This is a genomic window from Gottfriedia luciferensis, assembly GCF_001712755.1.
Taxonomy (GTDB): Bacteria; Bacillota; Bacilli; order Bacillales; family Bacillaceae_G; genus Gottfriedia; species Gottfriedia luciferensis_B.
This window is the reverse complement of record NZ_MDKC01000002.1, coordinates 173,014-230,684: the sequence shown is the minus strand read 5'-3', so window position 1 is coordinate 230,684 and position 57,671 is coordinate 173,014. Positions and strand designations below refer to the sequence as shown.

60 protein-coding genes and 2 pseudogenes (1 of these 62 running past the window's edge) are annotated in these 57,671 nt (G+C 31.5%); 10 read left to right on the top strand and 52 right to left on the bottom strand.

Features of this window, described 5'->3' with window-relative positions:
• The first annotated feature begins 160 nt into the window (after window positions 1-160).
• Window positions 161-853, top strand: coding sequence for a DUF899 domain-containing protein (locus tag BED47_RS03680; RefSeq protein WP_069032476.1), 693 nt, complete (start codon window positions 161-163; stop codon window positions 851-853).
• A 92-nt stretch (window positions 854-945) separates the two neighbouring features.
• On the opposite strand, the gene BED47_RS03675 is transcribed toward BED47_RS03680, so the two are convergent.
• The 7 genes and pseudogenes from BED47_RS03675 to BED47_RS23595 all read right to left on the bottom strand — a co-directional run bounded on the left by BED47_RS03675 (window position 946) and on the right by BED47_RS23595 (window position 5,235).
• Window positions 946-1,587, bottom strand: coding sequence for a DUF4272 domain-containing protein (locus BED47_RS03675; protein ID WP_069032475.1), 642 nt, complete (start codon window positions 1,585-1,587; stop codon window positions 946-948).
• Window positions 1,588-1,760: 173 nt separating this feature from the next.
• A complete protein-coding gene (locus BED47_RS03670; RefSeq protein WP_069032474.1) occupies window positions 1,761-2,219 on the bottom strand; it encodes a hypothetical protein in 459 nt (152 codons plus the stop codon).
• A 56-nt stretch (window positions 2,220-2,275) separates the two neighbouring features.
• Complete coding sequence (locus BED47_RS03665; protein ID WP_069032473.1) at window positions 2,276-3,190, bottom strand: DUF3885 domain-containing protein; 915 nt, start codon at window positions 3,188-3,190, stop codon at window positions 2,276-2,278.
• Window positions 3,191-3,359: 169 nt separating this feature from the next.
• Window positions 3,360-3,980 (bottom strand): hypothetical protein, encoded by a 621-nt coding sequence (locus tag BED47_RS03660; RefSeq protein ID WP_069032472.1) that lies wholly within the window; start codon window positions 3,978-3,980, stop codon window positions 3,360-3,362.
• A 104-nt stretch (window positions 3,981-4,084) separates the two neighbouring features.
• Window positions 4,085-4,693: pseudogene (locus BED47_RS03655) on the bottom strand (SPFH domain-containing protein); the annotation flags it as partial.
• On the bottom strand, window positions 4,657-4,809 hold the full coding sequence (locus BED47_RS23600) for a hypothetical protein (RefSeq protein ID WP_175403444.1): 153 nt from the start codon (window positions 4,807-4,809) through the stop codon (window positions 4,657-4,659). The gene BED47_RS23600 and the pseudogene BED47_RS03655, both read right to left, overlap by 37 nt.
• A gap of 288 nt (window positions 4,810-5,097) precedes the next feature.
• Window positions 5,098-5,235 carry a hypothetical protein gene (locus BED47_RS23595; protein WP_175403443.1) on the bottom strand — a complete coding sequence of 46 codons (138 nt, stop codon included), beginning with the start codon at window positions 5,233-5,235 and terminating at the stop codon, window positions 5,098-5,100.
• 335 nt (window positions 5,236-5,570) lie between these two features.
• Between BED47_RS23595 and BED47_RS03650 the strand changes: the two genes are divergently transcribed.
• The 5 genes from BED47_RS03650 (at window position 5,571) to BED47_RS03630 (ending at window position 9,789) form a co-directional block, all read left to right on the top strand.
• On the top strand, window positions 5,571-5,903 hold the full coding sequence (locus tag BED47_RS03650; RefSeq protein WP_069032471.1) for a hypothetical protein: 333 nt from the start codon (window positions 5,571-5,573) through the stop codon (window positions 5,901-5,903).
• 25 nt (window positions 5,904-5,928) lie between these two features.
• Window positions 5,929-6,807, top strand: coding sequence for an ABC transporter permease subunit (locus BED47_RS03645; RefSeq protein WP_069032470.1), 879 nt, complete (start codon window positions 5,929-5,931; stop codon window positions 6,805-6,807).
• Window positions 6,804-7,823: an ABC transporter permease subunit gene (locus BED47_RS03640; RefSeq protein ID WP_069032469.1), complete on the top strand. Its 1,020-nt coding sequence runs from the start codon at window positions 6,804-6,806 to the stop codon at window positions 7,821-7,823. The genes BED47_RS03645 and BED47_RS03640 overlap by 4 nt, the downstream gene beginning before the upstream one ends.
• Before the next feature lie 363 nt (window positions 7,824-8,186).
• Window positions 8,187-9,410, top strand: coding sequence for an MFS transporter (locus tag BED47_RS03635; RefSeq protein ID WP_069032468.1), 1,224 nt, complete (start codon window positions 8,187-8,189; stop codon window positions 9,408-9,410).
• Between the two features lie 76 nt (window positions 9,411-9,486).
• Window positions 9,487-9,789, top strand: coding sequence for a hypothetical protein (locus BED47_RS03630; protein WP_069032467.1), 303 nt, complete (start codon window positions 9,487-9,489; stop codon window positions 9,787-9,789).
• A gap of 519 nt (window positions 9,790-10,308) precedes the next feature.
• Here BED47_RS03630 and BED47_RS03625 read toward each other — a convergent pair.
• The 16 genes and pseudogenes from BED47_RS03625 to BED47_RS03550 form a co-directional block, all read right to left on the bottom strand.
• Entirely contained in the window at window positions 10,309-10,608 is a 300-nt protein-coding gene (locus BED47_RS03625) for an SMI1/KNR4 family protein (RefSeq protein ID WP_069032466.1), read from the bottom strand.
• A 229-nt stretch (window positions 10,609-10,837) separates the two neighbouring features.
• The gene (locus BED47_RS03620) at window positions 10,838-11,098 is read right to left on the bottom strand and encodes a DUF1294 domain-containing protein (RefSeq protein ID WP_069032465.1); all 261 of its coding nucleotides are present in this window, start codon (window positions 11,096-11,098) and stop codon (window positions 10,838-10,840) included.
• A gap of 22 nt (window positions 11,099-11,120) precedes the next feature.
• Window positions 11,121-11,597: a Cys-tRNA(Pro) deacylase gene (ybaK, locus tag BED47_RS03615; RefSeq protein ID WP_069032464.1), complete on the bottom strand. Its 477-nt coding sequence runs from the start codon at window positions 11,595-11,597 to the stop codon at window positions 11,121-11,123.
• Window positions 11,598-11,633: 36 nt separating this feature from the next.
• The gene (rarD, locus tag BED47_RS03610; RefSeq protein ID WP_069032463.1) at window positions 11,634-12,569 is read right to left on the bottom strand and encodes an EamA family transporter RarD; all 936 of its coding nucleotides are present in this window, start codon (window positions 12,567-12,569) and stop codon (window positions 11,634-11,636) included.
• Window positions 12,570-12,594: 25 nt separating this feature from the next.
• A complete protein-coding gene (locus BED47_RS03605) occupies window positions 12,595-14,034 on the bottom strand; it encodes an MDR family MFS transporter (protein WP_069032462.1) in 1,440 nt (479 codons plus the stop codon).
• A gap of 115 nt (window positions 14,035-14,149) precedes the next feature.
• Window positions 14,150-14,668: a peptide-methionine (S)-S-oxide reductase MsrA gene (gene msrA / locus BED47_RS03600; protein ID WP_069032628.1), complete on the bottom strand. Its 519-nt coding sequence runs from the start codon at window positions 14,666-14,668 to the stop codon at window positions 14,150-14,152.
• Window positions 14,669-14,910: 242 nt separating this feature from the next.
• Window positions 14,911-16,623, bottom strand: coding sequence for an FTR1 family iron permease (locus BED47_RS03595; protein WP_069032461.1), 1,713 nt, complete (start codon window positions 16,621-16,623; stop codon window positions 14,911-14,913).
• A 9-nt stretch (window positions 16,624-16,632) separates the two neighbouring features.
• Complete coding sequence (gene efeB / locus BED47_RS03590; RefSeq protein ID WP_069032460.1) at window positions 16,633-17,883, bottom strand: iron uptake transporter deferrochelatase/peroxidase subunit; 1,251 nt, start codon at window positions 17,881-17,883, stop codon at window positions 16,633-16,635.
• A gap of 1 nt (window position 17,884) precedes the next feature.
• A complete protein-coding gene (gene efeO, locus BED47_RS03585; protein WP_069032459.1) occupies window positions 17,885-18,733 on the bottom strand; it encodes an iron uptake system protein EfeO in 849 nt (282 codons plus the stop codon).
• A gap of 280 nt (window positions 18,734-19,013) precedes the next feature.
• A pseudogene (locus BED47_RS03580) lies at window positions 19,014-20,321 on the bottom strand (D-arabinono-1,4-lactone oxidase).
• On the bottom strand, window positions 20,309-21,484 hold the full coding sequence (locus BED47_RS03575; RefSeq protein ID WP_069032458.1) for an alanine racemase: 1,176 nt from the start codon (window positions 21,482-21,484) through the stop codon (window positions 20,309-20,311). The pseudogene BED47_RS03580 and the gene BED47_RS03575 overlap by 13 nt, the downstream one beginning before the upstream one ends.
• Before the next feature lie 96 nt (window positions 21,485-21,580).
• A complete protein-coding gene (locus BED47_RS03570; protein WP_069032457.1) occupies window positions 21,581-23,854 on the bottom strand; it encodes an AAA domain-containing protein in 2,274 nt (757 codons plus the stop codon).
• 374 nt (window positions 23,855-24,228) lie between these two features.
• On the bottom strand, window positions 24,229-24,618 hold the full coding sequence (locus BED47_RS03565; protein WP_069032456.1) for a hypothetical protein: 390 nt from the start codon (window positions 24,616-24,618) through the stop codon (window positions 24,229-24,231).
• A 347-nt stretch (window positions 24,619-24,965) separates the two neighbouring features.
• On the bottom strand, window positions 24,966-25,706 hold the full coding sequence (locus tag BED47_RS03560) for an esterase family protein (RefSeq protein WP_069032455.1): 741 nt from the start codon (window positions 25,704-25,706) through the stop codon (window positions 24,966-24,968).
• 17 nt (window positions 25,707-25,723) lie between these two features.
• Window positions 25,724-26,911, bottom strand: a complete 1,188-nt coding sequence (locus BED47_RS03555; protein WP_069032454.1) for an ATP-grasp domain-containing protein — start codon at window positions 26,909-26,911, stop codon at window positions 25,724-25,726.
• Window positions 26,912-27,041: 130 nt separating this feature from the next.
• Complete coding sequence (locus BED47_RS03550) at window positions 27,042-27,872, bottom strand: alpha/beta hydrolase (protein ID WP_069032453.1); 831 nt, start codon at window positions 27,870-27,872, stop codon at window positions 27,042-27,044.
• A gap of 450 nt (window positions 27,873-28,322) precedes the next feature.
• Between BED47_RS03550 and BED47_RS03545 the strand changes: the two genes are divergently transcribed.
• Window positions 28,323-28,835, top strand: coding sequence for a GNAT family N-acetyltransferase (locus BED47_RS03545; RefSeq protein WP_069032452.1), 513 nt, complete (start codon window positions 28,323-28,325; stop codon window positions 28,833-28,835).
• Window positions 28,836-28,911: 76 nt separating this feature from the next.
• Here the strand turns inward: BED47_RS03545 and BED47_RS03540 are convergent, their stop codons facing one another.
• From BED47_RS03540 to BED47_RS03530, 3 genes are read right to left on the bottom strand one after another with little or no spacing between them, the layout of a single operon-like run.
• On the bottom strand, window positions 28,912-29,379 hold the full coding sequence (locus tag BED47_RS03540; protein ID WP_069032451.1) for a hypothetical protein: 468 nt from the start codon (window positions 29,377-29,379) through the stop codon (window positions 28,912-28,914).
• Window positions 29,380-29,435: 56 nt separating this feature from the next.
• Entirely contained in the window at window positions 29,436-29,951 is a 516-nt protein-coding gene (locus tag BED47_RS03535; protein WP_069032450.1) for a hypothetical protein, read from the bottom strand.
• Window positions 29,926-30,492 (bottom strand): RNA polymerase sigma factor, encoded by a 567-nt coding sequence (locus BED47_RS03530; RefSeq protein ID WP_069032449.1) that lies wholly within the window; start codon window positions 30,490-30,492, stop codon window positions 29,926-29,928. Before BED47_RS03530 ends, BED47_RS03535 begins: the two co-directional genes overlap by 26 nt.
• 207 nt (window positions 30,493-30,699) lie before the next feature.
• Between BED47_RS03530 and BED47_RS03525 the strand changes: the two genes are divergently transcribed.
• Window positions 30,700-31,674 carry an NAD(P)H-quinone oxidoreductase gene (locus BED47_RS03525; protein ID WP_069032448.1) on the top strand — a complete coding sequence of 325 codons (975 nt, stop codon included), beginning with the start codon at window positions 30,700-30,702 and terminating at the stop codon, window positions 31,672-31,674.
• A 26-nt stretch (window positions 31,675-31,700) separates the two neighbouring features.
• Complete coding sequence (locus BED47_RS03520; RefSeq protein WP_069032447.1) at window positions 31,701-32,405, top strand: DUF554 domain-containing protein; 705 nt, start codon at window positions 31,701-31,703, stop codon at window positions 32,403-32,405.
• A 41-nt stretch (window positions 32,406-32,446) separates the two neighbouring features.
• Here BED47_RS03520 and BED47_RS03515 read toward each other — a convergent pair whose 3' ends face one another.
• The 19 genes from BED47_RS03515 to rsgA all read right to left on the bottom strand — a co-directional run bounded on the left by BED47_RS03515 (window position 32,447) and on the right by rsgA (window position 50,470).
• Window positions 32,447-33,145, bottom strand: a complete 699-nt coding sequence (locus BED47_RS03515) for a YoaK family protein (RefSeq protein WP_069032446.1) — start codon at window positions 33,143-33,145, stop codon at window positions 32,447-32,449.
• A 274-nt stretch (window positions 33,146-33,419) separates the two neighbouring features.
• Entirely contained in the window at window positions 33,420-34,124 is a 705-nt protein-coding gene (locus tag BED47_RS03510; protein ID WP_069032445.1) for a hypothetical protein, read from the bottom strand.
• A 74-nt stretch (window positions 34,125-34,198) separates the two neighbouring features.
• A complete protein-coding gene (locus tag BED47_RS03505; protein WP_069032444.1) occupies window positions 34,199-34,450 on the bottom strand; it encodes a hypothetical protein in 252 nt (83 codons plus the stop codon).
• Between the two features lie 99 nt (window positions 34,451-34,549).
• Window positions 34,550-35,110 carry a GNAT family N-acetyltransferase gene (locus BED47_RS03500; protein ID WP_286143680.1) on the bottom strand — a complete coding sequence of 187 codons (561 nt, stop codon included), beginning with the start codon at window positions 35,108-35,110 and terminating at the stop codon, window positions 34,550-34,552.
• Window positions 35,111-35,474: 364 nt separating this feature from the next.
• Window positions 35,475-35,969, bottom strand: a complete 495-nt coding sequence (locus tag BED47_RS03495; protein ID WP_069032442.1) for a hypothetical protein — start codon at window positions 35,967-35,969, stop codon at window positions 35,475-35,477.
• 229 nt (window positions 35,970-36,198) lie between these two features.
• Window positions 36,199-36,666, bottom strand: coding sequence for an Imm30 family immunity protein (locus BED47_RS03490; protein WP_069032441.1), 468 nt, complete (start codon window positions 36,664-36,666; stop codon window positions 36,199-36,201).
• A gap of 398 nt (window positions 36,667-37,064) precedes the next feature.
• On the bottom strand, window positions 37,065-37,496 hold the full coding sequence (locus tag BED47_RS03485) for a hypothetical protein (RefSeq protein WP_069032440.1): 432 nt from the start codon (window positions 37,494-37,496) through the stop codon (window positions 37,065-37,067).
• 156 nt (window positions 37,497-37,652) lie between these two features.
• Window positions 37,653-37,958 (bottom strand): hypothetical protein, encoded by a 306-nt coding sequence (locus tag BED47_RS03480; protein WP_069032439.1) that lies wholly within the window; start codon window positions 37,956-37,958, stop codon window positions 37,653-37,655.
• A gap of 147 nt (window positions 37,959-38,105) precedes the next feature.
• Window positions 38,106-38,300, bottom strand: a complete 195-nt coding sequence (locus BED47_RS03475; protein WP_069032438.1) for a DUF6199 family natural product biosynthesis protein — start codon at window positions 38,298-38,300, stop codon at window positions 38,106-38,108.
• 173 nt (window positions 38,301-38,473) lie between these two features.
• Window positions 38,474-38,713: a hypothetical protein gene (locus BED47_RS03470; protein ID WP_069032437.1), complete on the bottom strand. Its 240-nt coding sequence runs from the start codon at window positions 38,711-38,713 to the stop codon at window positions 38,474-38,476.
• 51 nt (window positions 38,714-38,764) lie between these two features.
• Window positions 38,765-38,995 (bottom strand): hypothetical protein, encoded by a 231-nt coding sequence (locus tag BED47_RS03465; RefSeq protein WP_069032436.1) that lies wholly within the window; start codon window positions 38,993-38,995, stop codon window positions 38,765-38,767.
• A 257-nt stretch (window positions 38,996-39,252) separates the two neighbouring features.
• Entirely contained in the window at window positions 39,253-39,756 is a 504-nt protein-coding gene (locus BED47_RS03460; RefSeq protein WP_069032435.1) for a GNAT family N-acetyltransferase, read from the bottom strand.
• A 171-nt stretch (window positions 39,757-39,927) separates the two neighbouring features.
• Window positions 39,928-41,352 carry an aldehyde dehydrogenase family protein gene (locus tag BED47_RS03455; RefSeq protein ID WP_069032434.1) on the bottom strand — a complete coding sequence of 475 codons (1,425 nt, stop codon included), beginning with the start codon at window positions 41,350-41,352 and terminating at the stop codon, window positions 39,928-39,930.
• Between the two features lies 1 nt (window position 41,353).
• Window positions 41,354-42,718 (bottom strand): 4-aminobutyrate--2-oxoglutarate transaminase, encoded by a 1,365-nt coding sequence (gene gabT / locus BED47_RS03450; protein ID WP_069032433.1) that lies wholly within the window; start codon window positions 42,716-42,718, stop codon window positions 41,354-41,356.
• Between the two features lie 170 nt (window positions 42,719-42,888).
• Window positions 42,889-46,086 carry a DEAD/DEAH box helicase gene (locus BED47_RS03445; RefSeq protein WP_069032432.1) on the bottom strand — a complete coding sequence of 1,066 codons (3,198 nt, stop codon included), beginning with the start codon at window positions 46,084-46,086 and terminating at the stop codon, window positions 42,889-42,891.
• A gap of 137 nt (window positions 46,087-46,223) precedes the next feature.
• Window positions 46,224-46,862 carry a response regulator transcription factor gene (locus tag BED47_RS03440; protein ID WP_069032431.1) on the bottom strand — a complete coding sequence of 213 codons (639 nt, stop codon included), beginning with the start codon at window positions 46,860-46,862 and terminating at the stop codon, window positions 46,224-46,226.
• 11 nt (window positions 46,863-46,873) lie between these two features.
• Complete coding sequence (locus BED47_RS03435; RefSeq protein WP_069032430.1) at window positions 46,874-47,890, bottom strand: sensor histidine kinase; 1,017 nt, start codon at window positions 47,888-47,890, stop codon at window positions 46,874-46,876.
• A complete protein-coding gene (gene liaF / locus BED47_RS03430) occupies window positions 47,887-48,624 on the bottom strand; it encodes a cell wall-active antibiotics response protein LiaF (RefSeq protein ID WP_069032429.1) in 738 nt (245 codons plus the stop codon). Before liaF ends, BED47_RS03435 begins: the two co-directional genes overlap by 4 nt.
• Window positions 48,625-49,423: 799 nt before the next feature.
• The gene (gene rsgA, locus BED47_RS03425; RefSeq protein ID WP_069032428.1) at window positions 49,424-50,470 is read right to left on the bottom strand and encodes a ribosome small subunit-dependent GTPase A; all 1,047 of its coding nucleotides are present in this window, start codon (window positions 50,468-50,470) and stop codon (window positions 49,424-49,426) included.
• A gap of 686 nt (window positions 50,471-51,156) precedes the next feature.
• Here rsgA and BED47_RS03420 point away from each other — a divergent pair.
• The gene (locus tag BED47_RS03420) at window positions 51,157-52,551 is read left to right on the top strand and encodes a peptide MFS transporter (protein ID WP_069032427.1); all 1,395 of its coding nucleotides are present in this window, start codon (window positions 51,157-51,159) and stop codon (window positions 52,549-52,551) included.
• 53 nt (window positions 52,552-52,604) lie between these two features.
• On the opposite strand, the gene BED47_RS03415 is transcribed toward BED47_RS03420, so the two are convergent.
• The 7 genes from BED47_RS03415 to fabG form a co-directional block, all read right to left on the bottom strand.
• On the bottom strand, window positions 52,605-53,054 hold the full coding sequence (locus BED47_RS03415) for a dCTP deaminase domain-containing protein (protein WP_069032426.1): 450 nt from the start codon (window positions 53,052-53,054) through the stop codon (window positions 52,605-52,607).
• Window positions 53,055-53,175: 121 nt separating this feature from the next.
• Window positions 53,176-54,000 (bottom strand): GNAT family N-acetyltransferase, encoded by an 825-nt coding sequence (locus BED47_RS03410; protein WP_069032425.1) that lies wholly within the window; start codon window positions 53,998-54,000, stop codon window positions 53,176-53,178.
• Window positions 54,001-54,098: 98 nt separating this feature from the next.
• Window positions 54,099-55,163, bottom strand: a complete 1,065-nt coding sequence (locus BED47_RS03405) for an undecaprenyldiphospho-muramoylpentapeptide beta-N-acetylglucosaminyltransferase (RefSeq protein ID WP_069032424.1) — start codon at window positions 55,161-55,163, stop codon at window positions 54,099-54,101.
• Window positions 55,164-55,556: 393 nt separating this feature from the next.
• A complete protein-coding gene (locus tag BED47_RS03400; RefSeq protein WP_069032423.1) occupies window positions 55,557-56,444 on the bottom strand; it encodes a hypothetical protein in 888 nt (295 codons plus the stop codon).
• A 144-nt stretch (window positions 56,445-56,588) separates the two neighbouring features.
• The gene (locus BED47_RS03395) at window positions 56,589-56,993 is read right to left on the bottom strand and encodes a MaoC/PaaZ C-terminal domain-containing protein (RefSeq protein ID WP_069032422.1); all 405 of its coding nucleotides are present in this window, start codon (window positions 56,991-56,993) and stop codon (window positions 56,589-56,591) included.
• The gene (locus tag BED47_RS03390; RefSeq protein ID WP_069032421.1) at window positions 56,990-57,439 is read right to left on the bottom strand and encodes a MaoC family dehydratase N-terminal domain-containing protein; all 450 of its coding nucleotides are present in this window, start codon (window positions 57,437-57,439) and stop codon (window positions 56,990-56,992) included. Before BED47_RS03390 ends, BED47_RS03395 begins: the two co-directional genes overlap by 4 nt.
• A gap of 18 nt (window positions 57,440-57,457) precedes the next feature.
• Window positions 57,458-57,671, bottom strand: the end of a protein-coding gene (fabG, locus tag BED47_RS03385; RefSeq protein WP_069032420.1) for a 3-oxoacyl-ACP reductase FabG. It continues 545 nt past the right edge of the window; the window shows 214 of its 759 coding nt (coding positions 546-759); its start codon lies beyond the right edge, outside the window — the gene reads right to left on this strand; its stop codon occupies window positions 57,458-57,460.

Genomic DNA, 57,671 nt, shown 5'->3' with positions numbered 1-57,671 from the left:
CTATAAGATTTAATTGTTTTCCAATCCTCATTTTTCACATTGCGGGTTAACTTAGCACTCTCCTCTGCTTCGTCGATTGAATCATAATCTGTATCTCAAATGAATACGAGATGCGATAATGTAGAGAATATATGAGAAAACGATATGACGAGGTGTTGTTATGGATCACAAAGTTCTGCCAAGAAAGGAATGGCTTGAATCGAGGAAAGAACTTTTACAGAAAGAAAAAGATTTCACCAAGTTAAGAGATGAACTTACACAGCAGAGACGAGATTTGCCGTGGGAAGTTGTTAGCAAGTCATATATATTTGACGGTCCGAACGGTACGGTATCATTAGCAGACCTATTTAATGGAAAAAGTCAGTTGATTGTCTACCATTTCATGTTCAGTCCAACTTGGGATCAAGGGTGCAAACATTGTTCTTTTTGGGCTGACCACTACAGCGGAATGATTCCACACTTAAATCACCGAGATGTCAGCTTTGTTTGTATTTCCCGTGGACCATTAGAAAAGTTGGAGAAATTTAAAAAACGTATGGGTTGGACATTTCCATGGTATTCATCAGGGCACACGGATTTTAATTATGATTTTCAAGCATCTTTTTTAGAAGACGAAGTAGAGAATAAATTAGCATATTATAACTATACTATGCAAGATCCAATGAGTTCTGACAGAGAAGGAGTGAGTGTTTTTTATAAAGATGATGAAGGATATATATTTCATACTTACTCCACTTACGCTCGTGGCATTGACATGATGAATAATACATACCAGTTTCTCGACTTGGTCCCGAAAGGAAGGCAGGACGATCGTGGACTTCGTCATAGCGATCAATATGTTCCAAAAGTATAATTTTTTCATATTAAAAGGACTGCAAAAATGAATTGCAGTCCTTTCTGTTATAGAACTAACTCAATGCTTTAGTTGAATAAGGAATTTAAATTTTATGTATCTGTAGAAACAGCATCCCATTCTTCTTCCATGTAATTCACAAGCCAATTAAATGTATAATGTCTTTCATAAATGACACCTTCATTAAAGTTTGATGGGATTTGTGATCCATTTAATTGAGCGTCTCTATCTGCCCAATGACTTCTATATGTGAAATCCAAGCTATCAAGAATTTCATTAGTACCTCTAAGTGAAGTTTTTTTTATTAAATCCTCCTTAGTAGAACTCAATACTGTCTCATAAACTAAATCTACATCACATGTGTTTGTTGGGATACCCAGTTCTTGAATTATATTAATCGACCACAAAAGAACCCAAATACATTCGATTTTCCATGAATATTGAATAAATTCTCTTTGTTTTGGGCTTTTCTTTTCAATAAAAATTTTCTCCTCATCTGTAAATAAATCGAATGCTTTAAACACCTCGATAAATTCATCAATTTCACCATTTGATGCACCCATTCCTTTTGCAGAAACTATCGTGAGTGCAATTATTCTATCTATGATTTCCTCTTTAGTTCTTACATTTACATCACTATCTAGTTCTGTTAAAGGTAAATTCTCGTTAATCGGGATTCCTAATTTCTTTAGTTGAAGTTCGGATTTTAATTTTCTCTCATTTGTTAGTTCCACTTAATCACCCCTAATTTTATTAATCAATATAAAGATTCCTTCACTATGATACCAATTACATCATTCTATAATAACAATCCATATTAAACTAGGCTGCCAAATACTTAAAAAGGAGTCGATCATTATCGACTCCTGAATTTGCACAATTTTCACATGCGTTAACCAACCTTGAATCAATAATTTACCGCTCCATCCGAGTGAACTATTACTAAAGGATTATCAGAATCGCTTTCTAAAGTGAGAACACATTCTTTTCCAAGTACCCTTGATATTTTTTTCATAAATTCGAAAACTACCTTTAAATCAGTCTCATTTTTAATTTCTTTTGGATCTAAATCAAACTCAATTTCAGTAAGTGAAAAGAAATAGCAATTAAACAAAATACCATTAATTTTGATAGTCATCATAATACTGTGATTCTCTTTTTCTTTAAATAACATATAAACAGTTGTATTTTCATATTCAGATATCTGTCCATCTATATATAAAGTAATATTCCAGTGAGAACGATGGATTAATTCATATAATTTCTGCCATTCATCTAAACCTACATTAAACACATACATATCCCTAAGACTACCATCTACAAAAAATATCTCATTTAAAACTTTATTGTTAATGTTTTGCACCATTAGTCCATTCTCCATATAAGAATAATTTATAATCCCTACGTAACGAACGTATTCATTTAAGCTCTACTAGCTGACCAACTGTTATACATTCCCTGATATTTTTTCGAATAAAGTGACATAAGTTCAGTTTGGTAATTTATTAATCCTAAAGCTTCCTTTTTCGTGATATTAATTTTAATGAATTCATTCTCCGTAGTATCTACCATAACTTCAAAACCTGTTTGTTTGATCTCCTCAATACACTCTTGTGAACGGTTTATAGGAATCATTAATTTATGAGTTATATAACAAGTATTATCTTCAAATAAATTTATTTCAGATTCCCTGATTTTTTTTCTGTTTAGATTTAGTCTTTTCTCACTTTCATCAGGTGTTTCATAAATATTAAACAACCCATTTCCAAACATTCGGTCAATTTGGATCCTATTATAATCTAAAATCCAAGATTTGAAATTTTTATAAATAGGTATTAAGCTACTTTTTTCTATACCATATACATCGCATCCTCTATCGTCATACATATGAAACAACGTCTCTTTTGTCAAATTTAATAGATAACAAGAACCATTAATCATTGGTTTTTTTGCGAAATCTTTATTACCTATTAATTGGATAAGATAGGCTATGCGAATATCATCTTTTTTAACTCTTAAACTATACTGTTTTGTTTCCATTTCTACATCTTCTTCATCAAATTCAAATGGTAAAGTTTCGCATTTCAATCCATATATTTGCTTTTTACACCTCATCAAACGCTTTATGTTAGGGATAACAATTCGTTTGGAATTGCGTAGTCTATTAATATTAAGAATTAGTAGTAATTCATCATCCTTATCTATCATGGAATTTAGAATAGTAATTGCTCTTCGATTCATTTCCTCAAAGTATTGCTTACCTTCTAATTGAATAAGACCTAATTCAAAACGGATCCAAAAACTAGATCCCTTTATTAATTGACTCCATAGGCTCATTATGATCTCCTTTTATTTAAGCTATCTAGTAATTTCATTTAATGTATGATAGCTCTATTTTCTAATTTTAATATACTTACATTTTGTAAAATAAAAAAGACTACTAAAGTAGCCTATTTTTGTACAAAAGCAATGTTAGTTTTTCAAAAGAGAATGTATATCTGAGAAATTAGTCAAATTTTCTAAGATCGTTTGTTAATTTAACTCCTTGATTATAAAGCCCTAATTTACTTTGAAGTTGATTAGGTAGTATACAAGTAATTTTGTTTATATCCACTAAAGTTATTTCTTTTTGATTTGTACGTCCTGAAACTTCTTCACCAATCATTGCTAAGTCAAAGGGTGAATGACTATATATTAATTCTGTAATTGTTGTAAACATCTTATCTATATCATTTAACCAAAGATTAGATTCCTTTATTAGTGGGTAGTTACAATTAAAAATCTCTTCGAATATAACTAGAGGTATACTTATATCGATCCAATCAGACTCCCCTTCAATTCTTATAATACTAATCAAACAAGGAAAAATATTGCTCTTTGAGTCAGTAACTGTTCCATAAAATTGATCTACACTTGCATCTTCAAGATTTATAGGGAGCGAAATAGTTTCATAATAATTTTGGAAATCCTTTCTTTCTTTCCACATACCATTGAAATTATCGCATTTATACAATGCTACAAGAGCTTTATTCAATTTTTTATTATCTCCATAGGGATTATATTCAATTGACAGTTCATAGTATCCGCCATACCATAATTCTTCATTATTGAAATCATTATAATTCATAAAATTATCCCTCTTTTTTTATCTTGGGGTTTATTTATAGAAGTTAGATAGAGTTTTGTTCAAAAGTATCTGATTATAAAAATAGAATCTATTTTGTTTAGTTTCTATTTTTTCATTGTACTTAAAACAGGTTGTGCACCTTTTTCGGAAATTATTGTTACAAGAAGACTAGTAACCATATCGGCTTTTTGACTGTCTGTTGCAGTCAATAATCCTTTTTCTTCAAGCATTTTCAAAGCATCTTCTACCATACCAACAGCACCTTCTACAATTTCTCTTTTAGCTTGAACAACTGCTTTTGCTTGTTGTCTTTGTAACATACTACTTGCTATCTCAGGAGCGTAAGCAAGATGGCTTAATCTAGCTTCTTGAACTTTAACTCCGCTTTTTTGAAGTCTTTCCTGTAACTCAATTTGTAATTCTTCTGCAATCTCTTCTGCATTCCCTCTTAAAGAAAATTCTTCTTTATTTGTCGTGTCGTAAGCATATTTCGTTGCAATATGACGAATTGCTGTTTCACTTTGAATCATGACAAATTTTTGATAATCTGCAACATCAAACAATGCTCTTTCAACATCAACTACACTGTATACTACAACTGCAGCAATCTCGATGGGATTCCCGTCGATGTCATTTACTTTCAATACATCGCTATTGAAATTAACAGCTTTTAAGTTCACTTTGGATTTACTTGTAAATGGAATAGAAATGAAGCGATCATGAAAAATGCATGACCACTAGCTAAAGAAATAAATCCACCAAGTATTAATAATCCTATTATGAATGCCAACACGATGTAACCGTTAATTCGAAATGCTTCTTTTTTCATATTTTTCCCCTCTTCATTCAACTAAGTATGTTAAATCAATAAAAATAGTAATATCAATGAAAAATACAAAGAATTCATCGGAACACCTTAAGGTGATATGTATATTTCCAACTTGATTATTCAACCAAGTTTAATAGTTTAATAATTTGAAATAAATTCTAAATTTGAAAGTAATCCCAGAAATATAAATCCTATTCCTAATGAAAACCATATTGATTTTACTAACCAAATAGGCAAAAATTTTATAAACCCTCCAAAAATAAATGTAATAATAAACCCGATACAGCCTTAAAACTCATTTGAGTATACAGTTATATCTGCAGCATTCGATAAGTTTTCTTTATTTTTTTCATTTGTGATCATTACTTGTACGAATAGAAGCCCCCCTGTTATTATCAGTCCTAATCGATTTATCCAGTTGATCACACCATTAATCCTCCTGATAGTTTATCTACTAATTAGTTTAATAATAGGCTAATTATACAGCTTTGATTGACTTTTGTAACTTGGGGTATTTTGAATATTTAATAGAAATTATTTTGATCAAAAAAGTAAAGCCCTATTTAAGATTTTAAGACCTAAATTAAATAATCCTTATGTATAAGAACGTTAGCATATAACGATGTGTATTATTCTAAATCGACTTATTTTTGCTATAGTAAACTGTTGTTTTGTCACTAAATTCTAATTTTTCTTACAATAATTTCCAGATTGGTTTAAAATATAGGTAATCAGATTTTAATCTAGAAAGGATGATGAAGTTGAAAAAGCTTATTTTTGCAATCATTACACTAGGATTTCTGTTTGGCCTTACATGGATTGTTTCAGATTTTATGCATGGTAAAATGATTGACTATGCGTTTTTTGTAGGATTGGTAATAACGATCATTATCCGATTTTTCACGAGTAGTGGCAGCGGATATGCATCCAATAGCATTAATTTAAGTACTCAAACACAGACGGGTATGAAAATAACGGGTGAGAATGCTAGTCCTTTTACAGTAACTCAAAAATCATTTTCATTACTGGTATCTTTTACTTTTACAATCGTTTCTTTACTCATTACACTAGCTTATTACTGGAAAGAATTTTGAAAAAAAGGAGTGAGATTAAGATCAAATGAGCATACGCTTTTATCTCTGGAAAAAATTCTACCAACTTCTATTTACGATCATTTTGATTGGAATCATTGTAGCATTTTCAGCTAGCTTACATACTTCAAAAGCTGACCTATTCCATTCTGTTTTAGAACAAATTAAAACGTTTGGTCACAGCTTTCTTCATTTAAACGAAATGACAATTCAGATAGGAATCTTTTCAAAGCAAACACCATTATGGAGCTACTTAGTAGAACCGTTTACTTATTCGTTTATTATTTTATCATCTTCTTTTATTTGCACATTCACACTAGGAATCTTGTTTTCGTATGTAACCTATCTTTTAACACCCAAAATGCAAAGAGTCGTTAAAGAGGGGCTATTCCTCTTACAAAGTATTCCAGATGTGATATTCATTTTCGCAGTTCAATTATTCATCATTTGGTTATATAAAAAAACGAATATACTCATAGTCGATCCTGTCGCTGGTTTGAAGAAAGTCTATGTATTACCAATACTTGTCGTATCCATTTTACCAGGAATCATGTTATTTCAAATGACATTTTTAGCAATCGAAGAAGAAAGTAAAAAAACATATGTCGAATTTGCAAAAGCAAAAGGATTGTCAAATGGATGGATACTTTTCAAACATATCCTACGAAATGTAGTTGTAACGCTATTTTCTCATTCCCACTTTTTGTTTTGGTTGCTTGTATCGAATTTATTAATCGTGGAATATTTATTTAACATACATGGTTTTTTTCACTTACTTTATACAACATTGAAAACACCTGACGTATTTTACGTCTGCTTGCTAACTTTATTTTTTCCATTTTTTATCATTGAAACTATTTTTAATGTAGTCGCGATTAAATTAACAGGAAAGGAGCAATCTGAATGAAAAAAGGTTGGACGAGATACCCTTTCCTAGCTTCATTGTTTTTTCTAATTGGTTTAGTAACCTTCAGTTTTCTTTATACGTACTTTTTAAAGGATCACATTAAAGCTCCACCAAAACTTTTATATGATGGAAACGGGAAAATGATAAAGGGGCTTCCATTTCCACCAAGCTTAGATTACCCATTTGGTGTCGATCGTTTCGGTCATAATCTATTTTGGTCAGTCATTGATGGTGCAAAGTACACCATATTAATTGGTTTGTTTGTCAGTTTCTTACGAGTTGGGTTAGGTGTTTGTTTCGGGATTTTTTACGGGATCTATTTGAAAAAGATGAGATCTTTTTTTACAACTTTTGAACGAGCATTCCGTTTTATCCCAGCAATTCTTCTTGTCATGTTGTTCTTTGATGTGAATCTATTTAATAATGCAACAAAAGGGTTTTCCTATATTGCTTCAATCATTATTTGGCTAACAGTTGTTGCATTACCATCTCTCATTCAAGTGATTGGCAATGAAGTGAGTCATTTTAACAAAGAAGATTTTATTACAGCATCCAGAGCGATGGGTGCAACGAAATTTCGTATTATTCAAAAACACGTAATGCCATTTCTACGTTCTAGAATTTTACTCATGATCGTTCAACAAATGATTAGTGTCTTACTACTACTTGTTCACTTAGGTGTAGTTCGAGTGTTTGTGGGTGGTAGCACAACAATCTATCTCGATTCTGTCAACAGTGTCACACTACCTAATACGAATGAATGGTCTTCCTTAATTGGTGTCTCATACCAAGAGCTAATGCTTGATCAATGGATTGTTTTTGGTCCAAGTATCGCATTTATACTTACTTTATTAGCTTGCAATGTAATGAAAAGAATGTTGCAAGGTGCTGAAGAAAGAGTTGTTACTCCAAAGACTGAGCAAACAACTTTAAAAGAGAGTAAACAGATAAAGAAATCCGACTTTACGTTTGTCGATGTCGTGGTAAGGAATAAGAACATTAAAGAGTTTCAGTAAAGCATAAAAGGAACTTCCCTTGAAGTTCCTTTTTCATTTCAAATCCTTTTATAGGCGATGACAAATGTTATATTATCCTCGACTAAGATCATAATTTCAATCATCTTATTGAACTATCCTGCCATAGAAATTCATCACAATTTCTACCTTTTTACTTTTATGCCGCTATGGAATTTCAGTATTCTATCTATCTTCAATTATTCTCCCATTTAGTAAAACAAACACCACTTCAACAACCCAATTAATCATATCCGATATTGCACTTTTTCATTTTTTATTTCGATTTTACATAGTCTTTTTTTACTATTGATGAGATAATAGTTTTTGTCGAATTATATTTTGGGTAAATGGGGAGAAATTTTTATGTGGAAAAACCGAAACGTTTGGATCGTGTTGTTCGGTGAATTTGGAGCCGGTATAGGTCTTTGGTTCGGAATTATCGGAAATTTAGAATTTATGCAAAAACATGTACCATCAGATTTCTTTAAATCGTTAATTCTTTTTTTCGGCTTATTAGCTGGAGTTTTTGTTGGTCCGTTGGCTGGACGGTTAATTGATCAATATTCAAAGAAAAGGATTTTATTAATTAGTGGTTTAGGTCGAACTTTAAGTGTAATTCTGATGTTTTTTGCAATACAATACGAAAGTATTATTTTCATGGTCTTATTTTTAGTTATGCTGCAAATTTCTGCCGCATTTTACTTCCCAGCGCTTCAAGCTGTTATACCAATGATTGTGAAAAACGAACAGTTATTAACTTTAAATGGGATTCATATGAATATTTCTACAATATCCAGAATTGCCGGAACTTCAATTGGTGGTATTTTAGTTGTATCAACTAGTCTCACGAATGTATATGGAATGAGTATGCTAGCATATGCATTTTTATTTTTAATGACGTTCTTTTTACGAATTGAAGAACCTACGATCAAAGCAATTAATGTAGAAAAAACAAAAAATTCTAAAACAGACAAAGGATTTGCTGAAATATTTGCACTCATAAGAAAAAGTCCAACAATCTTAAATTTATTTATCTTAAACCTAGTGCCAGTACTTTTCCTTGGTGGATTTAATTTAATGGTAATCGAAATAAGTGATATTCAACATGATCCTTCAGTTAAAGGCCTTATCTATACAAGTGAAGGTATCTCATTTATGATTGGAGCATTTGTCATTAAACGATTAACAAAAAAATATACGAATAAGCAATTATTATACTTTTCAACTTTTTTAGTAGCTTTTGCTCAGCTATCACTTTTCTTTGCAGATCACCATTGGATGACTCTTATCTCATTTGCAATTTTCGGATTTTCAGTTGGTTGCTTCTTTCCTGTTTGTTCAACTGTTTTCCAAACTTCAATTGACAAATCATATCATGGTCGACTTTTCTCATTTAGAAGTATGTATGACAGGGTAACATTTCAGATCGTCCTTTTAAGTACAGGGCTATTTTTAGATACAATTGGTCTACAATATATGGTTTTAATTTTCGGAACGGTTTCGCTTTTAATTCTTGCTAGATTATTGAATAAAGAGAAAAAATCTAAAGCAGAGTTAGTGAGTGAAACTCAAAATTTATCAATGTAATTAAAGAGGCTGTCTCAAAAGTGAGTTTAACTGACACGGGGGCGCCTCTTTTATTGTGACACTTAGGAGGTTTTATATGAAGAAAATAGGAAAGTTTGTATTAATTTTTATAATTTTCATTGGAATTGGATTTAGTTATATTCAATATAAAAAGTCAAATGTTGAGAAAAGTGTAACTAAGTATCTAACAACGGAAAAGAACATATCAAAGAATGACATTATTTCCAGTGAACCATTTATTGCGAATTTACAAGGAGATAAGAATTGGATGGTTAGCATCAAACTAAAAAATGATGATAAAACGTATTATTATTACAAAAGTAAAAACAAAGTTATTTTAGAATCATATGTGGAAAACGGAGAAGAACACGTTCAATAATAGAACGTTTAGATTTTACAGAGCCTTTTGGAAAATTATCATAAAACGTTCTCGAGAATAATATTATTTAAGTACTGATCTAAATTGATAAAAGTAATCGGAGGTATCTCAACAGCACTTTTCATTTATAGTTAATTAAATCTCTCTTTTTCAAAGATTATTAAAAGATTTTTATACAATTTAGTAAGAATTAGAGCATATTTACAAGTTTCTAATTTCAAAGTATCATCTTTATTTCAATTTTAAGGCTATAATACCCTTACTGGTACAGGTAATTATTTATTTTATTTGCGGTTCTCTATTTTTAATTGCAGTTTTGCTATTTTTATTTGCGATATTCAGAATTTATTTGCAGTCCGCTGTTTTTTTAGTTTTTCATCATCTATTTGCAAGATAGTATTGCTATTTTTAATTGCGGTTTCTCTATTTTTATTTGCGATTTTCAGATTTTATTTGCAGTACACTGTTTTCCCATAAAAAAAAGGGGTTCATCTTGGAACACCCTCATTTTATTAAAGCTCAATATCCATAAGCAGCTAAGAATTCATTCAAACTTGAATACAGTGTAACAACTTCCCATTTCCGTTCAAATTCATAGGCAGTACATACTTCCCCTGATTCCTCGTTGATGAAAATAACATCATCTGTTTCGTCATCGAAGCCAATTATTAACCAATTTTCTGGCCATTGTATTTTTTTACTTAAGTCCTTTTTAGCCTCATTTAACTCTTCTTCTTTTATAAAATAGATTGTCATATTTTCATTTGAGACCTCATCTATACCGATTCCTTTAATTCTTGAAAACCATTCACTTTGCATTTAAATTCCCCACTTCCAATAAGAAAGCCTGTATCAACCAAGTGATCACAGGCTAACTTTTTTACTTTTGTGCTTTTTTTGATTCAGATAAATTTGATTTATCTTCGTAGTTTGGTTGTTTTTGACTAGCGTTATTTTTTCTTCCACCATTTCCACGTCCCATTTCTTTCGCCTCCTTAAATTGTCATAAAAATATTTTATACAATTAAGGTAAGACTATCCCATTAAATTATAGAAAGAAAAAATAGATAACGAATTGGATAAATAGGATGATCCAATAACCAAAAACAAATTTTGGATGCTTTGTTTTATGTCTAAAATAATACATTCCTAAAATTGAACCAATTGAACCACCGATAATTGCAAATAAAAATAATATGCGTTCAGGAATTCTCCATGCTTTTCTTTTTGCCCGAGACTTATCAATTCCCATAATTGCGAATGAAACAATGTTAACGATTACTAAATAAAACATAAAATACCCTACCATTTGGATCCCTCATAAGACTCGTTTATTTTGAAATTTTTGCTATTTTGCTACGAGTTGATTGTATTAAATCTTTTGCATTCAATTGAAGTTGTATACCTATTTTTCCACCGCTTACAATAATCTCTTCTATATTATTAACAGATTCTTCAATAAAAGTAGGGTATTGCTTTTTCATACCAATTGGTGAACAGCCACCTCGAACATATCCTGTACTTGCTAAAAGGTCTTTCACTGGTAATAATTCTACTTTCTTTTCTCCAGCAGCTTTTGCTGCTAATTTTAAATCTAATTCCTTTTCGACTGGAATGACAAATACATAAATCGCCTTAGATTGACTGATTGATACAAGTGTTTTATAAACTAATTCAGGATCTTTATTTATTTTATTTGCTACAGAAACCCCATCAATCTTTCCATCATTCGAGTCATAATTTAAGGTTGTATAGTTAACTTTTTTTGAATCTAACATTCTCATTGCATTCGTTTTACTTACAGCCATTTTTACTCCTTTCAAAGCTACATACATAATCTATTTCTAGGCAGATATTGATTGCTTTTTATTTCGATTTTTAAGTTTTTGTTCAATTGATTTCATAAACGGTGTAGTAGAGACCGCAAATACGATACAAGCTAACCAAATAAATGAAAATGAGATAAAGTCTTTCTTTGAAAAACTTTCATCATATAATAAAATCCCTATTAATAAACTAATTGTTGGTGAAATAAATTGCAAAAATCCAACATAAGTATACGGAATTAATTGGGCTGCTTTACCGAAAAACAATAAAGGAATAATTGTTACTAAACCAGCACCTACTATAAATAATTGCTCAATTGGTGCACTTTCTACAAGTCCCGCTTGGCCTTTATAAGCTAGAAAACCAAAGTATAGTAAGGCCACTGGAAAAATTAATAATGTTTCAATTGTAAGGCTTAAAAAAGAATCGATATTTAAAATCTTTTTCAATAATCCATAAAAAGCAAATGTTAAAGATAATAGTATTGCTACGATAGGTAAAGTACCTGACATGATTGTTAAATATCCTACCCCTATTGTTGCTAAACAAACTGAAACGATTTGCCAAATAGACAGTGACTCTTTCAATACGATTACACCAAGTATAATGCTAACTAATGGATTAATATAATAACCTAAGCTTGCATCAAGAATATGATTTGAATTGACTGCCCAAATATAGATTAGCCAATTGGTACTAATTAATAGTGAAATAGCAATCATTGAAACGAATACTTTTTTATTACTTACAACTTGCTTCCAAGTAATTTTAAATTGCTTTAATTTTTTTGTAAGAAGAATGAAAAGTATTAACGTTACAAAAGACCATATAATACGATGTGTTAATATTTCAAAAGGAGAAATATCTTGTATTAGTTTCCAATAAATTGGTAAGACTCCCCAGACCACATATGCAAGTACACCGTACAAAATCCCTTTAAGTGTGTTGTTCATTCTCTCCCAGCTTTCTTTTTCTATATTAGTGTGCTATTTCAGCCTTTTTTTCTTCAGATTGTTCAGACGGTAAAAAAAAGACGAAAATAAACGTAATAATACTAAATACCGCCATAAATAAAGTGATGATTTCAAAACCAGCCGTAACAGCTTTTACTGTCGATAAATGATTGATTTGATTATGAGCATTTAAGATTAATTTTTGACCATTCAATACTTCGGAAGCCTTAATTGTAAAAATGGTTCCTAACACAGCAACGGTAATTGTTTGCGAAAAAGTATTTAAAAAGGAATTTGCGGCAATTGCAATACCCCTTTGGTTCATTCCTACTGCTGATGAAATTAGGATCATATAAATTGGAAAAGATAAACCAAAGCCAAGACCTAAAAATGCATTAAATGGATAAATTAATATTTTTGAATCATGAAAAAAGTTCATACCTAAGGCACCTATAATACATAAGAAAGCCCCTAATAGGATAATATTTCTTGCCTTCATTTTCTTAATGAAACGACCAGATAAAAAAGAACCTAATGTCCAAGCGAATGAAAGTGGAATTAACATTAAACCTGACTGTGTTGCACTTAATCCAAACACACTTTGATTATAAACTGGTAAATATACCTCGATCGAGATTAGAAGCGCATGTGCAATAAACATTGCTGCATATGTTACGACTAAATTTCTGATTTTGAATAATGAAAGTGGTAATAATGGTTCTTTTGCTCTTGTTTCAACAAAAAGAAATAACCCAAATAAAATAATTGCAAAAGCAAAAAGGAAAAGTAAATTTGGAGAAGTCCAGTTATGTTGCTCTCCTCCTACAACTAAAGCATATAAAGCAGATAAAGTACTGAATATAAAAAGGATGGACCCTAAATAATCAATTGAAACTGTATTTTTACTGTCAATTTTCTGATGATAATATTTCCAAAATAGAATAATAGAAATGATGCCAAATGGAAAATTAATAAAAAAGATATAACGCCAAGAAATGAAGTCTACAAAAAATCCTCCAACTAATGGACCAATTACACTTGAAACAGCCCAAACCGCACTAATATACCCTTGTACTTTAGCCCTTTCTTGGTATGGATATAAATCACTTATTACTGTCATCGTTAAAGGTAATGCAGCTCCAGCACCTAGCCCTTGAATTGTACGAAATAATATCAATTGACCCATATTTTGTGAAAAACCACATAAAACTGAACCTAAAATAAATAAAATGATGCCAAACATTAATAAGTTTTTGCGACCATATAAATCCGATAACTTCCCATAGATGGGTGTCGTTACAGTCATTGCCAACATATAAGCTGCAAAAATCCAACTCATCAACTTAACACCAGATAATTCAGTAGTGATGGTAGGTGTGGCAGTTGTTATAATCGTCCCTTCAATCGCAGACAATGTAACAGCTACCAATAACCCGATCGTCACTAGCCTTCGATTTGTTTCCATAGTATCCCTCCATTCGAGAGCAGATATAAGGATTGAAAATTTTTAGGATAGATAAATATTCCTATCTCCCTTAAAAATAATAGAAGCTCTAATGGAGCTTCTATTGTTTTTTTGCCTACTTTTTCCAATTTGACTCAATAAATTCGTCTCTTCCTGACATCGCTCTATCTTCTTTATAGTGTTTTGGATTTTTTTTATGATAGTCTTGGTGATACTCTTCAGCCTCAAAAAAAGTGGTTGCCTGTAATATTTCAGTTACGATCGGTTTCTTAAACATATTACTTTCAATTAATTTTTCTTTTGATTCCATTGCTTCCTTAAGCTGTGAATCATTATGAACAAATATGGCAGCTCGATATTGTGAACCTCTATCTTGGAATTGACCGTCTGGATCAGTTGGATCAATTTGCGGCCAAAATAATTCTAATAATTTTTTGTATGAGAATAATTCATCGTCAAACGTAATTTGAACTACTTCATAATGGCCAGTAGTACCCTTTTTAACCTCTTCATACGTAGGGTTTTCTAATTCCCCACCCATATAACCTGAAACAATACTATGTATACCAGGTAAATCCTCAAACGGTGTTACCATACACCAAAAACAACCACCTGCAAATGTAGCTTTTTGAATCATTAAAAATCCTCCTTACTTTACCTAGTTTACATAATATTATTATGAAAACCTATCTAATTCTTTAATCTTATCTTATCTCTTTTAAAAGAATTTTTAAATATTTTAGCTCATAATTTTCCAATTTTTTATTAAATGAATTCCATCAATCTGATTTGACTATTACTAAGGTGAAAAGACGATAAAAAACAGACATAAATTGTCTATTTGAAGGACAATTATGCCTGTTTTCTTATACTGTTTTAAGCAGCAATTGACTTACTATTATTTTTAACTTTTGTTCCAACGAACAACCAAATGACAAATAGTAATAAAATTAGTTGTGGAATGATACTTTCTAGGGAAGGATAAATCCCTAATTTAGGTATTGTTGGAAAAATAGTACTCATATGGTCAGGCAAATAGCCAATTCCTTGTAATGCATGTATACTTTGACCAATGAATTTAAACGTCAAGTAATAAATACATAAACTTGCAATTGTAAAAAACGGCTTTAAAGGAATAAATTTGCTTCCTTTTAAGATGAAAATTCCAATTATTACAAGTAAAATGATTCCACCTGCAAAACCAGTAATCAATTCTTTCGCTGTAATTGAAGAACTCATACCGATATAAAATACTACTGTTTCAGCACCTTCTCTAAATACTGCGAAAAATGAAAGTAAGCTTAATGAAAGAATTCCTCCGCCAGCAATTGCTGCTTTTGCTTTTTCTTTCATCTTACTTCCATATTCTTGTTGGCGGGATTGTTTATGCAACCATAACCCAACTGTTAACATGAAAACAACAGCAATAAGACCAGATATTCCTTCAATTAATTGATTACTAATTCCAGCTGAGATCTTTGATAATAAGAACTGGAATAATAAACCGGCTACTAAACTAGCTAAAATACCACAAGCACCACCAACAAAGATCCACTTACGTGCTGATTCTTGTTTACCTTTTGACACTAATGCTAGTAAAGCAGAAATAATAATTAAAGCCTCTAAACCTTCACGAAATACAATTGTCCCTGCATCAAACATCGTATAAGATGTTTTCTTCGTAGCTAAGTTTAAATTGTTTTGAATTTGTTTTAATGTTTTCATCGTTGTAGCAGATTCAGGCTTTTCAGTTAACTGAGTTAAAGCAATGGATGTATCATTTTCAATCTTCTTATATAATTCCATTGAATTTGATTGAACCATTACTTCAACATATGGCCAATCTTGTATAAATTCATTAAACGTTGCTTGTGCTTTCTCTGTATCATTTGATCCAACATAATTGATTGTTTGATTGAGTAGTTTTATAGCTTTCTCAATACTAACTTCTTTTGTTGCGTCACTACTTGGATTATTCAATACATCGATTAATTTAGTAAAAGAATCATTAACTTTAGTAATTGAAGGATTTTCAGTAAACAAAGTTGACCTAGAAGTAATCATATTAGCTTCGATTGAACCATAAAAACCACTGTTTGCTTTTCTTATATCATTTTCTACTTTTGACCATTCAATTTCAAAAAGCTTATACTCTGATTGTGCCTTTTCCCAATTCGATTCATTTGATAAAGTTTTAACATTATTTAAATGAAATATTATTTTAGTCAGATTAATTTGAGAAAGATCTTTTTTATCATTCGTATTTTCGATCCACTTTTCTGTTTCAAAAGCGATCCCGCGAATATCATCTTTTACTGTTGCAAGTTCATTTTGATCAATATCTTTAATCGCTTGGTCAACAAGTTTAGTTAATTTTGAAGTTTTTTTCTCATTTTTAATTAACTCTTTAATCGCTAATAAATCTGTTTTTACTTTATCTTTTTCACCATTTTTAACTTCTGTTAAAGAGTTACCAATATGTGAAAGTACTTGTTCCTGGATATCAGTTTCAGCAAATGTTTTATGAAACGGACTAAATATTAAACTAAAAAATAGTAAACTAGCTATTAAAAATATATTTTTTTTCATGCAATTCACCTAAAGTAATCCTTCGCCAATATAGCTTCCATTCTTAACCCCAGGGAAGCATGCAAATACTGCACTACCATTATGTTCAATGTATTCGTTCAATAAATCCATTTTCGCTAATTTATCTTGTAAAGGAATAAATTGTTTTTCTAAATCTCTTTGGAAACTAACAAATAGTAAGCCTGCATCTAATTTTCCCGTTTGGATATCAAGACCGTCAGTATATGAATAAGATCTTCTTAAAATTTTAATTTTACCTTTTCCTTTTGCTAAGGCAACATGTGAATCTGCAGGAATCAGTAATTTCCCATTATCATCTGTTTTCTTTAAATCGATTTTAGCAAATTCACTACTTTCACCGATTGGTGCACCAGATGATCTGTGACGACCAAATGTTTGTTCTTGATCTTGTAATGAACTGCGATCCCATTCCTCAACACGGATACGTATACGCCTTGCAACTAAATAAGAACCACCTGTTAGCCAAGCTGGGCCATCGCCATTTTGTACCCAAATATGTGAATTCATTTCTTTTTCATCTTTTGTATCTGGATTTCCAGTACCGTCTTTAAAACCCATTAGGTTCCTAGGTGTACTACCAGATGGATCCGCTCCAGATGAACGTTGGAAACCGTGCTGCATCCATTTTAAACTAACAGTCCCACGTCCAATTCGAATTAAGTTTCTTACACCATGAAAAGCAACTTGTTGATCGTTTGCACAAACTTGAACTACGATGTCTCCACCGTTCCATTCCTCTCTCAAATCATCACCAGGGAAATGAGGCAAATCTTTTAACCCCGATGGTTTACTAGATTGAATTGATAATCGGTCAAAAAATGAAGGGCCAACTCCAAATGTAAACGTAAGCTTCATTGGTTGTAAACCTGTTGCTTCCCCCGTATCAATTGGTGGTGATGAAGGAAAATCTGAATCACCTAGTTCCTTTCCTTCACTCATTAAAGCTGCTGCTTCAGTCCATTTTTTAAACATTGTTTTGACATCTGCTTTTGAAGTAGTTTCTAGTTTAAATGACGCCAAATACATAAAATCTTGAGCAGGAGTTGTAATACCTTGTTGCTTTTTACCATAAAACGGAAGTATCTCTCTTGCATCCGCTTTTGCTGGTGAAAAGAAATTAGTTACCTTTTCAGTAGCTGTTTCAATTCCAGTTGCACCAATAAGTATACCAGCCCCACCAACTCCAATAAGTTTTAATGCATCTCTTCTAGAAACTTTATTCGTTTCTAATTTTTTCATATTATTTAACCCCTAATGTTGACCCAACTTGAGAAATCGGTTCTGCTAATGCATCTACTTGTTGAGCCAATTTTTTCACTTCATCTTCTTTTAACTGTTTATAATCAACGTACTGATCACCTTTTTTATAAGTATTTAATGTTGTCATTAAATCATTGAATCTAGTTTCAATTGTTTTAGCTAAATCAGCATCTTTTGCTTTTAGTTTTTCTGATAATAATTGAACGATTTTATCTGAACCTTCCACGTTAGCTGCAAAATCAGCTAAATCAGTATGAGAATATCGCTCTTCTTCACCAGTAACTTTTGAAGATGATACTTCATTTAATAATTCAACAGGACCAGTTACAAATAATACAGGATCAATTTCAGCTGTTTCTACTTTTGCTCTTAAATAGTTCGCATCCTTCATAAGTTGTTCTGTATATTTTTCAAGACCTTTTGTTGTATTTTGAACCCAAAGAACTTGCTCAATTTTATGGAAACCAGTCCATTCATTTGCAGGTACATCACCTTCACGGGCATCAATTTTTGGATCTAAATCCCCAAATGATTCTGCTACAGGTTCAATTCTTTCGTAATATGAACGACTAATTGGATATAAACGTTTTGCCTCTGCCATGTTTCCTGCATTAATTGCATCAACGAACTTCTGTGTATTTGATACGAACTCTTCCGTTTGAGATACAACGAAATCTCTATAATTATTAATCTCAGAATCTAAATTTATTTTTGCTTCTACTTTTGATTCTTTTTTTACGTTACTAGCTTCTTCACTTTTTTGTGCACAACCTGCCATCATTAAACTAGTAGCAAGAGAAATTGCGATCATTGTAGTTTGCTTCTTCATGAAAATACCCCCGAAAAAATCTAAATTAAATATATGTAATTGATATTGATAATTCTTCTCATCACTTATCATAATACAATTGATAAATATTTTCAATTAGATTTTCATAAAAAAATGACTGAAGCTTGTTCAGTCATTTTAAATCTATCTATTATTTAGAGCGAGTTTTCCAAATTTATTCACTTAATGTTCGTACTTTTTAATTTAACCTCTTATATAATTAAGGTAGTACAGCTGATACTATTAAATTATTTAACAGCAAGTCATCTAACCAACAACTTTATTCAATCTTAAATAATTTCGCTAAATAAGCATTCACAAAAATATTATTCTTATCTAATTGACTTCGAATAGTAAGAAAGTTAGATAATGATGGATACGAGTGATTTAGTCTTTCTAAATTCATTGAATGCATTTTTCCCCAATGTGGTCTGCCGTTATAGCTTTGAAGAATTTCTTCTATTCTATTAAAATAGTCTTGATGCGGCATTCCTTTATACATATGGATCGCGATATACGCTGAATCACGCATCGAAGCAGGACTTATTAAAAAATTATCTCCTTGTACGAATCGACATTCGATTGGGAAATGGACGTTAAAACGTTTATTTTTTATTTCTTCTTGTATTTCTAAAGTCGCATCATTCATATATTCAGCTGGAATACTGTACTCCATTTCGTTAAATTTTACATTTCGAGTTGTTGAAAATAATTCATGGCTCGGTCCGACCATTCTTGAATTTGGAACACTGCTACCACTTATTTTACTAATTTGAGAACTACTTTTTGGAAAGTTTCTACTAAATTCACTTAATAACCAGAATGCTTTATTTTCAATGGTTGCTACCTTCCATTTCTCAAATTTAAATGAATGTTTCTTCGTTCTAGTTTCATTCATTATCTTTACTTGAACTTGATCAGAATAAGGGAATAAGTAAAACTCAAAATGTTCATTTTCTTTTTTCAAATTTAGTAGATTACTATAAACTTCATCAATCTTTATTTTTTTACTCTCAAAACGATACGTTTTAGCAGGCTTTATCCTAATTTTAAATTTAACAACTATGCCAAGTAGACCTAACGATACGCCAATTGCCCTATAAATATCTGTATTTTTTGTCTTTGATCAATCTAATAGATCACCAGATGGTAATACTACTGTCATCTCTTCGATTTGCGTAGATAAAATTCCGTGATCAATTCCTGTGCCATGCGTACCCGTTAAAAATGCTCCTGCAATCGATTGAACATTTATATCACCTAAGTTTTCTTGTGAAAAACCTGATTCATATAATTCATTTCCTAATTGTTCAAGCTTAGTTCCAGCCCAAACTTCGGCAATTTGTTCCTCTTTGTTGATAGAAATAACACCATTTAAATTATCTAGTGACAGTAAATAGTCGTTTGTTGAAATTAGTGGAGTAAATGAGTGACATGAACCTACTACTCTTATTTTCTTATTTTCCGAGTTAGCTTTTTTAACGAGGTTAACAACTTCTTCAATCGATGAAGGATAAAATACTTGATTCGGTTTAAACTTTACACTTCCAGACCAGTTTTTCCATAACATACTTTTCATAGGAAGCACCCCCTATCTCCTCTGTATGTTGTGAACCGGTCGATAATCTTATTTTTACTTACTACATATAAATGAGAAAAACGCTCAGCAATTTCACCAGACTTACTTGGTCTAAATAAAATTGCTTCTCCTATTTTTAAATCTTCATGACCTGAATAAAAAACTGGGGTTTGAACTTCACCAGCACCTTCTAGTGGTAATAAAGTACAATGATCTGGGGAATATGGAGTTGGTAATTTTTCTTTTCCTACAGCACCTGAAGCGATAAATCCTCCACTTGTGCATGTAAAAATCTTATCTGCTGGTTTTCGAATGATTGGTAAAGCAAAGCCTATTGCTGGTTGATATTGAAAATTTCTGTATTCATCAAATAATGTTGGAGCGTAAAATCCAGAGCCTACTGTTACTTCTGTAACCACTTTTTCCTTTGTCGTCGAATGAAGACTTCCAGTTCCTCCACCATTTACAAACTCAAGATGGTAGCCATCCTTTTCAATGTATTTAACAATATCTCTTCGTTTTTTCGCTATTTCACCTAATGATTTCGTCTTTAAAAACTGTATTATTTTATTTTTAATAAACTTATTTTTAGCGTCATCACCAACACCCGCAATTTGCGCCTCATATCCCATAATTCCTTCTAAGCGGACGTTCAATGATTGCAAAATATGGGTTAGTAGAGGTACTAAATCTCTAGGTTCTTTTATTGGTGACCTCCTAACTCCAAAATGAAACCCATAATATGATGTACTCATATCTATATCGATACAAAGTGGAATAACAATCTCATTTTTTGCTGCAATCTTTTCAATCATACTAATTTGTTCAGTCTGATCCACCATACAAATGATTTTTTTACCCTTTTTTATTTGTAATGCAATTTTATTTAATCCTATTACATCAACTGTTGGATAACCAATTAACAAATTATCGAATCCATTTTCAGCAAGAAAATCTGCTTCATGGGGGTTATAACACATTAGCCCTTCATAACAATCATTGCTCTCTAATATATATTTTAAAACTTGTACACTACGAATTGATTTTGTAGCAATTCGTATTTTCTTACCGTTTGATTTAGCTGCAATATCATCCACATTTTGAACAAAAGCATCCCAATCTAAAAAAGCACATGGCATAGACAATTTAGAAAATACCGATCGATCGACCATTTATTCACCTATCCCGTAGCATTTTATTATTAATTTATGCAATAAATTATTTAATAAGAATAAAAAAAATTACATAGAATACGCTCTATGTAACTTTTAATAATCGATAAATCCTTTTAATATTTGACATGTTAAAGGACAATTCAATCTCGCAGAGTTATTTGATTGGTTTAAACTAACATTTGACAAGGGTATACCATACCATAAAATTTCATTATCAATCATAATGAAAGGTTGAACTTGATCTTTTTTAATAAAACTTCTATTTTTTTGATTTTCAAAATACGATTCACTTATAAAGAGAATAGGTATCTCAACTTCATTGATAAGTTTTCGTATTTCCAAAGACATTTCAGATAAATTAGGCATGGAGACAACTATTTTTTTGTTAGCATTTTTTAGATCAGTTACTAATTCATTTTTCATGTCTATGGAATCATTTGAAAACAGTCTTAACCTCTTTGATATACTCTTTGAAAAAACCTTTTCAAACTCTTCTTTACTCACCTTGTATTCATTATCCATCTGGAAATGAATTAACTTATTAATCGTCTTTTTTGAATTTGTTTTACTTTTTATAAATGGAATATCTGCAATATGAATAAATTTGCCTCGAGCTCTAGTCAAAGCAACATTAATTAATCTTTCACTGTTTTGATCTGTTAGTAGTAATCCAGGAGAATATTGTGGTTTCGTATCAACTGAATCAAAAATGATTACGTCGCACTCCGCTCCTTGAAATCGGTGAACTGTTGCGATTTGTATTGGCAATTCTCGATATTTTGTTTTGCCGATCATCTCTTTATGGAGTGCGGTAAGTAACTTTGCCTGTGCTCTATATGGCGTAACAATTCCAATTGACTTGACCCCATCTACTATACTTGAAAGAATACATTGAATTGCAATAATCGCAGAGCCTAAATTATATCTAGAATTCGTATTTGAATCTTTTAATGCATAAGTTTTAAGAAATTGTGAATTTATTAAACTATTTGCTTCCATTGGAAACGGTCTATGTTTAGCGATTTCCTGTCTTTTTTTTACAGAAGGATGATCAAACACTAACGAATGATAGATTTCTTTATTTGTAAATCCAGAAATGGCCGGATGCATTCTCCTTTGTTGATTCAGTAAAACTAAATTAATTAATTGTTCACCATTTTCTATTTTTTGGACAATTCCTGTATGGTGAAATAAATCTTCTTGTAGCCATTTTTTCACAAATTCATTATGAAAACATGATGCAATTGGTGGTAATTGTTTAAAATCTCCACATACAACAATTCTTTTCCCTAATGTTGAAGCAAAGGCGATTTGTGGTGTATACGCCATACTAATTTCATCAACAATCACTAAATCGAACTGGCGTAAATAGATTAAAGGATCTATTGAACATTTTGATAATGTAGTTCCAATCACTTTTGCTTGATCAATCAATTCCTTTTCTTTTTCACGAATTTCCCCTCGAATTTTATTTAACTTATTTTGAATTTTACTTAAATCATCTAATTCTTTTTTTGAGGCTGCACCTCTTCTAGCTTTCCTTAACATCGAGTGCTTTCGTTCATCTAAATTTTCCAACTCATATTGATTTATACTTCCATTTACTTCTACAAGCTTTGAAGAAAGGACGTCTTCATGTTGTAATAATACTTCATCTTTTGTATACCCATAGCGGACAATCTCGCCACTTTTCCATTTATCTTTCTGTTCTAATTCATGAATTACATTTTTCATTAATACATCTACTGCAGCATTAGAATGAGCTATTACTAAAACGGACTTATTTTTTTCGTAATGTTTTAAAATAATATTCGTTAAATTATAAGATTTCCCAGTACCTGGTGGACCCCATATATATGTTGTTGCATTATAAAACGAACGATAAATTAACTCCTGCTTTGTTGAAACTTCTTTCTTCATTTTACTTAAATGTTTAGCGGTTGAATCAGCATTCATTAGCTTCATAATTCTTTTTTGTTTACTACGATAATCTTTTATTTCCTCAAGTCTTTCAATTAATTGATCTAGTAACTCCCATGGTTCATTAAAAAGTTCTGCATATGGAATTGTTGAAGTAATTCTTTCATTTATTTTAATTTCAACTTGAGAGCCTTTAAATGACAACAATTCACCTTGATACTCTTGATTTTCTATTTTTATTCGAACCGGCGTTCCTTCTGGGGCAAAAATTTCTGCATAAATCGTAAACAAGATCACCGTACTTTGTCCAATTTGGTATAGAGGAGTCCCCTTAGAAAGGGTATAACTTCTCCCACCATGAAATTTCAAATAATTTCGTTCCGCTTCAATTGCTGTTTGCCATTCTGTAATTAACTTATTTACTTCATTTAGTGTATTTACAATCATTTATTTCACCTTATTAATTTCGAAATTGATATTTAAAGATTTCACTTTAGTCATTTATATTGCGTTAGGGAGTCCTTCTTAAATTTGTGGAAATCCATTAACAAACGCTCCTTAACTATAAAAATTAAACATTTATAGTAATTTACTTATCATACACTAGTTCATACAGTTTATTAAATTATTACAACTTATCAATCAGTTAAAATATTGTCGATTTTTTGATTGATTTTTTAGTGTAATTAGCCACAACCTGTACTTATTAAAAATTCTTTTCCTTTCCAAAAAAGATTCCCACCTGATAAAAAAGGAGAATGATTTCATTATGAAATCATTCCCCTCGAATAGTATGTAAATTTATTTAGAGTAATATCTCTTCATTGACTAACTAAACGTTTTTCAAAATCCGCCTTAAACAGCAGAATAGCATCGATATTAACAGCAAAATCGTGGTCACTCATATTAAAATTAGTGATATATTCGTCAGACCTCTCACGAACCATAATTGTTGGACGGATATTGTCTCCAATAGTGTCCAGAGTTACACCACTTCCATAAAAATACCAGTTCGTTTCAGTAGCCTTATTTGCTGCATTAGATAAGTCATTTTTTATTATTTCGCATAGATTATCCATAAAATCTTCATTCAGATTAATGACTTTTCCAAATTCACCTTCAACAGTTAGATCGGCATCTCCATACCAAATATTCCTGCTTGTTCTCTTCCCGTCATTGGAAGTATAAGTTTCATCATACAAAATATTCATTTTCATTACCCCCTGTTAAAATATAATTTCTTCTCACTATCATACCTCAATTAGAAATTGTTAATTAGCATGCTAATGTCTCACTAAACTTGAGTTAGTCATTTGTTATTTTAAGGTGAAGAGAATATGAGTAACTAAAAGAATCATAAACGGTAGCTATAATCACTTTTAGATAGGTTAATACAAGTGTTAGTTGAATAAATTATAATATTTTAATATTAAAATATAAAAAGAGCTACCTAAATAAAGTAGCCCTATAAAGTATTAAGTGCTTATTGCCAAAGTTTCGTTTCTTTTAAGTTTCAATAAAAATCTTATCTTAAAAAAACTGATGTTTTTATGATTTATTATTTAAATAATTCCCCTAAATAATACGGCATTTGTTTGCGCCACCAAACCCAGTCATGCGAAACATCTTCGCCCCACTCATCAAACCATGCTTTAATTTGTTTTTCTTCAAAGGCTTCTTTTAATGTTTTGTACGACGGCAGCCCGTCTTGTTCCCAATCACCTAGCCCGGTACATAATATGATATCTGCTGAACGGTATCGATCAATAAACCAGCCGTCATTTTGGTTCCATATGTAATCACTTGGTGAATTTTCGTATACAAGAGGATCATTTCCGTAGTCCCCAAAAAAGAAACGTACATCGTAAACACCGCTAAGTGCAACCGTTGTTTGGAAAACATCCGGATGTCTTAGGAAAAAGTTCAATGCATGATATGCCCCCATACTACATCCCGTTGTCATCATTGGATCAAACCAACCTGTTTTATGTTTAATAAATGGAATAGCTTCTGAAATCACATAACGATCATATGCTTCATGGGCTAATGCACGGTCATGTACTGATTTTGAGTCGTGAAGCCAACTTTCACTATCTATAGTAGACAGTGTAAAAAACTGAACTTTACCAGATTCAATAAAGTCATGACACACATCAATCATTCCAAAATTATTGTATTCAAAATGAGTCCCCCCAGATGAAGGGAAAACTAGGATTGGCATGCCACTATGTCCATATCTGTTTAACTGCATTTCGCGTCCTAATTCTCCACTCCAATGGCTTAAATGTTCTATATTCATTGAAAAATCTCCTATCCTTATACGTTTACAATGCTGCAATTTTTACGTTCATGTACAAAACGAATAATGTCATCGACTTCTTCCTGCGAATCTGCATTAATCGCATAAAATTGATTTCCTTGTAGTTCCGCAAACGCATCTGGAATACGCTTTTCAAACTTCACGCGGTCGCCAAATTGTTCATAAATAGCATTTGTATCGTGGTTATACTCATATGCATCACGCTGTGTTATACCGACACAATACTGGTTTTCGATATCGGATTCCTTAATTTTTTCACCTGTCACAATAGAAGCATACTGAGCAAATAAATCTATAGAGTATGCAAAATTGTACATATCTATCGTGTATCCTCCAGCTAAGCGGTTATTATATTCAAGTGCAACATAACCCCCATCTTCTAATTTAAAAAACTCAATATGGAAAAAGCGTTCTTTCATCCCAAAAGCTTTCACAATTGCCTTCCCATAAGTTTCGAGCCTAGGATCAATTTCTTTTTGAATCACATAAGCTAAATCCAACTGACCTTTAACAAGTTCCAGAGTTGGCACATTATATGTAAAGCTTGTTTGGAAAACAATATTCCCTTTTTGATCGACTAAACCATCAAATGTACAAAGCACGCCTCCTTCGACATATGGTTCAATGAAGTACACTTGTTCTTCATCCCATACTTCTTCAAAATGGCGTACAGCCTCTTCTGAACATAATTTAAAAGTTGCAGCTGATCCAACACCATTATCCGGTTTAGCAATAACTGGCAGTCCTAATTCATCAATGGCTTTCGTTAAGTCATTTTTAGTTTTAACGACTTTTCCATCTACAACAGGCACACCTGCTTTTTTAAACAGCTTTTTCATTTCAGATTTATATTTAACTTTTTTCAAGTCACTCGGTTTATTTCCGTATACATTAAATTGTTCTCGCAACTGTGCATCAAGTTCTAGCCAGTATTCGTTATTGGATTCAATGCGATCAATCGGACCATGTTTATAAAATAAAAATGCAACAGCACGTTTCACTTCATCTAGATCTTCTAAATTATTCACACGATAATATTCTGTTAAAGAGTTTTGTAGTTTGGAACCTAATTGGTCATATGGCTCTTCGCCAATACCTAATACATTAACACCTGCGGCTTTCAAACGATGAGCAAATGCCTGGAAATTTTCTGGATAAAATGGAGAGATCAAAATATAATTCATAAAAATGCTCCTTTCTTACTATGAAAAAATAGATTATTGATACAATATATTTCAATATAAAATTAATCTAAGCCTTTTAAAAATAAGTAAGATATATCAAATTTAAGTCAATTGTCATTATTTAGTTCAATTAAGACCATTTCTCACTTAAGAAAAATAAACATTCTGGTAAGTGTTTTGCCCAAGCTTTTTCATCATGTACTTCATCTGCAAAAATATTTAAACAAATGCTATCAATTGGAACAGAGCCTTTTATCAGTTGTATATAATACTTAAGCGAGCAATCAATATATGCTTGCTTCATATTTCCATACATCAATTGTCGATCAGTATCATCGCCTTCCTGAGTACCGACTTGAATATACACTCGCTGTTCAGGATCTAGCTCTTTACTAGCAATATACTGATCAAATGCTTTACTTGTAATCCAATTGGCTAAAGAAAAAATACCTAAACCACCAATTTGATCTTTATATTCAACACCCATAAAAGCCGAAATATTTCCTCCAAGTGAGCTACCAATCACCGCTGTATGATATTTATCCGATTTAGTTCGATATTGCTTATCAATGAACGGCTTCACGACTGTCATGACAAAATCAGCAAATTCCGCGCCTTTCCCACCTAGTTCATAATCTTCAGGAAGAGGGCTTTCAGTAATTTTCCAAGGCGTATATTCATTAATTCGGTCTTGTCCACCGTTATCGATCCCAACAACAATCATCTTCGGTAAATCAGGGTTTTGTTTAATTGCCGGAATCACTTTCCATGAATACCCACTATAAGATTCACTACTATAGAAAATATTTTGACCATCATGCATATAGACAACTGGATAATTTTGATCCTTGTCTTCTTCATAATTTTTCGGCAATAAAACACGCACGCGACGTTTTTCATTTTTATAAGACATATGTAATTGATGTGTTTCTAGTTTTAAATAAAAATAGGATTGGTTCATTTTAACTTCCTCGCTCCTTTATACTTACCTTTAGAAATCCAACTGCTTAATTTCTTCTAATAAATAAGTGTTTGATAAATATAAATCAGACTAGGAAGAGTACTCTTCAATAAATTTAAATACTCCTATGTTCTAATTGCTACATTTAAATCTAAATCTATTAAACTTTGATGCTAACCAATAACCTATATAAATGTTTTTATCAGCTGTTACCACATTAGTCTGAAAAATCATTTGTAATTAATTCAACGAAAATAGACTAGATTCCTTCTTGAACATTTATGTCAAATAATGAAATAGAGAATAACCGGTAAATGAATATCCTCTATTTCACGTATTGGAAGATAGTTTCCTAAGGAACAAGAATTATAATATGAAAAAATTTTACGGTCTGTATAAAAAGTTCTAAAATAAGAAGAGATAACAAATTAAATTTTGGGGAAAGAAAAAATGATTAGGGAAGCTACTCAAAATGATTTAAATGACATTTTAGAGATTTATAACGATGCTATTCTTAATACAACTGCTGTTTATACATATAAACCACAAACGCTAGAAAGCAGACAAATTTGGTTTGAACAAAAGATGGATGAAGGGTTTCCAATACTAGTTTGCGAACTTGATCAAAAAGTCGTTGGATTTGCTACATTCGGGCCCTTTAGAGCTTGGCCGGCCTATAAATATTCGATTGAGCATTCAGTTTATGTAAATAATGAATACAGAAAAAAGGGTATTGCCACTTCATTAATGAAAGAATTAATCTCAATTGCCAAAGAAAGAGAGTATATGACTTTAATTGCTGGAATTGATGCAGATAATGAAAAAAGTATTGCCATGCATAAAAACTTCGGATTTGTTTATTCAGGTACTATTAAAAAGGCAGGTTATAAATTTAATAGATGGCTTGACTTGTCCTTTTATCAATTAGATCTTGATGGTCCAAAAAATCCTACAGAAGAATAAATTAGTAATCTAGTAAGGGTATGTTTTGATTAATATTTTTCAAAACATACCCTTTCTTATTCTAACGAAAAACGTTCTATTTTACCTCTAAAGCAAAAGCATAAAAAGCATCGCCATATGATAAGTGCTCTTCTTTTTTATCCATCCAATATACTCCATATGAGTAATAATATACTCCTTTATTAATAGGTGCTGAAAATTGATTCTTCACTAATTCTATTTCAATTTCATTATTATTATTTATTTGACTTAAGTGGATTTCATTTGGTTTGGGATAATAATCCATTATAATTTTAACGGTTTCGCCAGGTTTTACTTCAATCGGCTTTCTCTCCTTAAGCAGCTCGACCGGTCCAGCCGTATCAACGCATTCTCCCTGTCTTTTCGATTGCCAACAATATGTACCTAAAATCGTATCATATGTTTGATTCTCCACTTGAACCATTGTTTTTGGAGGCTTATTCCCTTTCATTCCATTATTTGCTGAACATCCAGTGAAAATGAGAAAGAAAAAAAGTATCGATACACTTAACAATTTTGACATATTGGACACTCCCTATTTTCAAATTGGACTCAAAATTTTATTAAAAAAGTCATCATTCATTTTTCAGTTTCTACAAACTTTAAGATTGTTCCGTCCTCTTGTTTTACAATAATGACTTTCGGGTCTTCATTCGTTAAAAAAATTTTATCTCCAACATTTAACATGTTAGAGGAAAAATTGTCTTTCGGAATCGTATTATTTTTAACAACTTCTTGAACTACACCAATTTGGTCTTTAAGTATAATTTCCTTACTATGTAAAATTCCTTCAAACCGATAACCTGCCCCGTTTACTATTAATAGTCCAATACTAGCATCTGCAGAAGTACTTTTCGATTCATTTGTAATTCCTATGTCTTCTTTTAGTCCCTTTTTAATTGGTGAGTTAATAAAAATTGTAAAAGCCAGAAATAAAAGAATCCCAACTGAAACAAGCGGTTTTCGAATTCGATTATACCCCCAATTTGAATTGGCTTTATTCCATATTCGTTCATATGTGACGGAAGAATTATGTTGATCTAACTTCTTCTGAAGAGTGTGTTTCATTTCAGAAATAGGATTGTTTTCCACCACTAAGTTCTCCCTCCTTCAGTTTTTCTTCTACTTTAAACAGTTCGTTTTTCGATAAACGATTTCTTAATTTTGTCAGCGCGTAATTAAGCCTTGATTTACATGTACCAATCGGAATATTTAAAGAGACCGCCACTTCATCTAATTTAAGTTCTAAATAATAATGAAGAACGATCACTTCCTTACTCTTCTGGGGTAATAAATTTATCTCTATCCATAGATGATCTTCCATTTCATTTTGTAAAATCGATTGTTCAACTTCATTTTCAGTTGGAACATCATAATGAATGCCGAAAAGTTTCTTAATTTTTTGCATACGTATCATATTACGGGTGATATTTACTGTCATTCGATAAATCCAAGGTTCAATTGCTTTTGTTTGATCAAACAGATGGAATTTTTTTATGATGCGAATGAACGTCTCTTGCGTAATATCATCTGCCAATACTTTTGATTTTGTTAAAAAGTAAGCGGTACGATACACCATTGACGAGTGATTATTAAATAATTCTTCTAAACGATTTTTGTCAATTCTCTCAGACACTATTTCTCCTCCTTTCACCACATACTCTATATACACTTAAAAACCGATTAAAGTTCGAAGTTTTTTTAAAATTTTTCCTCCAAAATTAATTTTAAAAAAGTGAGTAGGAAAAATATACAAATTTCATCAATCCGAGTTTTTAAAATATTCTTTCGATTAGTTATATAGTATGATAGGAATTAAATTAATTAAAGGTGGGTTTTTAGAATGAAGGCAGTTCAAATTGATGAATCAAAGCATTTATTTATTGACGATTATCAGATGCCTGTTTTAGGTGAGAATGAGCTACTTGTTAAAGTTCATGCTACGGCTATTAATCGAGCTGACTTACTTCAAAAACATGGTAAGTATCCCGTACCTAAAGGCGCATCACCTATTTTAGGTTTAGAAATGTCAGGGATTGTTGAACAAGTTGGGTCTAATGTAACAGACTGGAAAGTAGGAGATCGTGTTTGTAGTTTATTGCCAGGCGGAGGTTATGCGCAGTATGTATCTATTCCTTCAGATTTGGCAATTTCAATTCCAGATCATTTTTCGTTCGAAGAGGCTGCGGCTATACCCGAAGTGTTTTTGACAGCTTATTTAAATTTATTTGAATTAGGTAGATTAAAAGAAAATGAAACTGTATTAATTCATGCCGGAGCTAGTGGTGTTGGGACTGCTGCTATTCAGCTTGCAAGAGAATTTGGTGCAAGTTCAATCGTTACTGCTGGGAATGAAATGAAACTTGCAGCTTGTACTGATTTAGGTGCAAACCATGTGATTAACTATAAAAATGAAGATTTTAAAACCGTAGTCGAAAAAGTTACTGATCATGTAGGAGTAGACGTCATTTTAGATTTTGTTGGTGCATCTTATTTCCATCAAAACTTACAATCATTAAATAGTAATGGTAGACTAATTTTGATTGGTACAATGGGTGGAGTTAAAGTGAACGATGTGAACTTATTACCACTTTTGACAAAAAGAATTTCCATTATAGGGAGTACTTTGCGTTCACAAACACTTGAGCAAAAAATCTATTTAACAAATCAATTCAAAAAATATGTCTTACCACTTTTTACGAATAAGAAAATAAAACCGATTATTGATTCTGTGTATAGTTGGCAAGAAGTGAATGAAGCTCATACGCGAATGGAGAACAATTTAAATATCGGAAAAATAGTTTTAAAAATAGATTAATTATATGTAAGTTAAAGGGGATAATTATGGTACTACTCGGTTCAATTGTTAATGCAGCAGCTATTATTTTTGGCTCTTTACTAGGTTTGTTTATTAAAAGAATTCCAGATCGAATGAAAAACCTAGTAACTCAGTCAATTTCTCTCGTAATTATTGTCATAGGATTTACTTTAGCTATGAAAACAAATCAAGTTCTAATCGTCGTTTTCAGCTTATCGCTAGGTGCGGTTGTAGGAGAATGGCTAGATATCGAAAGTAAATTAGATAAATTAGGTTTATTTATCGAAAGTAAATTTCATTCTAAAAGCGAAGGCTCTATTTCTAAAGGATTTGTTACGTCCACTTTATTATTCTGTGTTGGCGCAATGGCTATACTTGGAGCACTAGATAGCGGACTTCGTCATAATCATGAAATTTTATATACAAAATCAATGATGGACGGATTTTTATCAATCATTTTAACTTCGACTCTTGGCATTGGCGTGTTATTCTCTGCTGTCCCAGTGTTAATCTATCAAGGATTCATTGCCATTTTTGCCTCATTTGTACCGAATCTAGTAACACAGCATTTATTAAGTTCAATTATTGCTGAAATCTCAGGTACAGGAGGAATTTTATTAATCGCTCTTGGTTTGAATTCTTTAGGTTTAATAAAAATAAAAATTGGAAATATGTTACCTTCTATTTTATTTGCACTTATTATTGTTTGTTTCATACAGTTTTTCAAATAAGATGACTAAAATGAGCCCCGAAAAAGGGCTCATTTTTTAAATTAATGGAGTTTCTTTCTAAAATAACCTTTGTCTTTGTGATATAAGATTAACGCTACAATTAATACTCCTGCAGCAATCCAAACAGCTTGGTTCCCAATATACTTAGTCGAAAGACTCCCAAACAATGCGCCAAATGAAAAGGAAAAGATAATAACGAGAAACTCTTTAAATTTTGTTTTTGCTTCTTTGTCATGATTTACAAATGCTGTATACGCTGCCTGTGAAGCAATTCTAATATTACCGGTTGTCATAGTTGAATTGTATGTCCATTTATCTAAATGGGTGAAAGTTGAAATTTGTAATGATGAGACAAAGGAGATGCAAACAGTTACAACTATATTAGGTACACTACTAGGTAATAATCCTACAATCAATAATACACTACATTCTAATAAGAGAATTGAACGTCTATAGCTGTATAATAGCTCTCTTAAACGTGGATGTTTAACGGATTCAGCAACTAAAACACCAAGAATAAAGGCTATAATAGGTAAAATATAATCAACAGAGTTTTTCCAATTTCCAAATGATAGATTTATTGCCAAAAGCACAAGATTTCCTGTTTGCGCATTGGCAAATACACCATCTCTACTTATAAAAGTATACCCATCTAAAAAGCCACCTACTAAAGCTAACAATAATCCAAGATAGACTGAATTTGATGATAATGATGGAACTATTTTTTGTTTAGATTTCAATCTAGTTCTCCTACTTCTATTACTAACTTAGCACAATCATAACACACTTATTATGTAAATAAATGTGAACAAAAATCCAACAATTACATTTAAAAAATAATCATTTTTTCACTTTGGTTGTTAGTTTTTTTAATGGATCTGTTTAATTTTTAACAATAATCTACTTTGAATTTCCAAAGCAAATTATCCTATTTATTTAAGTTAAAATGCCAATTAAACAAAAAAAAATCGACTATATAGTCGATCATGAAATTCAACTAAAACATGCGTTAATTCAATAAGATTCGTATTCAAAAATAGCCCAAGGAAGCCAATAAACTGGTTCAGTTCCAAGTTTTTCGTCATTTGCAATGTCACAACATCTCTCTGCTTCAGCAAGTGATTTAATAAAACCATTTTTATTTAATGAAAAATCAAACTGATTTTTAAACTCATTTTCTAATCCGTTACACAAATAAGAATGGAATGTATTTGTTTCATACCCTAAGATCTCATAGCCTTTTATTGAAGTAGTTCCATCAACAATAAATTCTTTCCTTAGTAGAATATTCTCTAGGCCAGTTCTTTCCTCTGAGGTCTTAATTATTGTGTCTTCCTCATCTAAAAAACTTTCTAAATAATTATTAGGTAGTCCAATACCTATTATTTTTAAGTCTTTTACATCACTTAAAAATGTGCTAAAAAACTCATTTGCTATATTTAATGATGGTAAGATTTGAGGATATTCGAATTCTCTCAAGTCAAACTTATCTTGGATCCATTTTTCCATCTCTTTGTATTTAACTTCCGAAATATTAAGATCTTTAATGTATTTTAGTTTATTTACCTTCGAACCACCCCAAAATATATTGATTTCAGGATGCATATCACAAATGCACTCACTTACTGACACAATTCTATTAGGGATTATTTCTTTATCCATATATTCTTGTCTAATAGTAGGAGCTATAATGTAATATCCCCCTGAAATAAAATCCATTAATTCACCTCATTAAAATAATATAATTATATAGTTCTAATGCAACTAAATTATTGCATTAGTTGCATTACAGTTTAAATATTTGCGATTGAAATTAGTTCATCAACACCTATTAGGTAATCTTCATTTGTTTCCTCATGGAAAACAAAAAAACAAGTTTCTCCATTTGCTCCTTCGAATGCTATATTCATCATTTGAACTTTTGAAAATGGATTATTTGAATTTCCTAATTCATAACCAGATTTAAATTCAAAGATGTACCATCTATCTTCTTCAAGAGTATATTCTGTGTTTTCTATTACTATATTTAAAAACATTTTACTCATTCTTATATCCTCTTATCTTTAGAATATAGACTTCTTATGTAACGAACGCAGTGCTTTAGTTACATAAGCAATTTTTTTAAATAGATTATTTCATATTTTCTATACTACGATTAAACCATCTTTTTCTAAGAATTCATTCCACTCTTCTCGCAATAACCCCATACGAATTGAGTCATAATAATTCCCATCATAAAAACGACATTTTCTTAATCTTGCTTCCATTGTCATTCCTAATTTTTCCCCAACTTTAATCATACGATGATTACCCGACCAAGTTGTATAACCTACACGTACAAGAGGCAATGTATTAAATAAATGATTAATCCAAAGTTTTAAAGCTCTTGTACCAAAACCTCCGCTCCAATAGTTGGGATCATAAATACCTATTCCCATTTCAAGCCAATTAGATGGTTTATGTTCCCAATAGAAGCTAACTGTTCCAATGACTTTTCCATCTACCTCAATAATCCATTTGTCCTCTTGATTAACAACAGAATCCTTAGTTTTTAAATAGTCCTCAAAAGTGACAGCTTTATGTTCAAAATATGGTGCATCCCATTTCTTCCACTCTGGTGAACTCTCTTTATACATCAATGTCCAAAGTGAAAATAAATCTTCTTCATGAATTGGTCTAATTCGTAATGGAAAATTATTACTCAACTTATCTGCTCCTTCACTCATTAAAAATATTAGTAGATTTCAAAATGCCTAAATTAGTTTAAATTTTATTCAACTTATGCATGCTTTAGTTGAATAAGGATTCGTTATTAATAATTATTTTTTGCTTCATGGCTGATTAGGTAAACCATTCATGACAAAGCTTAAAATCATCAATACCAAGCCTATCAAGAAGACGATTTTCCCTCATTTTGTCGTACACAAATAGATAAAAAGAAACATGAAGAAGTAGAGTTTGAATGTCCTTATTGTTGTTTTCACAATGCTACGAGAGAAAAATAGTCCCAAGTGAAGAAAACTCACTTAGGACATAATTAAAATCGCGTTAGATATTTTGTTTTTGTATTCATTTTCCCTTTTTTACTGGTAATGGAGAAAGGTAATAATAAATATTTGATTTTTTATCAATATGAGGCTTAACATCATAATCTGTACGAGTTTCGATACTTATATTAGAATTCTTGGCTACACCTGCATAAAAATCATATTTAATTCCTGATGCACTTTCAATAACTTTTTCTATTGTGGTATTTCCTTTAGTTTGTTTTACTAATGCGCCATTTCCGTTAGTAATCCAACTTACTTTTTTCTTCTTTTGAATTAAACTCGCTGTCCCTAAACCTTCCCCTTTATTGGTACGGAATAAATAAACAATAATTTTTTCATTGTATACATATTTTGATTCTCCAAGGATTTCTACAATTTCTGGTGATTTTTTTATACCATATTCTATGGCTTCACTCTCCGAATCAAATGCTTTTAAATTTTCTTTTTCAGTACAACCGGTTAATAATAGACCAACTACAGACATTATAATTAATAAAAAAGTAATTTTCTTCATTTATTCCTCCTTAAATTCTATAATATCTATTTTACTATGCATATCTTAGAAATAGGCCCTGTTAAACTATAATGTTGATTTTTGAGTACTAAAAAAGACTATTTTCACCAAACAGTCATTTTAATGTTTGATTCAACTAATGCATGCGTTAGCCAAACATGATTCCTCGGATTCACAACAGTGAATGGGAGTTTTTAATGCACTCCCATGGTAGTTGAATAAGCTAATCCTAATTTATTGAACTTAAAAACATTTCTCCTTTCTCTTCAAATCTTGTTGGATTTTTATCCTTTATAGAAGAAACGATATTTGCAATTATATTCTTTGAATTAGTATCTAAACTTTTTACAACTTCTATATATACTTGAAGCGTTGGTCTATGATTTAATATTCGCTTATGTAATGTTTTCGCCCATTCCATAGCATCAGGTATCATTACATATACAGATTTAGCTAATTCTCTTAAGGTATCATCTAAGGGATATTTTTGATCGAATGATTCAATTGCATGGATTAAACCAAACGTAACCTCATCACGTTCAGTTTTATCATGAAAACCATAACACAAATATTTGATAAAAGTTATTTCTCCATATGCAACAATACGTTCAATGGCTTCTTCAAAATCATTAACCTCTTGTTCACTTTTAAGTAATCTACTACTTTTTAACTTTATAATTTCTTGGTCAATATTCAAAGAAACCATTTCCTATACCTTATTCACACTAAGTTTTATTTTAGCACAATAAAAAGGCTACATAGCAGCCTTTTAAGTTGTTCAACTATCGCATTGCGTTAGTTGAACAAGAGAAAAATATTTTATTCAAAATTACTTCGCCATATTGTATCAGCAATTTTATCCAGCTCAGTTCCAATGCGAAATAGCAAAATACAAATTCCAATCAACAACACTATATGAAGAATTTTATAAATAGAATCTTTCATAAACAATACCCCTTACTTTTTAATCCACTTTTAATGATTTATTCTGTTTTTATCTTAAAATTCCTACTGCTCATTGAATAAACTGCCAAATAAAAAATAGGAGCTGAGTGAAAGATCAGCTCCTAAGTTCTTATTCAACTAATGCATTCGTTAGTTGCATAAGAATTGTTTCTCAACCTTGCAAAAGTCTTCCCATAAATCAGTTTCATTTAACCCATATTTTTCTTTTTTCAAACATTTTACCATAGCTTCTAAAGCACTTTTAAGATTAACAATTAAATACTCTTTTATTTCAGTATCTGTTTTATTTTCCCATTTTGATTGGGGCATACCAACATCAATAGTAATATATCTAAATTTTTTACTTAATCGTAGTTTTTCATATCCTTCAAAATTAAAATCAGAATACATACCATCCACTCGAAGAATTGGTGCAATTTCGTCAATTTCTTTACAATAAATTTTATTACAATGCTGAACTAATAATTTTCTTAATTGAATAAGCTTTGGAGATACAGCATCACTTGCATACGGATCTCCCATCTCTGCACCAAAAGTGAAATAATGACTTTGTGCTACCATTCTTTCCTCCCATAAATAGAAACAATTTAAAATACGATTTACACCCTTTTATTATATCAAACCTTAAGCAACTATCCTGCCATTTTGTTGCATAAAAAAACGAGCTGCGAACAACTAGTGATCTTAAACTAATGCATGCTTTAGTTCAATAAGAATTTAAAAACTTATTGTCTTCTTTGGTAAAAATTTTGGGTTCTTTATCAGAACTGCAACTTTCTTCCCTTTGTTAAATCTTACATTATTAAGCCAATAAATAAACGCATCTTCATTATAACTCAGTCCAAATTCCTCATTTCCGTCCTCATCAACACCAAAAGATACCCAGAAAGGATGGTCATTATTTCTATCATTTAACCATCTAAAAAAATCTTGTTGCAGTTGACGGATATTTCTTCCCACTTTTGCAGGACATCTAAAATAAACTGTATCCTTTTCGTATTCAAATTCAATTTTTACAAACAATTTTAACTTCCCCCATCCGATTGATATATCAAGTAATTATAACATTCCTTATGCAACTAAACTGCCATATAGTTACATAAGGATTAACCCAACATTCTTTTTTCACACAAAAAAAGACCACATTAATTGTGATCATTAATTCTTATATTAAAACGTTGACACGATGATACTAGCAGCACCAACTAAAACACACATCATTCCTCCAAACCGTGTACTCCACTTATAAAAAGAAGATGGTTCTGTTGCACCATCGGATTTCCAGCTTTCTGTAACAACCCAAAATGCTTCTGGATTCAATATTAGTAAAAATCCAAATAAAATGAGTAATATTCCTATAAACATATAAGAAGACCTCCAAAATATTTTGTGATTTTTACTTGCTCATTTTCTTATTTTCTTACTATTTTTTTTGCAAAAAAGATAATTCCAAAGGCAATACCAGCAAAGATTAAAAACCATACAATAATTGGGATAAATAACATTAAGTTTTCCAAATGAATCCTCCCTTTAATCTGTTACTCCTTGATTCCCTTATATACATAACGAATACCAATGATAAAGAATACTGTACTTATTAACAATGGAATTGTTCCAATATTAAACAACGCTGTTCCGAAAACTCCTAAATTTGAGTCCCATCCATCTCCAGCCGGATGAGATAGGTACAAAGAATAGATTGATGCCGAAATAAGAGTAAATCCAAAAAATAAAATACTGGTTAAAACTCCAATTCCTCCAATGATTAGATTCTTCATAATTTTCTCTCCCTGGCTTGTTATATAGTTCTTTCCGGATTAAATATTCTATTAGTCTAAGAAGCTTGCAACTAATCCAAATAACATTGTTAATACGATAAATGTAATAAAGAAATATCCTAAATATCTTATTAGCTTTGGTTTTTTCCCTAGTTCGAAGCTTTTTCTTTTTAAAGGAATAACACCCTCTATTTTTTGTAGATCTTCTATTGGTGAAAATACTTTCTGATCATCCAGGTAAATTTTGCTTTCAGTCGTTTCTGATTCGTGCGTTCTTTCCATAGATTACACCTACCTTTTTAGTTATTTTTAATTTAATTACCTTATGCTATTTACTATATTTTACCATTTTTTATTAAAATTCGATTAGATATTTTTCGCCTTTTAATGCACTTCCTTCATTAAGCACAACCGAAATTATAAAATTAATCCTTCTTCACCTAACTAGCATTCAGTTGAATAAGTATCAACAATCTACTAAAACAGAGCATTTAAAATAAAAAGACGATCAAAACATTCATTTGATCATCTCTTTCCTCTTATTTAATCATCTTAACCATATGATCCTCATCGTAAAATTCACCATTAACAAATAATGCTCTTTTTTCTGTTCCAAAGCTTTCAAAGCCTACAGATTCATAAAGTTTTTTTGCAGATTGATTTGATGAAATAACAGCCAATTCAATTTGTAAAATTTCTTCAATTTCCATAGCATCCTGTATTGCTTGACTTAAAACTTTTTTCCCTACACCTTTACCACGGTAATCTGGTGTAACATACATTCCCCAAATTGTTCCCTTATGTTTCATTTTTTCAGATCTTTTTTGGAAGAAGCCAGCAACTCCAACAAGTAAGCCTTTGTCAAAAGCACCTATAATAAAATTATCGAAAGTCTTAGGGAAATTATTTGTGTGCTGTTCGATTGATTTTTTCTCATATTCAGTTAAACTTTCTCCGAATGCTTCTGGTGATAATGTTAATCCTTCACTTCTTAATCGAATAAACTCAGGTAAATCTTCAATTATTAATTTTCGAATTTCCATACATAATCTCCCTTCGAATCTCTTAGAAGTGCCAAATTTTTAAAGGCACTTTTTACAATTCACTTAAACCAATTTACTTTGCCTCATACAAATATAACATATAATTCTGAAGTTTTAGATAAAAAAAAGACTGATCATATTAATACATGATCAGTTCTTGCATACAATTTCTTAAAGTTTAATAGAAACTAGTTTCAATTCAGTCATCTCTTGTATTGCATATTTTATGCCTTCTCTTCCATATCCGCTTTCTTTTACGCCACCGTAAGGCATTAAATCTACTCTAAATGTAGGAACATCGTTTACTAGCACGCCACCTACATGTAATTTTTTAGTAGCATATAATGCTCTTTGTAAGTTGTTTGTATAGACTCCAGCTTGTAATCCAAATCGACTATTGTTTACTTCATTTATTGCTTCATCAAACTGTTCATATGAATTGATGACGACAACTGGACCAAAAATTTCCTTACAAGATACATCACTGCTATTCTTTACGTTTGATAGAATAGTAGGTTTATAAAGACGTTCTTCAATTATATCGCCACCAGTTACTAGATCCGCTCCATCTTTAAGTGATTGCTTAACCCATTCATCTATTCTAGCAACATCTTTTTTAGAAATCAGAGCACTAATATCTGTTTGAAGGTCTAATGGCGAACCTATATTTAATAATTCAGTAGCATTTTTCATCTTTAAAATGAATTCATTATAAAGTGTATGATGTACAAAAATTCTTTGTAATGAAATACAAACTTGACCGTTATAAATAAAGGCTCCCCATACACAACGATTGATTAATTCATCAGTTAACTGGACTTCCTCATCGATAATCAACGCTGAGTTTGAACCTAGTTCTAACGTTACTTTTTTTAATCCTGCTTTGTTTTTTAATGAGATGCCGACTTCAGGACTGCCGGTAAATGTAATTGCTTTCACGTCAGGATGTTTGACTAAAGCATCACCGATTTCGGAGCCCTTTCCGGTAATTAGGTTAAACGCACCTTTAGGTAAATTCGTTTTATCGATCATTTCAGCTAATGCGATCGCAGAAAGTGGAGTCTGACTAGCAGGTTTTAAAACAACTGTATTTCCTGCAGCAATTGCTGGACCAACTTTATGTGCGACTAAATTAAATGGGAAATTAAACGGGGTAATTGCACCAATTACTCCAACTGGCTCTCTGACTGTATAAGTGACTCGACCTTCGCCACCTGCTACTGCATCTAACGGGATTGTTTCCCCGTAGATTCTTTTTGCTTCTTCAGCAGCTATTTTATAAGTTGCAATCGTTCGATCGATTTCACCTAAAGCTGCCTTTAAAGGTTTGGATGCCTCTAATGCTAAAAGCTCAGCAAGTTTTGAACGATTTTCTTTAAACTGTTCAACTAATTGCTCTAAAATGACACTTCTTTCATATGAGCTGAGCTTTTCCATTTGGGTTTTCGCGTTGTTAGCCGCTTTAATCGCTTCTTCCAAATTCTCTATAGTCGCGATTGGTATTTCGGCTAAAACTTCACCAGAATGAGGGGCAACAAGATTTTCATGTTTTTCCCCTTCAACCCAACTTCCATCTATATAAAATTGTTTTTTCATTCTATTTCACCTCAGTTACAAGCTGGCTAGCAACTTGATGTATTGATTGTTTTATAATATCCAGTCCTTCATCTAATTCCTCGTCAGAAATAATTAAAGGCGTTAAGAAACGAAGAATATTACTATGAACACCTGCGCTAAGAATAATGATCCCATTTTCACAACATTTTTTTGTTAATGCTGCAACAAACTCTTTTGCTGGTTGACCAGAAGTAGGATCTATAAATTCGATACCCACCATTGCTCCTAATCCTCGAATATCATAAATAATTGGAAAATTATTTTTTAATTGTTCAAAACATGATTTAATTTTTTCTCCAATTACTCTAGCTCGAATCCATAATTTTTCATTTTCAATTTTTCTAATCACTTCGAGCGCTGCTACACAACCTAAAGGACTTCCGCCATAAGTTCCACCTAGTTCACCTGGTGATGCAGCATCCATTATTTCAGTACGACCTGTCACCGCACTAATTGGTACACCCGCTGCGATTGATTTTGACATTGTGATTAAATCTGGTTCAATTTCAAAAATCGTTGATGCAAATAATTCACCTGTTCGCCCAAATCCTGTTTGAATTTCATCCGCTATAAACAAAATTCCATGTGACTTACAAATCATATAGACTTCTTTTACAAATTTCTTTGGAGGTACAATAAATCCCCCTTCTCCTTGTACGGGCTCCATAATAACTGCAGCCACTTCTTCTGGAGACACATCTGTTAAAAGAAAATCCTTAAATTGAGAGATACAAAAATTAATATATTCTTCTTCAGATAACTCTTTTGGTCTATTTGATAAATAAGGGAATTTAGCTTTATATGTAGCTGGAGCAAATGGTCCCATTTTATATTTATATGGTTTTACTTTACTTGTTAAAGACATTCCTAATAAAGTTCGCCCATGAAATCCTCGAGTAAACGAAATAATTCCTGAACGACCAGTATACTTCCTCGCAATTTTAACAGCATTTTCAACTGCTTCAGCACCGCTATTTAATAGAATTGTTTTTTTAGAAAAATCCCCAGGCGTTATTTCAGTTAATTTTTTAGCTAAATCAATATAAGACTTATACATTCCTACATGAAAGCAAGAGTGGATTAATCGCTCGGATTGATTTTTAATCGCTTGTACAACATTCTTTGGAGTATGTCCTACATTTAACGTACCAATCGCTCCAGCAAAATCTAAAAATTTATTTCCATCAACATCCTCAACGATCGTACCGTTTGCTTTTTCTACAAAAACAGGTGTATTATTTCCAACTCCATTTGGAATAAACTCATTACGTAATTCAATGAGTTCTTTTCCCTTTGGTCCTGGAACTCCTGCTGAGACATTAACAAATTTTCGATTATTGCTCATGCTAACTCTCCCTCTCTTAAAAAATAATTTCATTTCAATCTATAAAATTATTAAATAATTAGCTTCATTACTAATATACTCGTTTTCAAACATTTAAGAATGAAATAAAACTAGGCCAAGGGCTTTTTCGAGGGAAATGGAAAAGCCACTCATTCGAGCGGCAATTTATTTTAAAACATTAATAATTCACGAATGTCTTCTTCTGTTAAATTAAATGAAGGTTTTCCATTCGTTTCAATAATTTCTCCTATTAATTGCTTTTTCTTCTCTTGTAGCTCATTCATTTTATCTTCAATCGTTCCTTTAGCGACTAGCTTGATCACTTGAACATCATTCATTTGACCGAAACGGTATGCTCGATCTGTTGCCTGGTTTTCAACCGCTGGATTCCACCAATTATCATAAAGAATAACTGTATCAGCTCCAGTTAAATTGAGTCCTACTCCGCCTGCCTTTAATGAAATTAGAAAGAAGTTATGTTCACCAGCGTTAAATCGATTGCATATAGATAGACGTTCTTCTGAAGGAGTTTGTCCATCTAGATAAAAAAATTGTTCTCCCATGATTGAGAGTTCTCTACCGATTAAATCTAACATTTTCGTAAATTGAGAGAAGATCAATACTCTTCTACCGGCTATTTTTGATGCCTCAATGATTTGAAATAGCTGTTCAAACTTAGCTGAACTACCTTCATAACCATCTATAAATAACGCTGGATGGCAACAAATTTGTCTTAAACGCGTTAAACCAGCTAAAATTTTGATATGATTTTTGCCTAATGTAAATTTATCCACTGCTAAATGCTTTAGTGTATCGTGTCGTAGTTTTGCTAAATAAGCTGCATATAATTTTTTTTGTTCTGGTAACAATTCAACAGATTCCTTCGATTCGATTTTCTCTGGAAGTTCCTTAAGTACATCCTCTTTTAATCTTCTTAATAAGAAAGGTCGCACTCTTTTAGAAATTGTTTTCCTAGTCAAATTGCTAAATTCCTTTAACCCTCCAAATAATTCAGGAAAAACTACATGATAAATTGCCCAAAGTTCTTCTAGTGAATTTTCAATTGGCGTACCTGTTAATGCAAACCGTTGATCAGCATTTAGCTTTTTAACAACTTTCGCTGTTTGAGTAAATGGATTTTTAAAACTCTGTGCCTCATCAAAAAATACTGTATGAAACTTTTGCTTTTCGTACCACTTTATATCATTTCTTAACACCGAATAAGAGGTAATGATTACATCGATACCTGCTAGTTCCTTTTGTATTTTCAATCTTTCATTTTTATTTCCATCAATTACAAGCGCTTGAATTTCAGGTGCAAATTTGAATACCTCACTTAACCAGTTATACGTTAATGCGGTAGGACAAACAATTAGGATTGGTGTATTAAATGAACGGATTTCGTTTAATAAGGATTGTATATATGCAAGACTTTGAATTGTTTTACCTAATCCCATATCATCTGCTAAAATTCCTCCAAATCCGAACTTTGCTAAATTCTTCATCCACTTGTATCCAAAAATTTGGTAATCTCTTAACAGATTTTTAAATGCTTTAGGTACTTCATCTACAATTTCATTTGGATTGATTAAACTCTTATAAAAATGATTCAATCGATCTTCAATTTTAAACAAACTAGTTTCTTCCGCAGAATCTAATAAATATAGACCGTTTTTTATAGGTAAGTTTAAAACACTTTCATAATCAAACTCTTGCTCAGGTACTGCATTTAAAAATCGTTTTATCTCTTGTAATTCTCTCGTTTCAAGCGAGTACAAAGTGCCATCATGTAACCGATAATATTTCCGTTTCTCTTTTAGTGCTAATAATACTTCTTTGATTTGTTTCTCAGGAATGTCTAATTCAAATTTAAATTCCAACCAATTCGTTCGTTCTCTTTTTAAATTAACGCGTATTTGAGGTTTCTTATTTTCTTTAAAAATTCTATTTCGAACAGCGGTTGTTGCATAAATTTCGGTAAGTTTTTCAAGTTTCGGTACTATATTTCTTAAAAACTCATATTCAAGTTCTTCATTTTGTAAGAAATAGCCACCTTCAGTTTTTGAAAATGAACTATCTTCCATTAATTGTAATATTTCTAATTCTTTTTCTTCATCTCTAATTAACGTTTTACTAAGTTGAATTTCTTTTTTATCTAGCGGATTTATAACGATGCGATCATAATGAAATTCAAGCCCAGCAAGTAATTTATTTTTAATACGATCTAAATATAGCTTTGCGCTTAATGGGGTTTCTGAATATCGGTTTGATAATGAAGTAGGTATATGCACCTTACCAAGCTTGATAAGACCTGGAATTACTTTCTCAACGTAAAGATGGATTTGGTCTGTTGGAATAATTATTTTTTCATCTGCTGTGTTTTTAACGATTTGTTTTAACTCAACAAGTTGATTAAATTCCTCTACTTTAAGATGATAAATTCTTCCACGGTATAAGACTGTTGAATATGTTTCCATTATCGTTAATTGCTCGATTCCCTTTGCAGTTAAAAAGTATTGACCATTTAATTCCTCTATTTCAAATTCCAATGGTAATTTATCTTCGGTAAATGAAATTCCATTAAATGGTATTCCCTTTTCAATTATTTTGACGTTTTCTGTAACCGTTAATAAATTAATAATTTGGCTCCATATTGTCGGAGGAATGAACATATATTCATTTTTCTTAGTTAGAGGATCATTAAACATTATTTCATCATCCAACAACTTTATTAAAAGATCCCAAATACGATTAACTTCATTTTGAACACAATGTATATTAGGATCAAAATGAGTCTCAGCTGAAATTTTACTTGGTTTCCCCACTTTAACATCCTTTAAAAAGTTTCGTAGATTTTCTACCTTCTTTTTTCCATATGCCATAGAAATTCCAAGTATTTTATAGCCTTCATTCATCTCAACCACTTCACAAATAAACTCGAAATCAATTATTTGCCGCTCGTCAAAATGTTTTAATTGTCCGCTTTTACGAAATGGTTTATCGTGAAAAAGTTCTAAAATACCATTCGATCTATTTAAGTGGGAGTTTTCTATAAAAATATCAATTTCTGAAGGATTTCCCTCGTTTTTCTGACGTTCAAAAATCGAAATTAAAACTGCAGCTATATGTTGACAATCCGTTTTAATTGAAGCTAGTTTAGGACAAGTGCACTTACAATAAAAATCACCATTATCTTCTTTTATAATATGAACGGTAAAATCTTCATTCCCTAAAACTGTTGCCGTACAATCAACTTCATTATATTTTTCGATTTGTACTTTATTTGCGCGATAAAAAGAGTCACCCCTTTTGAAGGAGACTGTACCGCAGCGTTCTTTTATGATTTTATGATTCAATTTTATCTTCATTATCTGCTCCTTCCAAAATAAATAAAACGAATATAACTATCTTACCATTAATTATTTATTTATCTAAAATATTGCTTTAAATCTTCTTATAAAAATAGAAAAAAGAAGTCATTTTTGACTTCTTTTTGTAAATAAATCTATTTTTGTTCTACAATTCCATGTCTAAAAGCATAAATTACTGCCTGAGTTCGATCGACCACTTCTAATTTCGTTAAAATATTACTAACATGCGTTTTTACCGTTTTTAGTGAAACAAATAAAGTATCGGCGATTTCTTGATTTGACTTACCTTCAGTCATTAAATGAAGTACTTCTTGTTCCCTAGCCGTTAAATCATCATGTAATTCGCGTTGAGTAGATTTTCTCATTCGATTCATCATTTTGCCAGTAACAACTGGTTCTAAAACTGAGCCACCTTTATGTGTCGTTCGTATTGCATTTGCGATATCGCTAGCTCTAGATGTTTTTAACATATAACTGATTGCACCAGCATCAATTGCTGGATATACATTTTCATCATCAATAAAACTTGTAACAATGATGATTTTTGCTTCTGGCCATTTTGAAATAATTTGTTTTGTCGCTTCAATTCCATCCATAACTTCCATAATTAAGTCCATTAATACAATGTCAGGACGTTTTTCTAATACAAGATCTACGCCTTCTTTTCCATTACTTGCTTGACCAACCACTTCAATATCAGATTGAGTACTTAAATATGTAGAAACACCCATTCTTACCATCTCATGATCATCAACTAACACGACTTTGATCAAATTTCCCACCTCTATTCAATTACTGGAACTTTTACTTCTATCTGCGTTCCTCTTTTTGGTATACTTACTATTTTTGCCGTTCCACCAATTTCGGAAGAACGTTCACTTATTGATTGCAAACCATACGAACCAGTTTTTCGGTTTTCGACATCAAAACCAATTCCATCATCAATCATTCGAACTAATACAAAATCTTCAATTTTTCTAATTCGTATTTCAAAAGTTTTTGCATTTGCATGCCTTAAAGTATTCGATAAAGCTTCTTGAATAATCCTAAATAAATGATCCTCTACACCTTTTGATAGTGTAATATCATCGATTTTCCATTTTAATTGAAGAGCTTGACGATTGGTTAATTCAGTTAGAAGCTTTTCTACGCCTTCTTTTAAGCTTTTACCTTCTAACTGAACTGGTCTTAAATGTAATAAAAGTGCACGCATTTCTGATTGAGCATTAATCGCCATTTTTTCAATATATTGTAATTGTTCTTTAAACGTAGTTTCACCTAGTTCATTGATCGCAGAAATCATCATCGAAATCGCAAATAATTGTTGGCTAACTGAGTCATGTAATTCCCTTGCTAGTCTATGTCGCTCTTTCGTTACGACATCTTCAATTGTTTGAGATTCAATTAATTTCTTTTCATCTACTAATTTTTGAACAGTCTTCCTTGAATCTTCAATTTGTTTAGATATTTTTTGAAGTTTTGATTCAATTTCGTTATCAATGGACCGAATTGAATGCTCTGATTCTTTATGATAAATTCCATTTTCTGCCTTTACTATACCTTCCAATAAAGCTTTTTCATTATGACGAATCGTGCTCAAAACAGCTGTACTATAGACAATTGATATAATTATGATTGCTACAAATAATATTAATAGTAAAGAAAAATTTCCAATTTTATACAAAAGCAATTTATCAAGGAAAGTATGATCAACGAAATAATAAACAACGCCACAAATTAAAATACTAGATGTAAATGCAGCAAGACAGATTGATAAAAAGATACCTTTGTCAATTTTCATTTATTTGTCACCTCAATATTTCCGATTGCTAAAGAAGTGACAATTTTTAACTTTCTTGATGCTTCTTTATAATCATTAGAAGTGAACTTACAATTCTTGTTAAACCCGTTCAATTTATTTTTAAGGATATTAATTTTGCCATATAAAGTAGAATGCTGGATCGAGACTTCCAAATCATACGGCACATACAAAGTAATATTTCCGATGATTCCATTTAATACCAACACAGTCTCTCCTTCAGGAATAAATGACTCCGAAAGATCGATTATGACATCTCCAATTCCAAAATAATAATCTACATCTTCTAACTCAAATGATTCATTCTTAAGATGAATATTTGTAAAAAATCGATTTGAAATGAGAGAATTTGTTTCAAAGACACCTGTATTCGTTGTTTCAACTATGTTAGGTATAATGACTTTTGCATTAAATTTAGAATTAACAAATATTAAATATCCAACATAAATCACAATAAAGGATAATACCCCTAAGATTGATTTCAATTGAAATACATTACTGATAAATAAAATGATTCCTCCAAAAAACGCGATATTCGCAGATGTAGAAGGGTAAACTTTACGTTTTTTTGCCCCATACTGAAATAAATAAATACCTACCCCAGCTGCGATTATTGCAAAAGGATTTAAAAATAGATCAAATAATAATCCTATGCCTGCAATTATAAATAATAATCCAGTTAATTCATTGCTAGACAATCGTCTAAATCGCTTCATATAGCTCTCCTCTATTCACTAAACTAGCTTGTTAATAGCAATCGAAAGCTTTTGTTATTAACTATTCTACTATGTAGTTTATCTATTTTTTGTTTGTTTTGATACAAACTTAAGTATTGTCTTATCTCGGTCTTAAGACTGAGATTTTTTTATAGAATTATGTAACGATTAACGATCCTTGGACTCGTTATGAGTAAGTTAATCGCGGCTTTTTGCCTTTTTACATACTCATCAACATCTTATGAGTCACTATTTCGCGATTTCTTCTTTTATTACTTACTCATGAACCTATTATGAGTCACTAAATCACGACTTCTTGCCTTTTTACATACTCATGAACCTATTATGAGTGACTAAATCGCGATTTCTTCCATTTTTACTTACTCATGAACCTATTATGAGTCACTAAATCACGATTTCTTGCCTTTTTACATACTCATGAACCCCTTATGAGTCACTAAATCGCGATTTCTTCCATTTTTACTTACTCATGAACCTATTATGAGTTACTAAATCGCCATTTCTCTCATTTTTACTTACTCATGAACCTATCATGAGTCACTAAATCGCGATTTCTTCCATTTTTACTTACTCATGAACCTATTATGAGTTACTAAATCGCGATTTCTCTCATTTTTACTTACTCATGAACCTATTATGAGTCACTATCGTTCTTTCTTGCCTTTCTACTACCTCATGAACCTATTATGGGTTAGTAGTTCAAGGATTCTTGCCTCATTGACCGCTTTTGTATCACAAAATTTCAAAAGAAAAAGAAGAGTATAAATACTCTTCTCTCTTACTTATAAGACTTAGTATTCATCATTTTACTAATTTTTTTCCACTTATCTCTTTCTTGTCTAGCTAGTGATGCATCTTGTTTACGTTCTGCATACGCTAGTTCCCTCATTAATTTACGATAGCTTGTGAGTCTTTGTTGATCTAGTTCGCCGTTTTCGATTGCCAGGTTAACTGCACATCCTGGTTCGTTTTCGTGTGTACAGTCTGAGAATTTACATGATTTAGCTAATATTTCGACATCTGTAAATGTCGAGCTTATATGCTCTTCTCCGCCCCAAAGCTGTAATTCTCGCATACCTGGTGTATCGATGACCATTCCGCCAGATGGTAGGAAAAATAATTCGCGGTGTGTAGTTGTATGTTTACCGCGATCATCACCTTCACGGACGTCCTGTGTTATTTGTATTACTTCACCGATTAACGCGTTTAATAATGTAGATTTACCGACACCAGAAGAACCAAGTAAGGAAACAGTCTTCCCTTCTGAAATGAGCTGTTTCAGTTCTTCAATCCCTTCTCCATTTGTACTGTTTACAGAATAAATCGGTACACCAAATGCAATTTCTTCAACTGCTGCAATTTTGGTTGGTAGGTCAGTGCATAAATCCTTTTTTGTTAAAACAATAATTGGATTTGCTCCACTATCATAGGCAACAAGTAAATAACGTTCTAATCTTCTTATATTAAAATCGTTATTCAATGCCATTACTAAAAACACGTAATCTATATTAGCAGCTACTATTTGTTCTTCAATTTTTTCTCCTGCAGATTGCCTTGAAAATTGACTTATTCTCGGCAATACCTTTTGAATAATTGCTTTGTTTTCACCTTTTAACGGTTCAATTACAACCCAATCTCCAACGGATGGAAAATCACTTTTTACTTTTGCCTGGAATTGAAATTTCCCAGAAACTTCACCAGTTAGTTCATTTTCTCCATCATGCAATTTATAAATTTGTCTTTGTTCAGATATAACTCTTGCAACTACAGTATTTTGATCCTTTTCTCCGAACGCTTCGTTCCAACCTAATTGTTTTAAATTCATTTTGTCCTCCAATTATATAAGGACAATAATGAAGATTTACTCCATTTTTTGTCCTCTACTATTTACCTTCTTCTGAACTAAATTAATTAACTTTCCCATATCCATCACTCCGTTTCATATATAGTACTTTTAGTATATCCAAATTTTAGAAAATCGTCCATATGAATTAATTGAATATTAAAAAAGGACGAAACATTCTATTTTCGTTTCGACATTTTTTGACAATTTCCATTCTTTTGTTTAATTAAACTTTTTTAATATTAAAGTAAAAAATTATAAAAACCCTTGAAATATTTCAAAAACTTATTATTATTTAGATATAGGTCTTTTTGTTCAGGCTGTACTAATACAGGTCAATCGACAAAGTCTAAAAATACTAATTTAATAAGAAAAATCAGTATTGCAAGATTTGTCTGACAATATAAAAAACTTTACAGAGATACGCTATTGTGTGTTATACTAAAATAGTAAATTGGTCCCAAGTTTTTTTTGCGGATCTAGATATAAATTTAGTAGCATTGTTCTGTTGAAAATAGTTAGAAATTTTTTTTAACTTAAATTGTCGAAATTTGTTGAATTCGGAAATTATTTTTTACAGTAAATTGACAGAATAGTATATGAATTGACGACAATAAATATTCATACAGAAAATTACACAGAATAGCACTTATGAGGGAGGAATTTGAATGAGCGTAGCAGCAAAACAAAACGTTTCATCAAACGAGCAAAATCAAAAAACGAAACACCCACCTGGCCTTTACTTACTTTTTGCAACTGAGGCTTGGGAGCGCTTTAGTTATTATGGAATGCGTGCACTTTTAGTTCTTTATTTAACAACTTCAGTAGTTCAAGGTGGACTTGGATTTAAAGATGCTTGGGCACTACAACTTTATGGATTATTTACTGGTCTTGTATATTTCACTCCAATCATTGGTGGTTGGATTACAGATAATTTCCTTGCAAAGCGTGCTGCTATAACACTTGGTGGTATTATTATGGCAGCTGGTAATATCGCATTATTCGGTATTCATTCTTCAACAGGTTTATATCTTGGTTTAATTTTAATGATTATCGGTAATGGTTTCTTCAAGCCAAACATTTCAACAATTGTTGGTGAACTTTATGAAGGAGATGACCCACGTCGTGATGGTGCATTCACAATCTTCTACATGGGTATCAACTTAGGTGCATTCTTTGCTCCACTTGTTACTGGTTATTTAGCACAAACTTTATTTATGTCAAAAAATGCTGCTGGTGATGATTTATTCGGTTACCGTTATGGTTTCTTAGCAGCAGCGATCGGTATGATTATTGGTCAAATTATTTTCAACTTATTAGCATCAAAATATCTTGGTGATTTAGGTACAAAACCTAATGCAAAAGTTGTGAAAGAGGGTAACAGCGCTTCAGTTAAGGATATTCCTCTTACTAAAAAAGAAAAACAACGTACAACAGTTATCTTTATCTTAGCTGCATTCGTAGTATTTTTCTGGGCTGGATTTGAACAAGCTGGTTCATCATTAACACTTTATACAGAGCGTTTCTTAGATCTTAAAGTTGGTAGCTTCAATGTACCATCTGCATGGTTCCAATCTGTTAACCCATTATTCATTATGCTTTTCGCTCCAGTTCTTTCTATGATCTGGATTAAAATGGCAAGAAATGGTAAAAACATCAGCGTTCCTGCGAAAATGGCAATGGGTCTTATCCTATTAGGTGTTGGTTTTGCATTCACAATTATGGCGGTTATGAAAACAGGTTCTGATCCAAATCATATTACTGTAAAAGCAAACATGTTATTCATGGTTATGACATATTTCTTCCATACAATTGCTGAATTAGTACTTTCACCAGTTGGTTTATCAGCAGTTTCTCGTTATGCACCTGCTAAACTTGCTTCATTATTAATGGGTGTATGGTTATCATCAAGTTTCATTGCAAACTTAGTTGGTGGACAATTAGCTGCATTTACAACAACTCTTGGTATGTTACAAGTATTCTTAGCAGTAGGTGGAGCAGCAATCGTTGCAGGCTTAATCTTACTTGCTTTATCACCAAAACTTGCAAAAATGTTAGACTAATTACAAAATTAAAAGAACTCGATCACTCGAGTTCTTTTTTTATTTCTACATTTTTATTTGCCAGTACTACCAAAACCACTTACTCGTTCTTCCCCTGCGAAATCATCATCAGCTAATAAGAACTTTTGGAAAACAGCTTGTCCAATTCTCTCACCTTTTTGTATGATAACAGGCTCCTTTGATACATTTATTAATTGCATCATGATATGGCCATCATTTGAAGGATTGCTGTAGTAGTCCGAATCAATTACCCCTACTCCATTTCCTTTCATTAAACCTTTCTTTAACGGTGTAGACGAGCGTACAAATAATGCTAAAAATTCGTCTTTTTGCATATACGCTTTTAATCCTGTACCAACAAGTTTGATCTCGTTTGGATTGATAATTGTCTCTTCAATACATTCGATATCATAACCAGCTGCATGTGTCGTTGCTCTTTTCGGAAGATTCACTCCACAATTTTCGAATCCTTTTGCTACTTCAAACCCTCTTATTTTTTCCAAAACTTTCACCCTTTTCCATTTAATCCATTTCTAGTTTAACATAGATATTTTCATAATGATAAAATTATTATAGTCCATAAAAAAAGAGACTGTCTTAAAAAACAGACAGCCTTTTACTAATTTATTGGCCAATTTTATAATAATCTTGAGTGTTATATTGTCTAAATCCACAATCTAAATATAATTTCTTCGCGTTACTATTTTCTAGCGCAACTTCTAAATGAATTTCGTTTCCAATCTCGTTTTCTTTTTGAATGGTTTGGAGTAATGCATTTTTTCCATATCCCCTACCTTGGTATTCTGGAAGTATTGCAAATCCATAAATCCAACTCTCATTCTTTTCACGAAGCAAACTCATTTTACCTATTTTTTCATCATTTACTTCTATTATAAATAAATCTCGATCTGGTTCATTTAAGATCCGTTGATTGTACTTCTCTGCATCACTATTTTCAAATCCGAAACATACAACATCTAAATTTGAAATAAATGCGAAATCTAATTGCTCTGCTTTCGTGAATTTAACGATTGGAGTAAATTCTTTTACCTCTTGGTCTTTCCAAGCCATTTGATATTCCGAAAAAGAATAGGTACAATTTTTTTGATTTCGAATAAATTCTTTTGCTGATGCTGAAGCTTCAGGTGCATTTAATAAAATGGTAGTGGTTGGAGCGATTGAATTCAGTGCTTCAGTTAACAAACTAGAAAAAATTCCTTTTCGTCGAAAATCCGGGTGAACCATACCACAGATTTCAACTTTTTCTCCAAAATAGTAAGTCGCTAAAAATCCAACTAATTGATTTTCTTCATAGTGAAAGAAATCTTCTTTTACATCTTTTCTTCGATTTCTTAACATTTCCCAGTTTAACTTTAAAGTTATTTCATCAAATTTTTCGCATGCATCTTGTAAAATGCTAATTTCGTTTAATTGTTTTTCTGAAATCAAATTTTCCACCTACTTCTTACAATATTTCTGTTATTCCCTTTAGAGTTATTCAACAAAAAAGCATTTCTTCCTTTATTTAGAAGAATGCTTTAATCGAATTAATTACTATTTATTTCCTCAAGAAGTATATCAAGTGCATTACTTTGATTCGATGATTTCATATTCGTAATGAAAAATTCCTTTTTAGTTTGAAGTTCTTCAATTGATTCTTGAAGTGATTTATTCGTTAAATCCTCTTCTTCCAACATCAATGCAAAGCCTTTTTCTTTAAAAGAATTTGCATTTAATATTTGGTCTCCCCTACTTTGATTTTTCGTAAGTGGGATGATGATCATCGGTTTATGTAACGCTAAAAACTCAAATATGGCATTTGACCCACCTCTTGTAATAATCATTTGGGATGCGGCCAGTACGTCTGCTAACTCGTCATGAACATATTCAAATTGCTTATAGCCTTGAATATTTTTTAAACTTTCATCAACATTTCCTTTACCACATAGGTGAACAATCTGATACTTTTTCGTTAGATCCTGTAATGATTCTCTAACAGTTTCATTGATTTTCTTTGCACCTAAACTTCCACCCATAATTGTTAAGATTGGGATATAGCTTTTAAAATTAAGAAATTCTAAGCCCTTTTCCCTTGAGCCATTTAATAGCTCTTTTCTTATAGGTGAACCAATTACTGTTGTTTTATTTTTTGGAAAATAATTTTTTGCTTCTTCAAATGATGTAAATATTTTGGTAGCAAAACGCTGAGAAATTTTATTTGCAAGTCCTGGTGTCATATCACTTTCATGTATAAAAATTGGAATTTTCAATGTGCTAGCAGCAATGATTACTGGTACAGAAACAAAGCCACCCTTTGAAAAAACTAAACTCGGCTTAATTTTTTTTAATACTTTTCTTGCGTCAAGACAACCTTTTATTACTCGAAACAGATCAATAATATTTTCAAAATCTATATATCGTCTTAATTTTCCGCTTGAAATCCCATAATAAGGTAATTCAATTTTATTTATTAGTTCCTTTTCAATTCCTTTTTTAGATCCAATATAATGAATATCCCAATCATTTTTATTTAACTCATTTATAATGGCGATATTTGGTGTTACATGCCCCGCAGAGCCACCACCGGTAAATACGATTCTTTTCTTAGACATATTAACTCCTATCTATTCTTTTTCAAACTAATTAACTAATCACAAATTTTCACAAAGTCCAAACTGCGACCAAAAAAGCCTACTGGAATATCGTTATCGCCCCCACTATATTAACACTCTATTTATACTCAATTTTATATCTTTATGAGCCTTCATAGCTAAAAAATGCATAATTAGGCAAAGTATTCTCTTGATAAATTCACCAAATCAGAGTGTATTTCCTCTAAAAAACAAAAATGCATTACTTCACATTGTAGAAGTAATGCATTTTTGTGTATAGACAAAGTATTTAAATTTGATTTTCAGATATGTTCTTGTATTTCATGACTGGTCTGGCTCATGTATTGGAATGGATAGACTTCGCACCAACTTCAATTAATTAGATCAATGATTTTATCTTTTATCATTAGGATCAACTTCAAACCATTCTGACATCGATAAGTTGGTAGTAGAATCCTCCCAATCATCAATTGACATATCAGAAAAATCCGTTTCTAATAATTGTTCAGAAGTCTTCTTTTGATTAGAGTCGTTTCCATGATTGTACTGTTGGTGTTGTTCTTCTTTATGATTTGTAAAATCTGATGATAATTCCGAATAATTTTTCTCATTAATACTCGTTAATCCAGTTATTATGCCGCTCGATTGACTTTCGTCCATTGTACTTGCAGAATACTGGTTTATCTCTTCTATATTTTGATTATTATACTTTTTCCTATTAGCTACTCTTGAGTTTTGTTGCTTTTCCTCGAAATGTTCATGTTCTTGATGCTCTTGTTTTTGTTGATGATCTTCATGTTCATAATGTTCTTGATGATTTTCGTGATCATGATGCTCTTGATGATTTTTATGACTTTCATTTTTAGGCTCAAAAATACTTGCTGAAAATTCCTCCACATTATGGATTAAATTTTCAGCCCAATTAGGATGATCAGGATGGTGTTCATGACTTTTGTGATGCTTGTGATGTCTGTTTTGCTCTTGATGGTCTTGATGGTCTTGATGGTCTTGATGGTCTTGATGCTCGTTATGATGCCCTTTATTATGTTCTATATCATGGTGTAAGTTTGATTCATTTTCACTGCTAATCATTGATAGAGTAGTTTTTAATTCTTTTTCTATATTAACAATTTGATGGTCAAAATTATGTAATTGCTTTTTAATTTCTTCCATATGAGATTCTATTTCATCTATTCTTTTGTTAACCTTATGCAAATTTTTTTGGTGTTCATTTTTTTTCAAATCAAATTGCTCTAATAATTTATCAAATGAAAGATCCATTTTTCTCACCTATTTCGTTTTTTAATATTATGTGTAAATCCACTGTATCCAAATCCTTTTTAATGTAAAATTTACATTAGTCGAAGTTGAAATTGTAAAATACAAAAAAGGGACTCCTTTTAGAAGTCCCAATTAGATTCAGTATCATTCATATAATTTAAATAAAATTTTACCAGTAATAACGACTACATCGTTCTGATTCTTTGCATTTACTTTAAAATGTAGTATGTTTTGATCAACTTTATCAAGTGTTGAATTTAATGTGATGACATCATTTAGAAATACCATATTCTTAAATCTTATAGAGTAATTTTCAATAAAGCCAACTTCTAAATAATCGGAAAAAAGCTTAGCTAAATTTCCCATTGTCCACATGCCATGTGCTATAATTCCAGGTAATCCAGCTTTTTTTGCTTCCTCATCAATTGTATGAATAGGGTTATAATCACCTGATGCTCCTGCGTATTTTATTAAATCCATTCGAGATACTGGTTCAAGTATGACTGGTTTCAACGAGTCGCCAATTTGTAAATCTAATAATACTGTCATACCGTTAGCACCTTCCTAACCTCTTCAGTTATAATAACAACTGATTTAGTAGTAAAAATAACATTGCCAGCTTGATCTTCTCCGATATCTGACAGTACTAGAAACCCCATAAAGCCATGCCCACCACGTTTTTCATAATAGTGCTTAATCTCTGTATAACAATAAATGGTTTCACCAACTAAAAGTGGCCTTTTATATTCAAATGTTTGCTCACCATGAATTAGACCAACATTTGGTAGGTTAAAATTCTCTATTTTTCCATAGTCAAATACTCTAGGAAATGTCGTCGGAGCAATATTTTGTCCATATCTAGATTGTTTTCCATATTCTTCGTCAACATAAATTGGATGTAAATCCCCAATTGCTTCGGCAAATTTTTTTACAGCACCGCGTTCTACAGTATTTTTTACTGATTTAGAGCGTTTACCAATAAACGATTTAAACATTTCATCCACCTCAATTTTTTAAGCTTTAGGTCCACCTGCAACATATAAAACTTGCCCATTTACATAAGAAGACTTTTCGTCAGCAAAGAATGCAACTGCATTTGCAATATCCTCTGGTTTACCTGTTCTGCCGGCTGGTATTTGGCTTAAACTTGCCTCAACTAGTTGTTCAAACGTAATACCGATGCGATTTGCTGTTTCTTTCGTCATTTCAGTTTCAATAAACCCTGGT

Bases quoted from the DNA above. Each gene is read 5' to 3' on its own strand.
- BED47_RS03455 (WP_069032434.1), bottom strand. From the start codon at position 41,352: ATGAAAAAACAATTTTATATAGATGGAAGTTGGGTTGAAGGGGAAAAA.
- BED47_RS03640 (WP_069032469.1), top strand. From the start codon at position 6,804: ATGAAAAAAGGTTGGACGAGATACCCTTTCCTAGCTTCATTGTTTTTT.
- BED47_RS03495 (WP_069032442.1), bottom strand. From the start codon at position 35,969: ATGAAGAAAATTACTTTTTTATTAATTATAATGTCTGTAGTTGGTCTA.
- BED47_RS03545 (WP_069032452.1), top strand. From the start codon at position 28,323: ATGATTAGGGAAGCTACTCAAAATGATTTAAATGACATTTTAGAGATT.
- BED47_RS03510 (WP_069032445.1), bottom strand. From the start codon at position 34,124: ATGGATTTTATTTCAGGGGGATATTACATTATAGCTCCTACTATTAGA.
- BED47_RS03485 (WP_069032440.1), bottom strand. From the start codon at position 37,496: ATGGTAGCACAAAGTCATTATTTCACTTTTGGTGCAGAGATGGGAGAT.
- BED47_RS03540 (WP_069032451.1), bottom strand. From the start codon at position 29,379: ATGTCAAAATTGTTAAGTGTATCGATACTTTTTTTCTTTCTCATTTTC.
- BED47_RS03465 (WP_069032436.1), bottom strand. From the start codon at position 38,995: ATGGAAAGAACGCACGAATCAGAAACGACTGAAAGCAAAATTTACCTG.
- BED47_RS03460 (WP_069032435.1), bottom strand. From the start codon at position 39,756: ATGGAAATTCGAAAATTAATAATTGAAGATTTACCTGAGTTTATTCGA.
- BED47_RS03520 (WP_069032447.1), top strand. From the start codon at position 31,701: ATGGTACTACTCGGTTCAATTGTTAATGCAGCAGCTATTATTTTTGGC.
- efeB (WP_069032460.1), bottom strand. From the start codon at position 17,883: ATGAAAAAATTAGAAACGAATAAAGTTTCTAGAAGAGATGCATTAAAA.
- BED47_RS03630 (WP_069032467.1), top strand. From the start codon at position 9,487: ATGAAGAAAATAGGAAAGTTTGTATTAATTTTTATAATTTTCATTGGA.
- rsgA (WP_069032428.1), bottom strand. From the start codon at position 50,470: ATGAATTTAAAACAATTAGGTTGGAACGAAGCGTTCGGAGAAAAGGAT.
- BED47_RS03620 (WP_069032465.1), bottom strand. From the start codon at position 11,098: ATGGTAGGGTATTTTATGTTTTATTTAGTAATCGTTAACATTGTTTCA.
- BED47_RS03570 (WP_069032457.1), bottom strand. From the start codon at position 23,854: ATGATTGTAAATACACTAAATGAAGTAAATAAGTTAATTACAGAATGG.
- BED47_RS03605 (WP_069032462.1), bottom strand. From the start codon at position 14,034: ATGGAAACAAATCGAAGGCTAGTGACGATCGGGTTATTGGTAGCTGTT.
- rarD (WP_069032463.1), bottom strand. From the start codon at position 12,569: ATGAACAACACACTTAAAGGGATTTTGTACGGTGTACTTGCATATGTG.
- BED47_RS03405 (WP_069032424.1), bottom strand. From the start codon at position 55,163: ATGTCTAAGAAAAGAATCGTATTTACCGGTGGTGGCTCTGCGGGGCAT.
- BED47_RS03470 (WP_069032437.1), bottom strand. From the start codon at position 38,713: ATGAAGAATCTAATCATTGGAGGAATTGGAGTTTTAACCAGTATTTTA.
- BED47_RS03670 (WP_069032474.1), bottom strand. From the start codon at position 2,219: ATGGTGCAAAACATTAACAATAAAGTTTTAAATGAGATATTTTTTGTA.
- BED47_RS03435 (WP_069032430.1), bottom strand. From the start codon at position 47,890: ATGAAAATTGACAAAGGTATCTTTTTATCAATCTGTCTTGCTGCATTT.
- BED47_RS03505 (WP_069032444.1), bottom strand. From the start codon at position 34,450: ATGAGTAAAATGTTTTTAAATATAGTAATAGAAAACACAGAATATACT.
- BED47_RS03575 (WP_069032458.1), bottom strand. From the start codon at position 21,484: ATGGTCGATCGATCGGTATTTTCTAAATTGTCTATGCCATGTGCTTTT.
- BED47_RS03555 (WP_069032454.1), bottom strand. From the start codon at position 26,911: ATGAATTATATTTTGATCTCTCCATTTTATCCAGAAAATTTCCAGGCA.
- ybaK (WP_069032464.1), bottom strand. From the start codon at position 11,597: ATGGCTGTAAGTAAAACGAATGCAATGAGAATGTTAGATTCAAAAAAA.
- BED47_RS03660 (WP_069032472.1), bottom strand. From the start codon at position 3,980: ATGAATTATAATGATTTCAATAATGAAGAATTATGGTATGGCGGATAC.
- BED47_RS03390 (WP_069032421.1), bottom strand. From the start codon at position 57,439: ATGTTTAAATCGTTTATTGGTAAACGCTCTAAATCAGTAAAAAATACT.
- BED47_RS03560 (WP_069032455.1), bottom strand. From the start codon at position 25,706: ATGAATATAGAACATTTAAGCCATTGGAGTGGAGAATTAGGACGCGAA.
- BED47_RS03635 (WP_069032468.1), top strand. From the start codon at position 8,187: ATGTGGAAAAACCGAAACGTTTGGATCGTGTTGTTCGGTGAATTTGGA.
- BED47_RS03395 (WP_069032422.1), bottom strand. From the start codon at position 56,993: ATGACAGTATTATTAGATTTACAAATTGGCGACTCGTTGAAACCAGTC.
- BED47_RS03665 (WP_069032473.1), bottom strand. From the start codon at position 3,190: ATGAGCCTATGGAGTCAATTAATAAAGGGATCTAGTTTTTGGATCCGT.
- BED47_RS03680 (WP_069032476.1), top strand. From the start codon at position 161: ATGGATCACAAAGTTCTGCCAAGAAAGGAATGGCTTGAATCGAGGAAA.
- BED47_RS03625 (WP_069032466.1), bottom strand. From the start codon at position 10,608: ATGCAAAGTGAATGGTTTTCAAGAATTAAAGGAATCGGTATAGATGAG.
- BED47_RS03565 (WP_069032456.1), bottom strand. From the start codon at position 24,618: ATGAATATTTTGTATGATGAAACTTATACTTCCAATGACGGGAAGAGA.
- BED47_RS03400 (WP_069032423.1), bottom strand. From the start codon at position 56,444: ATGGATCTTTCATTTGATAAATTATTAGAGCAATTTGATTTGAAAAAA.
- efeO (WP_069032459.1), bottom strand. From the start codon at position 18,733: ATGAAGAAGCAAACTACAATGATCGCAATTTCTCTTGCTACTAGTTTA.
- BED47_RS03525 (WP_069032448.1), top strand. From the start codon at position 30,700: ATGAAGGCAGTTCAAATTGATGAATCAAAGCATTTATTTATTGACGAT.
- BED47_RS03420 (WP_069032427.1), top strand. From the start codon at position 51,157: ATGAGCGTAGCAGCAAAACAAAACGTTTCATCAAACGAGCAAAATCAA.
- BED47_RS23600 (WP_175403444.1), bottom strand. From the start codon at position 4,809: ATGAAAAAAGAAGCATTTCGAATTAACGGTTACATCGTGTTGGCATTC.
- gabT (WP_069032433.1), bottom strand. From the start codon at position 42,718: ATGAGCAATAATCGAAAATTTGTTAATGTCTCAGCAGGAGTTCCAGGA.
- liaF (WP_069032429.1), bottom strand. From the start codon at position 48,624: ATGAAGCGATTTAGACGATTGTCTAGCAATGAATTAACTGGATTATTA.
- BED47_RS03645 (WP_069032470.1), top strand. From the start codon at position 5,929: ATGAGCATACGCTTTTATCTCTGGAAAAAATTCTACCAACTTCTATTT.
- BED47_RS03595 (WP_069032461.1), bottom strand. From the start codon at position 16,623: ATGAAAAAAAATATATTTTTAATAGCTAGTTTACTATTTTTTAGTTTA.
- BED47_RS03445 (WP_069032432.1), bottom strand. From the start codon at position 46,086: ATGAAGATAAAATTGAATCATAAAATCATAAAAGAACGCTGCGGTACA.
- BED47_RS03550 (WP_069032453.1), bottom strand. From the start codon at position 27,872: ATGAACCAATCCTATTTTTATTTAAAACTAGAAACACATCAATTACAT.
- BED47_RS03475 (WP_069032438.1), bottom strand. From the start codon at position 38,300: ATGTTTATAGGAATATTACTCATTTTATTTGGATTTTTACTAATATTG.